Raw genomic sequence first — 56,257 nt, 5'->3', positions numbered from 1 at the left:
GCAACGGCTGGCTGGCCGACCTCCAGCCGTACGCCGACCGCACACCGGGCTACGACCCGAACGACCTCATCGGCCCCGTCCGCGCGTCCCTGTCCTCCCACGGCGACCTGTACTCGGTGCCCTTCTACGGCGAGTCGTCGTTCCTGATGTACCGCAAGGACGTCTTCGCTGCCCACCACCTCACCATGCCCGCCCATCCGACCTGGACCCAAGTGGCCGCTCTGGCAGACAGGTTGAACGACCCGGCCCACCACATGGCCGGCATCTGCCTGCGCGGCGTCCCCGGCTGGGGCGAGAACCTGGCGCCGCTGAACACCGTGATCAACACCTTCGGCGGCCGCTGGTACGACCCGCAGTGGAACGCCCAGCTCACGTCACCCCCGGTGCAGAAGGCGGTCGGCTTCTACACCGACCTGCTGCGCCGCGACGGCGAACCGGGCGCCCCCACCGCCGGATTCACCGAGTGCGGTACGGACATGGCCCAGGGCACCGCGGCGATGTGGTACGACGCCACCTCGGCGGCCGGGTCGCTGGAGGACCCCACCAGCAGCAAGGTCGTCGGCAAGATCGGATACGCGCCCGCCCCGGTCGAGAAGACGGCGTCCTCGGGCTGGCTGTACACCTGGTCGCTGGCCATCCCGAAGACCAGCGCGCACCGGCAGGCCGCCTGGCAGTTCATGTCCTGGGCGACCTCCAAGGACTACATCAGGCTGGTCGGCGAGAAGCTGGGCTGGTCGCGGGTACCGCCGGGCAGCCGGAACTCCACGTACCGGATCCCGCAGTACCGCAAGGCAGCCGCCGCCTTCGCCGAACCGACCCTGCACGCCATCAGCGGCACCGATCCGGCGCACTCCACGGTGGAACCCGTTCCGTACACCGGAGTGCAGTTCCTGGACATCCCCGAGTTCGAGGACCTGGGCACCCGCGTCAGCCAGCAGGTCACCGCCGCCATCGCCGGACAGCAGTCGGTGCCCGCCGCGTTGGCGCAGTCCCAGCAGTACGCCCAGACCGTCGGCCGTACCTACCAGCACCCCTGACCGGACCGTCCACCACCAGAAGGGAGGCGTCATGGCGACCCACGCCCCACCCCGTCCCGGGCCGATGATGCCCGGAGCGCGACCACCCGCGACGGCACGCCGCGAGGCCTGGCAGCGCCGTCTGCCACTGGCACCGGCACTGCTGTTCATGATCGTCGTCACGCAGATCCCGTTCGTCTTCACGGTGATCTTCTCGTTCCAGTCCTGGAACCTGGTACGCCCCGGATCCCAGCACTGGGTCGGGCTGGGGAACTATGCCAACGTCTTCACCGACAGTGCGTTCCGCAGCGCGCTGTTCACCGAGATCGAGATGACCCTGCTCGCCGTCGCGATCTCCATGGTGCTCGGTATCGGCCTCGCGGTGCTGCTGGACCGCGGGTTTCCCGGCCGGGGCGTCGTCCGCACGCTGCTGATCGCCCCGTTCCTGATCATGCCGACCGTCGCCGGGCTGCTGTGGAAGACCACGATGCTCGACCCGGTCTACGGCATCGCCAACTACCTGCTCCGGCTGGTCGGCGTCGCGCCCGTCGATTTCGTCAGCCGCTTCCCGATGGCCTCGATCGTCACCGTGCTGGTGTGGCAGTGGACGCCGTTCATGATGCTGATCGTGCTCGCCGGGCTGCAGAGTCAGTCGGGCGAGGTGCTGGAGGCCGCACGCGTCGACGGAGCCGGGCCCTGGACGACCTTCCGCGCGATCACCCTGCCGCATCTGCGCGCCTACATCGAACTGGGGGTGCTCCTCGGAGCGATCTACCTGGTCAACACCTTCGACGTCATCTTCATGACGACGCAGGGCGGTCCGGGGACGGCCACCACCAACCTCCCGTACTACCTCTACCAGCGTGCGTTCCTCGGCTTCGACGTCGGGCAGGCATCCGCACTCGGCGTGGTGACCGTCGTCGGCACCATCGTCGTCGCCTCGGTCGCCCTGCGCATGCTGTTCACGGTGTTCTCCACGACCGAAGGGAGGGCGTGATGACCACAGCCCCCGGCACCCCCGCCGACACCGCAACCGCGCGTACCGCGGTACGCGGCCCCCTGCGGCGCCTGTTGGGCACCGCGTCCTGGACCGCAGGCGCGTGGCTGGCCGGGCTGGTCTTCTTCTTCCCCGTGCTGTGGATGGCGCTCACGGCGTTCAAGCAGGAGTCCGACGCCTACACGACCACCCCGCACCTCGTGTTCTCGCCGACGCTCGGCCAGTTCAAGGCGGTGTTCGACAGCGGTATCGGTCCGTACCTGGCCAACTCGGCGCTGGCGACCGTGCTCTCCACCCTCCTGGTCCTGGCGCTGGGCGTCCCGGCGACCTATGCCCTGTCGATCAGATCCGTCCGCAAGTGGCGGGACGCACTGTTCTTCTTCATCTCCACGAAGATGCTGCCGGTGGTCGCGGCGATCATCCCGATCTACCTCGCGGTGCGCGATCTCGGCGCACTGGACAACGTCGGCACCCTGATCATGCTGTACACCGCGATGAACCTGCCGATCGCGGTGTGGATGCTGCGCTCGTTCTTCCTGGAGGTCCCCCGCGAGGTCCTGGAGGCCGCCCGGGTGGACGGGGTCACACTCCGCCAGGAGATCACCCGGATCATGCTGCCCATCGTCGCTCCCGGCATCGCCGCCACAGCGCTGATCTGCGTGATCTTCTCGTGGAACGAGTTCTTCTTCGCGCTCAACCTGACGTCGGTGCGGGCGGCGACCATGCCCGTCTTCCTCGTCGGCTTCATGACCAGCGAGGGCCTGTACTGGGCCAAGCTCGCCGCCGCCGCCACCCTGGCCTGCCTGCCCGTGCTCCTGGCCGGCTGGCTCGCCCAGAAGCAACTTGTCCGCGGCCTGTCGATGGGAGCGGTCAAGTAAGGCCCTGCCGTCCCGGCTCCCATTGGCTCCATTGGAACTCCGTTGGAAAGAGGAAGAGTGAGGAAACATGGCTGAGGTTCGGTACGAGCAGGCATCCCGGATCTACCCGGGGACACCGCCGGTGACGGCGGTGGACCGGCTGGATCTGGCAATCGCCGACGGTGAGTTCCTGGTACTCGTCGGCCCTTCGGGATCGGGGAAGACCACCGCGCTGCGCATGCTCGCCGGTCTGGAGGACGTCGACTCGGGCCGCATAGCGATCGGCGACCGCGACGTGACCCACGCACCGCCGAAGGAGCGGGACATCGCGATGGTCTTCCAGTCGTACGCGCTGTACCCGCACATGACCGTGGCGCAGAACATGGGTTTCGCGCTGAAACTTCGCGGCGTGCCCAAGGAAACCCTCACCGAGAAGGTGACGGAGGCCGCCCGGTTGCTGGACCTGGAGAAGTACCTCGACCGCAAACCCAAGGCGCTTTCGGGCGGACAGCGGCAACGCGTGGCCATGGGCCGGGCGATCGTGCGGGAACCCTCGGTGTTCCTCATGGACGAGCCGCTGTCCAACCTGGACGCGAAGCTGCGGGTGGAAACCCGTGCCAACATCGCTGCCCTGCAGGCGCGGCTCGGCACCACGACCGTCTACGTCACCCACGACCAGGTCGAAGCGATGACCATGGGCCACCGGGTCGCCGTGCTCAAGGACGGAGTCCTCCGGCAGTGCGACACCCCGCGAACCCTCTACGAGCGCCCCGCGAACGCCTTCGTCGCCGGATTCATCGGCTCGCCCGCGATGAATCTGCACACCGTGCCCGTGAGCGAGAGGGGAGCACACCTGGGCGAGACGGTTCTCCCCTTGCCGCGCTCCGTCACCGCCGACCTCACCGAGGTCACGCTGGGAATCCGCCCGGAGGCTCTGAGGCTGGTCGGCCCGGAGCAGGAAGGCTTCAAGCTCACCGTCGAACTCGTGGAGGAACTCGGCGCCGACGCCTATCTGCACGGTAAGGCGCTCCTCGGTGCCCCGGACCAACGGTTCGTCCTCCGCGTCGACGGCCGCACCCCGCCGGCCATCGGGCAGACCGTCACCGCCGGGCTCCGCGACACCGGCGAAATCCACCTCTTCCACCCCGGCACCGGCGAACGGCTGGACTGAACGTTCCCGAATTGCTGCGCACGGTCACCGAAATTCCGCCCCAGTCTGCTCATTTGTGCACCGTGCGCTCAATTTTTGAAAAATCTCCGCCGGAGACCCGCTGACCTATTGACTTCGCCCGACATCGAGTTCTAATGGAAGAGCAAGTGAACATATGAGACGCAATTGCTCGTTTGAGTAGGAGTTGCGGTGCGGGATATCCGAGTCCGCTGTCGTCAATGACATACACGATCCTTGATCACCCGTACTGCAGCAGGAACCCCGCCTTGAGGACGCGACATCCTCGAAGCGGACCGCGGATTTTCTTGAAGGGTCAAGAAAATGTCTGCTGTGGCCGAATGCGACGCGCCCCCACATACCGAAGTCGCCTCCGCCTCGCTCGAATTGAAAGCGGTTCTGCCCGCTGCACGGCAGGCACGGACCTTCACCAGGGAGTGCCTGCGCCTGTGGGACGAGGGCGAGGAACTCATCGATGCGGCGGTGCTGATCGTCTGCGAACTGGCGACCAACGCCATCCGCCACGGAGCGGCACTGCTGCTGGCCGAGCGCGGCGTGGGGCACGCGCCGGACTCCATGATCACTCTCACCCTGGCACTGCAACCCGACGTCCTCCACATCGAGGTGCGTGACGGATCGGCGGTCCTGCCCGTACCACGCGCGCCCGAACACGGAGACGACTCCGGACGTGGGCTGGTGATCATCGCTGCACTTGCCGAGTCCTGGACGTCCGGGAGGGATCCCCGCGGCGGCAAATGGGTTCGGGCCCGTCTGCCCCGCGCGACCAGTGCCGACACGATCTGAGGTGTCCGTCATGACTCCGAGGTGTTCACCGTGAGGACCCGGGACAAGGCGAGGGCCGGAGCCCGACCGCATCACGCGGGCCCGGAAGAGCTTGTGCAAACGGCCGCAATGGCCCGGAGGTTCTATCTCGAAGGCAAATCCAAGATCGAGATCGCTGAGGAATTCGGTATCAGCCGCTTCAAAGTCGCCCGGATGCTGGAGACCGCTCTGCGCGACGGCTTGATCCGGCTGGAGATCCGGCTGCCCCCGGAACTGGACGCCGAACGATCCGACGCCCTGCGCACCCGCTACGGCCTGAGCCACGCCATCGTGTTCACCTCCCAGGTACAAGACCCGGGCGGTGCAGCGCTGGTCACCCGCCGCCTCGGCGCCGTGGCCGCGGGCCTGCTCGCCGAGATCGTCACGGAGGACGACGTCCTCGGGCTCATCTGGGGCCCCGAGATCGAGGCGCTCAGCCCCGAACTGACCTCCCTGCCCCGGTGCACCGTCGTGCAACTGTGCGGGGTGACCCCCCTGCGGCCGGTCGACGCGAATGCCGTGGAAGCGGTGCGCCGAGCCGCGGCGGTATCGCGAGGCGTCGCCTACCCCATCTACGCGCCACTGCTGCTGCCTGACGGCGCGACGGCCCGGACCCTGCGTCGGCATCCCGGCATCGTCGAAGCCGTCAGCCGGTTCAGCCAGGTCACCAAGGCAGTCATCACGGTCGGCGCCTGGGGGCCGGGGCTGTCCACCGTCTACGACGCACTCGGCGACGCGGAGCGCGAGAACTACCGGAGCCTGGGAGCGTGCGCCGAGGTATCCGGTCACCTCCTCGACGGCGACGGCCGGATCGTCGCCCCTGAACTCACCGAACGGATCATCGCCATCAGCTTCGAGGAACTCCGCCGCGTGCCCGACGTCGTTCTCCTGGCCGACGGCTCCCAGCGGGCCGCCGCCACCGCGGCAGCTCTGAAGACCGGCCTGTTCAACGGCCTCGTCACGGACACGGGCGTGGCCGAGCACCTGCTCGCCTGACCCACCGAGCCCGGGTCGACCGACCAACAACAGCGCGGGATCTCCAGGCCGCGGAGACGTTCTCCACTCCGTCGCACGGGGCGCCGACTCCCGGTGGCCACTCTGCTCGGGTGCCGGCGCCTAGGGACGGAAGCGGATTCCTTTGACGGCGGTGTCGAAGACCGGCCGGTACTGGTCCCATTGCGCGTTCGGCGCGGAAAGGTAGACCACGTACTGGGTGCCATCGGTGTCGGAGAAAGCCAACTCCACCGCGCGGTACTCCCGCACCTGGCCGCGGAAGGTGAACTCCCAGTACCCCGCGGGCCGCCCCCGGAACGTCGTAGGGGCCATCCTGACCCGCTCATAGCCCGGGTTGTCGCGACGCGTCTGGGCCTCTTCGGTCTCATGCCAGTGCCGCAGCGGATCGGACCCCGCGAACTCGACGACGTCCACCCTCAGGCCCACCAGCCCGGACGGGTCGAGGTAGGCGACTTCACCACCGGGCACGTTCTTGAGGGTCCAGCCGTCCGGTACCGGGATGGAGAAGCCCTGGTCGGCCGTCTTGAGGTGGTACCCGGCAGGAAGCGGTGGCGGCGGGGAGGGGCTGGGGTTCGGAGGGGGACCGGAGGTGCCGGCCCCAGACGGGTGGGCGCTCCCCGTGGCAGCACCGCCACCGGGCCACAGCAGCACACCGCCCGTCACGGTGGCGGCGACCACCACCGCGGAGACGATCCACAGTGCCGTGCGGCGGCTGCGCCTGCCCACCGGCGCTGGGGCCACGGTCTCGTCCACGGGGTCGTCCACACGCTCGGGCGGCGCGGGAGGAACGAGGGACGCGGTCGCGGCCGTGGTCGTGGCCGTACGGCCGAGGAGGCGTTCGGCCTCGTGAGCGTCCATGCGCCGGCCGGGGTCCTTCACCAGCAGCCCCTGGATCACCGGGGTCAGGTTCCCTGCATCGCGCGGGGGTTCGTACTCCTCGGCGGCGATGGCGTACGCCGTCTCGATCGCGGTGTCCCGGTGGAACGGGAGGCGGCCTTCCACCGCCTGGTACAGCGTCACGCCGAGGGACCACAGGTCGCAGGCAGGCCCCGGCTCGGCGATCCCACTCCGGAGGCGTTCGGGCGCGAGGTACTGGACCGACCCGACCAACTCGCCGGTCCTGGTCAGCGACGGCGTTCCGGGCTCCACGGCGATCCCGAAGTCGGTGAGGACGATGCGTCCGTCGTTCCCGAGGAGAACGTTGGCCGGTTTGACGTCCCGGTGCAGCACTCCGGCGTCGTGCGCGGCGCGGAGCGCGACAGCCATGATGCGGCCGATCCGGGTCACTTCGCCGAGTGGCAACCTGCCCCGCTGCTTCAGGACATCGCCCAGCGTGACGGAGGGTATGTACTCCATGATGATGCACGGCAGGCCCACGTCGTCGACGACGTCGTGCACGACGATCACGTTGGGGTGGGTGATCCGGGCGGCGCTGCGGGCCTCGCGGCGGGTGCGTTCGTAGAGCCGCTGGACCTCGTCCTCGTGCAGGTGCGGCGGAACGTGCAGCTTCTTCAGGGCGACGCGTCGGCCGAGCAGTTCGTCCTCGGCCTGCCACACGGTGCCCATGCCGCCGCGGCCCACACGCTCTACCAGCCGGTAGCGGTCGGCTATCAGTCGTCCCAGATCGGACACCGTGAGACCTTCTTCTTCCCCGCGCGTCTGAGCACGCCTGAACGGATTGCGGAAGCACCATAACGTGTGCCGTCCGCACGGCATGGCCGCGGTTTTCCCGGACTTCCGACGGCGTTCCAGGGCCGACCGGTGGGCGCTCCGGGCGCGGCGGGACAACTCCCGCGCGCGATCCCGTATTCGCCCTGGCAAGTGGCCTTTATCCGCTCTGGCACATGGCCTTTCGGCGAATCGGCGACTCCCCCGGCAACCGGCTCCCCCCTCGCGACCCGACCCCAGCGCCTTCGGAATCCGCGCACTCTCCCGCCTGTTCGCCTCCGGCAGGCCGGAGAACTGCGATGCGTGCGGTCACCTCTCTTGATACGGTTCCCGGCATGTTCCTGTGCACCGGCCAGAGCTGGTTCCTCAAGCCCCGCAGCGCCGCCTAGCGGCGAGCTGCGTTCACCCTTCCGACAGCTTCGCCGCACTCCGGTTTCCCGCCGGTGCGGTGCTCGACGCTGCCCGGCTCCGACGATGACTCACACCGCGGAGCACTTTTCATGAACGACCAGAACCACCACGACCAGAACCACCACGACCACGGCACCCGCGCAGACCACGGCGATCTGCGCGATCTCCTTCCGCCGGCCGATCCGACCCTGACCGCCGCCCCCGCCGAACTGACGCGGTGGGTCACCTCGCACTCCTCCCGACTGGCCGATCTGGGTCCCGGAGCGGACCTGGCGGCTCCGCTCGATGACCTGGAGCCGGTGCGCGACCTCGTCGGTGGCGCTCGGGTGGTCGCCCTCGGCGAGAGTTCCCACCAGATCCGCGAGTTCGCCCTGCTGCGCCACCGCATGCTGCGTTTCCTGGTCGAGCAACTGGGCTTCACCGTCTACGCGATGGAGTACGGGGCAGCCGAGGGCCGCGCCGTGGACGCCTGGGTCCAGGGCGGGCCGGGCGACATCGACGACCTCCTGGCACCCCGGAGCAGCCACCCCCGGGGCGACAGCGCCGAAGGCACCTCCGTCACGGGCCTGGGGCAGCCCGTCGAATGCCGGGACACCCTGCGGTGGCTGCGCCGGCACAACGCCGGCGCCGCGCACCCGGTGCGCTTCGTCGGCTGTGACATCCCCATGGCGGGCGGCTCGCTCGCGCCCGTACTGGAGCCGGTCGCCGCCTACTTGGCGACCGTGGACCCCGGCGCGCTGCACTTCCTGAACACCGCACTGGAGATCTCCGAACCGATCGCGGGCGGGACGGGCATGGTGCCCGCCTACGCCAGGCTCGGCCTGGACCCGGCGGTGCAGGACCGTCTCACCACCGCGCTCGCCCGGCTGCTGGGCCGCTTCACCGACCTGCGCGAGATCTACACCGAGCGCAGTGGGCCCGTGGCATACGGGACCGCGCTGTCGGACGTCCGCGCGGCGGTGACGACCGACCGGACCCAGCGCGCCATGGCCGAGGCACTGGCGGGCGCGCCGGACAGCCTGAACTTCGCCTCCCGGGAGCGCTATCTGGCCGACACACTGCTGGAGTTCCTGGAGCGGTCCGGGCCCGGCACCCGCGTCGTCCTCGTCGGGCACAACGCCCACATCCAGCGCTCGGCCAACCAGAACGACGGCCCCCTGGCGCTGACGACCATGGGCAATCTGCTCTCCCGGGCGCTGGGTACGGACTACGTTCCCCTCGCGCTGACCGGCAACGGCGGCATGACGGTGGAGAACGTGCCCGACCGGGACCATCCGGTGGGGATGCGCTGGGGACGGGCGGCCACCCCCGACGCCATGCCGGACAGCGTCGAGGCGCTGTTCGCGGGCGTGCCGGGGGAACCGGCGCTGGTGGACACTCGAGCGCTGCGCGCGTACGCGCGTCGTCACGGACTGCCGGAGCCCGTCCGCACCCGGCTGGACGCCGCGTTCATCGCGGTCCCCGCCCTGGAGGCGTTCGACGGGATCGTCTGCGTCCCGGACACCACCGTCAGCGCCGACACACCGCAGTAGGCGGCTGACGCCCAACGGCGCGGGCAGGGCGGGCCGTTCCGTGCTCCTCACGGGCGGCCCGCGCTGCCGGCCGGCCGGGGCGTCGATCGGGACCCGGCCGCCGGGGTCTCCCCTGCCGTACGTCCACGACGGGCCCCCACCGGGCGCCCGGTCGGTCGGCGCGCCAGAAGTCGTCGGGGGACGTGACGCTCGTCAGGTGAGGGGCGTGCGAGGTGAGGAGCGCGCACAGGTCGTCGGCGACCAGGCGCAGTTTTAAACTTCTGCAGCATTTCTCCCCGTAGACGAGGACATACCTTCAAAATGCGGTTGCGGCCCATCGATCTCGCGCGCGAGCACGGCCTGTCCACCCAGGCGGTGCGCAACTACGAGGAGGCGGGGATCCTGCCGCCGGCCGAGCGCTCACCGCACGGCTACCGCGCCTACGCTCCGCGCCATGCGGCGGCGTTGCGGACGTTCCTGGCGTTGGTCCCCGCGCACGGCCATGCGACCGCGGGCGCGATCATGCGGGCCGTGAACGGCGGCACGGTCGAGGAGGCGCTGCGGCTGATCGACGAGGGCCACGCGCAGCTGGCCGGCGACCGGAGCACGCTGGAGTCCGTGGAAGGGGCGCTGCGCGACCTGGCGCCGCCGGGTGACCTGGAGCCGGGTGTGACGTTCATCGGGCCGCTGGCGCACCGGCTCGGCATCCGGCCGGCGACGCTGCGCAAATGGGAGCGAGCCGGGCTGACCGTGCCCCGGCGCGACCCGCGCACCGGCTACCGCGTCTACTCCCCCGCCGACGTGCGCGATGTGCTGCTGGCCCACCAACTGCGGCGGGGCGGCCACGGGTTGCGGCAGATCGCGCAGGTGCTGGAGCAGGTCCGGACGGCGCGCGGACCGGAGCCGCTCCAGGCGACGCTGCGGGAGTGGCACGACCGGCTGACGGCGCGCGGCCTGGCGATGCTGACGGGCGCGGCCGCGCTCCACACCTATCTGGGGACGCCGTAGTGCCTGACGGCGACTTCACGGGCGGTCCGCACCGACGGCGGTCGCACGGAACCCGCCGCTCGGAGTGTTCGCCCGTGGATCCCGTACGAAGATCTCGTCGTGATCGCGCCTGCGGTCGGCGATGTCGGCGCGGACTTCGGCGACAGTGCGATGTGGGGAACCCCGGCGCGCGAGCGCGTCGGTGAGTGGGCCCGTGCCCCGCGGCATCGCACCGGTACGGCGTAGCATCTGCGAGGTGTCGTGCGCGTATGCGGAGCGCGCGTCCCGGCTGCCGGACGCGGTCGTGTGGACGCGGCAGGCCGTCCGTCCCGGTGAGCGGGAGGCGGTGGTCGTGCTGCCTGACGGGTGCATGGATCTGCTGTGGACGGAGGGCAGGATCCTGGTTGCCGGGCCCGACACGCGCGTCTACCGCCCTGGTCCCGGTGCAGGGGGCCCGTGGGCGGGCGTCCGCTTCTTCCCCGGCACCGCGCCCGCCCTCCTCGGCGTGCCTGCGCACACGTTGCGGGACCGACGCGTGGACCTCACCGACCTGTTGCCCGGAGCCGGCACACGCCGCGCGATCGAACGGGTCGACGCCGCGCCCGACCCGGCTACCGCCCTCGAAGACCTGGCGCTGCGGCTCGCGGCCGACGCCGGCCCCGCCGACCCGCTCCCGCGGGCGGTCGTGACATCCCTGACGGCCGGCCGCTCCGTCACCGCGACCGCCGCATCGGTGGGTCTTGGAGCACGGCAGCTCCACCGCCGGTCCCTGGCCGCTTTCGGTTACGGCCCCAAGACCCTGGGGCGCATCCTGCGCCTGCAACGCGCCCTCGCCCTGGCCCGGACCGGCGTCTCCTTCGCGGAGACGGCGGCCCTGGCGGGTTTCGCCGATCAACCTCACCTGGCGCGCGAGGTACGGGAGTTGGCGGGAACTTCCCTGACCGGCCTGGTGGCGCGCTGACTCAGGCGGAGGCGTCGGCAGGTGGCGCAAGTGGCGCGAACAAGTCGACGCCGTTGCCGTCCGGGTCGTGTACCACGGCGTAGCGCTGACCCCAGAAGGCGTCCCAGGGCTCCAGCTCACCGTGGTATCCAGCGCCGACCAGATCCTCGTACACCGCGTCGACATGGTCGGGACCCGCACAACGGAACGCCAGCCCCACCCGGCCGCCACCCGTCGGTGGACGCCATGCCGGGTGGAAGGAGCGGACGGTGTTCTCGGGGTCGAGGGCGAGCCGCAGCCCGCCCGGCAGCGCGGCCTCGACGTGCGGCTGCTCCTCGGATCCTTCGGGGAACTCGATCCCCAGACGCCGATAGAAGGCGAGCGAAGCGGCCAGATCGGAGACGACAAGGCCGATGACATCGCATTGGGGTGCTGGCGCGGAATTCATGGTCGGCAGCGTAGGCGGGCACGGACGCCGGGTCTTGAAGGAAACAGACACCCGGCCGGACGGGGCGAGCCGGCCCCGAATCCGCACCCGGAACCCGAGCCCGAGCCCGAAGCCGAACCGGATCCCGACCCCGACCCCGACCCCGATAGAAGGCTGCTCCCCACCATCGTCGCCCTCCAGTTCCCACCCGGTGCCGCGCGTCGCCGACCGACCGCATCCAGCCGAATCCCGCCGAACCCGCTCCTTCCCCAAGTGCGGTCGTCCGACCGATGGCGCATGCGTCGTCCGGCGCGCAGGCTGGGGACATGGAGACCATCACGTTGGGGAACGTGGAGATCACCCGTGTGGTAGAGCTGCCCGCCAGAGGCCGCCCCCGCGACTACGTCTTCCCCGACGTACCCGTCGAGCACTGGCAGGCGCACCGGAGCTGGCTCGCCCCCGCCTTCCTGGACCCGACCGCCGACGAGGTCCGCATCATGATCCAGACCTGGCTGATCCGCAGCGAGGGTCGGACGATCCTGGTCGACACCGGCATCGGCAACGACCGGGAGCGCCCGGCAATGCCGGCCTTCCACCACCTGAGCACCCCCTACCTCGGAGAACTCGCCGCTGCGGGTGTCCGGCCGCAGGACGTCGACACGGTGATCTGCACCCATGTCCACGGCGACCACGTCGGCTGGAACACCCGCCTGACGGACGACGGAGAGTGGCGACCGACCTTCCCCCACGCCCACTACGTCATCTCGCGCGCCGACTTCGACTACTGGAACCCGGCCAACGGACACCGGACCCGCTCCGGCCCCCAGATGGCCAACGTCTTCGAGGACAGCGTGGCCCCGTGCACCAGGCCGGACAGACGGTGCTGTGGGAAGGCGACCACTACGACATCGGCACCCAGCTGCGTATCGAGCCCGCCCCCGGCCATACGCCGGGCTCCTCCGTCGTATGGCTGCGGTCGGGCACGGACCGGGCGGTGTTCGCCGGGGACCTGCTGCACAGCCCACTGCAGATCGTGGAGCCGTACGACTGCCCCGGCTTCGACGAGGACGAGCCCCGCGCACGGGACAGCCGGCGCCGGGTTCTCGGGGAGGCCGCGGACCGGGGCGCGCTGCTGTTCCCCGCGCACTTCCCCGGGCCGGGCGCGGCCGAAGTGCGGCGCGTCGGCGACCGGTTCGCGGTGAAGGAGTGGGCGGCATGGCGGTGAAGGCGTGATGGCCATGCAGGTTGGATGCTCCGTGGGTCCGCACCGGCATGGCGGACGGCACAGCCGGTGACGGAACCGGCAGGGCACGGACGCCGTCGACTGATCCGTGAGAACCAAACGGGTCAAGACAATCCTCGGGTGCCTGGCGCTCCTGTGCGTACTCGGCGCCGCGATCGCACTCGGCAGTGTGCTGACGGGATCAGGCGGCGGCAGGGAGACCGCGGCGAACGCCTCGACGACCCCCGACCCGGCCGGGAAACAAGCGTCCGACGCTCCCGACAGGGCGTCCGGCAGGGGCCCGGTGATGCGTATCGACGGCCCGGACGGCCCGGTGACGCCGAACGAGGTCACGTCGTTCACGGCACACGTCCGGGCTCTCACTCCGGCCCCCGACAACGCGGGCAACAACTGGGCCCAGGGCCACAGCGGGCAAGCGGTCAAGGCCATGGGGAGGGTCTACGAGGTCACCCATGACACGGCGATCCTCGACCGGATGATCGGTTTCTGCGACGCCGTGCTCTCCGAGCGCGACGACCTCGCCCCCGCTCCGGTCGGCCGGCACACCCTGTGGACCGGCAAGGTCGCCCCCGCCTGGCCGAACAACGTCACCGCTCAGCCCGTCGGCACCGGTGGCGAGCAGGGCGACCCGGTCGGCCATCTCGGCGACTGCGCCCGGCAGATCCTCCAGACGCCCGCCATCTGGCACCACCGTGTGCCGACCGGCGACCCGCACCGATACGGCGCCACCTACCTCGACCGGGCAAAGAAGTTCGTCGCGGAGGCCGACGTCGCCGTCGACCAGCACATTCTCGCGCGGCTGCTGGACGTCTCCCGCGGCAACCGCCAGTATTTCGCGGCGGATTCGCCCTACCAGGGCGGCAAGCCGGTGCCCTGGAACCAGCAGATGATGTTCGACTACGGCTTCTCCAACCTGGCGATCGACCACGAGCTGATGGGCGACGACGCCCCGCGCGTCGCCCGCTACGACCGGCTGGTCAGGGCCAGTGTGGACTGGTTCTTCTCCGCAACCCGCAAGTACACCGACCCCGCGGGCAAGCCCGCCTACGACTGGGGCTACTCCCCGTCGCAGGCGACCGGCGAGGACTCCAACCACGGCAGCCTGGACTGCGCGGGCTTGTACCAGCTGTACCTCACCGGCAGGTACGGCATCACCCCGGCCATGATGACCCCGCTCGCGGACATGTTCGTCGACGTGATGGTCAAGGGGCCGCACCAGTACGCCGGACGCGTCGACGGCACGAACGGCCGGGGCCACGGCTCCCCCACCGGCTACCTCCGCGACGGCTTCCTCTCCCTCGCCGAGTTCCGCCCCGACGCGTACCGCGCCATGCTGACCGCGGCTCTCCCCGGGGGCCGCACCACGAACATCGGCTCGTTCTCGGACGCCCTGATGCTCAAGAGCCGCCGCGGCCGGCACCATTGAAGCCGGCCCTTCTCCCGGCCGACGCCGGTCCGCTCCCGCCGGCAGGTTCCCAGGAGTTCGGTCGGCGTCGGCCTCGGTCCGTCAGGCCCCGGGCAGGCTGTCGAGCCGCTCCAATATCTTCTCGATGGATTCGGTAGCGGTACGTCGACGCCCCGGCACCCGGCTGCGCAGGGCGAGTAGTTGAGGTGCGAGTGCGCGGGCGTCGACGGCGTCGCGCAGCTGCATCCACTGGTGGTGGGCTCCGTCGACGGCGGTCTCGACGTCCTGGGCGGTGGGTGCCTGCTGCAGGGCGTCGAGGCGGGCCTCGGCGGCCTGGAGCCACAACTGGCAGCTGAGGCGGGGGTCCTGGGCGACCAGCGCGAGGAACGCCCGGACCTCGACCCAGTGGACGGCGGCGAACGAGGTCGCGCCGTACGTCCGCACCGCCAGCCGTTCGGCGGCGGTTGCCAGTTCGGCCGCCTCGTGGTGACGGCCGGCCTTCGAGAGGGCGGCGATCCGTTCGTGCGGGTCCGCCTCGACGCGGACCAGGGCATCACCGGGTGCGCGGACGGGCGAGGTGGCCTGCCGGGTCGGCGGTGGGGATATCGGGACGGGGGCGACGGGTGCTGGATTCCCGGACGGCACAGGGGCGTTGACGGGTGCGGGCCCGGCGTCGAAGACGAGTGCGACCTCGGCGACCCCTGCGGAGCGGAGGGCCTCGCAGTGCAGCGCGTGCGGGCCGGAGCGCTGCCCGGAGCGCAGGATCTGGGCCAGGGCCTGCGTGTAGTGGGGCTGGGCGTTCAGCCGGCGCGGCGGGGGCGGGGTGATCACGCCGTAGACGCGGGTGCCGCCGGGAAGGGCAAGCGGCGGCCCCTCCTTGAGCAGCTGCCAGACATCGGCGTCGGCGGCCAGGTCCGCATACAGCGTGGTGACGGTGCCGGGGCGGCGCTGTCGCAGTTCCTGGACGAGCCAGGCCCACGGCAGCGCCGTATAACGGACCGTGGCGGGCGTGGTGCGGGCCAGGGCCAGGTGGACGGCGCGCTGCTTGCGGTCGAGTTGCAGCTGCCCCACGATCACGACGGTGAGCGGCCCCTCCGCGGCGGCGGCACCTCGGATATGGGTGAGGACGGCCTGAGGGTCGACGGGGTCGGCCAGTTCGACGAGCGTGGCAGTCGTCGTGCCCGCCCACGCGGCCGGGGGCACGGCGGCGAGCATGGGCAGCACGCTGCTCGCGTCGGCGAACTTGCCCTTGCCTGCCGGGGCGGCTGCCAGCAGCAGCACGGTCCCGGGCCGTTCTTCCGCCCCGTTGATCTGCACATCTGCACCGTATCTGCCGACCGGCAGCCTTCGGCAGGCAGGCCGACGCAAACCCGCCGCACCGGACGGAGCCGGGTTCGCGAAGCCCGCCGCCGCGTTCGAACACACCGCCCAGGGCCGTCCTGCCTGATCACCGGCCGAGGGGCGGTTACCCTGCCCGGACGGTGATCGGCCACCCCGAACCGGCGGCCCTCACCCGGCGTCCACCGGCCGTCCACGAAAGGCCCCCACCATGACCGCAGCGCAAACCACCGTCCTCGGGCCCGGAAGCGACCTGCCCCAGATCTTCGAACTCGCGCAGCAGCTGCGGGTGGACTCGGTGCGCGCCAGCACCACGGCCGGCTCCGGACACCCCACCTCAAGCCTGTCCGCGGCCGATCTGATGGCTGTCCTCATGGCCCGTCACCTGCGCTACGACTGGGACGCCCCCGACAACCCCGCGGGCGACCACCTGATCTTCTCCAAGGGGCATGCCTCTCCCCTGCTGTACGCGATGTTCAAGGCGGCCGGCGCCGTCAGCGACGACGAGCTGATGACGACCTACCGCCGGTTCGGCCACCGTCTGCAGGGCCACCCCACCCCCGTACTGCCCTGGGTGGACGTCGCCACCGGTTCCCTGGGCCAGGGCATCGCCTACGGCGTCGGCATCGCGCTGGCCGGCCGGGAGCTGGAAAGGCAGCCCTACCGGGTGTGGGTGCTGTGCGGGGACAGCGAGACGGCCGAAGGGTCCGTGTGGGAGGCCCTCGACAAGGCCGGCCACCACCGGCTGGCCAACTTCACCGCCGTCATCGACGTCAACCGACTCGGACAGAGCGGCCCCACCGAGCTGGAATGGGACACCGCCGCCTACGCCCGCCGCTTCGAGGCGTTCGGCTGCCGCGCGATCGTGATCGACGGGCACGACCTCCAAGCGATCGACCGGGCCCTGACGACCGCCGCCGACGGGCAGGCCCCCACAGTCATCGTCGCCAGGACCGTGAAGGGCCACGGCGTGAGCGAGGTGGCCGACAAGGAGGGCTGGCACGGCAAGGCCCTCCCCGAGGACATGGCCGACCGCGCCGTCGCCGAACTGGGCGGCATCCGTCACCTGCGCGTGCGCGGCCCCCAGCCGCCCGCCGCCACGCCCAGCCCCGCCCCGGCCGCCGGCCCCGTCGAGCTGCCCCGCTTCGACGTCGGTGACAAGGTCGCCACCCGCGTCGCCTTCGGCGGCGCCCTGGCCGCCCTCGGCGCCCGCCCGGACGTCGTCGCCCTGGACGCCGAGGTCGGCAACTCCACCCACGCCCAGGACTTCGAAAAGGCCCACCCCGAGCGGTACTTCCAGACCTACATCGCCGAACAGCAGATGATCGCCGATGCCGTCGGCATGGCCGTCCGCGGCTACCGCCCCTACGCCACCACCTTCGCCGCCTTCCTCACCCGCGCCCACGACTTCATCCGCATGGCGTCCGTCTCCCAGATCTCCATGGCACTGTGCGGCACCCACAGCGGCGTCGAGATCGGCGCCGACGGCCCTTCCCAGATGGGCCTGGAAGACCTCGCGATGATGCGCGCCATCCGCGGTTCCACCGTCCTCTACCCCAGCGACGCCACCTCCGCGGCCGCCCTGACCGCCACCATGGCCGATCTCGACGGCATCTCCTACCTGCGCACCACCCGCGGCGCCTACCCCGTCCTCTACCGCAGCGACGAAACGTTCCCCGTGGGCGGCTCCAAAACCCTCCGCCACAGCACGCACGACCAGGTCACCCTCCTCGGCGCCGGCGTCACCCTCCACGAATGCCTCGCCGCCGCTGAACACCTCGCCTCCGACGGCATCCAGGCCCGCGTCATCGACCTGTACTCCATCAAGCCCATCGACACCGACGCCCTGGCCCGCGCCGCCCAGGACACCGGCGCCCTCGTCGTCGTCGAAGACCACCACCCCGAAGGCGGCATCGGAGAAGCCGTCCTCTCGGCACTCGCCGCCACCGGCGACCACCCCGCCTTCACCCACCTTGCCGACACCGGCCTGCCAGGCTCCGGCACCACCGACGAACTCCTCGACGCCGCCGGCATCTCCCACACCCACATCGCCCAGGCAGCACGCGCCCTGCTCCAGCGATAGCGTCCGCAATCCGCAATCCGCAATCCGCAGCGCACAACGGCATCCCACCATCGAGCGGTCCATCATCGAGCGGTCCGTTACTCGCCGGCGTTTCGTCATGATGAGCGGTGCCAGCCCGACTCCCCCTGGCATGACCACCAGGCAGGGGCGACTCGGACATCCCATTACTGTGCACGAACAGCACCTCGAACTCTCGACAACCGTCGTCGCGGGAGCAGTTCGCCGTCCCCTTGGATGCGGTCGCCATAGGGTGCCGGCATGGCGGACGAGAATGAGCAGGCGGTGCAAGCGGCCCTTGCCGGGGAGTTGCGGCTTCTCGACCCCGAGGTGCGTGCTTCCCCGGCGCGGGTCCTGGAGCTTCTCGACCCGGAGTTCGCCGAGATCGGAGCCTCCGGGCGTCGGTGGGATGTGGAGTCGATCCTCACAGTGACGAGTGCCGGCACGGTGTCCTCGGAGTCTCCGGTGAACGTCGGCGACATGACCGGTGTCGTCCTTGCCCCGGGCATCGTTCATCTGACGTACTCCGCCGACCATCAGGGCCGCCGGTCATGGCGCAGTTCCCTGTGGCGCCTGACGGAGACGGGCTGGCGGATGTACTTCCACCAGGGGACTCCGACCGACTGAGCGTGGGAGACACGGTCGGAGGCCGACCTCCCTCGTGCACGAGGTGCTGGAGTGTCTGTGCGCCGGGTCGGGACTGCGTCCGCCGACGACACGCATCTCCATCACAGGCCAACTGCACGACACGGAGGGAAAGTTCGGGTTGGGAGGGAAACGGCCCTCGGGAGAATTGCTCCCCTTCCGTTTGGCATCGCCGGACGCAAGGACGTGCCTCGTGACCGCCGGGCGCAAGCACGATGCCCCTCCAACCCGCGTTCTCCAGCCGCTGCTGTGGCACGTTCACGCCGTAGGACATGGAACCTCGGGAGCTTCCCGAGTGAGGGGGAACGCACTGAGGCTCGGGAGTCGACGGCCAAGGCTCGCGGGCGCGATGGCGGGCGGCAGCGGGGCTTGGCCGCCGTGCTCGGCAATGCGGACAGCCGGGTCTCCCGGGTCGAGCGGGACGTGATTCCGGTCGACAGCCTGGAGATACCGCTCAACCATCTGGTGTCCCGGGCATATCGCCGCCGGAACCCCTCGCTGCCGCGGCACGGTTGTCGCCTGGCACCGTCCGTCCCCGGCATCGTCAAGCCACCAACCACCACAGACCCACATGTGTTCGCCGCCCGTCAACCGCGCGGGGAGGGCCGGCAACCTGAGGGAATACTGCCTCGATCCCATGGGCAGGCAGTGTCACAGTGCAAGACTGGCTGCCGTGCCCTGTGCCTTGAAGGCCAAGGAGAGGTACGGTGACTGGCGATCACGCTCAATGCTGCGAGGGTAGGAAGCCCATGACTGACTCAGTTCTCCACCAGACCATCGAAAACCTCGAAAGCACGCTGCCGGAGCTTGAGGCACAGGAAAAGCAGTTGCGCGGCGAACTCAACGACGTGGTCCAGCGCGTCACCTCCGCGCGTCACGCCCTGGAGCACCTGCGTGTGCTGACTGGCGCCGCTGCCCCTCTTGAGCAGTCCGCGCCCCTCGCCACGGTCGGGGCGGATGACGCTCCGGCGGCAGAGGCGTCGGCGGCACCGACGTCCGTGGAAACGACGTCGGTGGAACCGGCAGGTGACAGCGCCGGGCAGGACTCCCCCGAGCCCGTGGTGCCGGCCGGTCCCGAGCCGGTGGCGGAGCCGGCAGGTGTGGCCGCAGCGGCCGTGCCGTCGCCGCGCGCGGCGTCCTCGCGCGCCAAGACGGGTACGGCGAAGAAGCGCACCGCCAAGAAGGCCGCCGCGAAGAAGGCCGCCGCGCCGGCAACGGCACGGGCCAGGAAGGCGGCTTCGAAGCCGGCCGCGCCCGCCCAGCCGGCCGCTGAGAGCACCGGGGGGCTCCTCGATGCCGCGCTGAAGGTGCTCCGGAAGTCGAACGGGCCGCTGCGGGCCCGGGAGATCAATGAAGCGCTGGGACGCGAGGCAACTCCCGGGCAGATCGAGTCTGTTCGCAACACCCTCGATCGGGTGGCGAAGCAGCAGAAGCTGGTCACGCGCCCCGGGCGGGGTACGTACGCGGCGCTCTGAGCGGCGCTCTGACTTCACACAGCGCGGTGCCGGTAGGGCCACGTCCCGGTTGGGACGTGGCCCTACCCGCGTTTCCGTGCCCGAGCCTGAGCGGGTGGGACCGTTGTGCCTCACGCCCCATGAGGGTGGTCGCCCGCCTTGCTGTGTGCGAACCGCGTACTGGTCGGCGGGCCCTGCCTGCTGTGGCTGTTGGGACGCTCGGGGCGCGGGCGTGGGAGTACCGGGCTCTGGTCGGGCCTTTCCCCGCAACTCCTCCGCGGCACGGGCGGCCGGCCGCCTCGGCTGTTCACTCCCCCGCAGGAGCCGCGGTCCGGGGGTGTCCGACGGGTCTCCGTAGGAGGAAGGTGGCGGCGTACACGGCGGTGGCGGCGGCCATGATGGCGAAGCTCGGCGGCATCTTCGGGAGCGCGTAGGAGGCGAAGAGACCTGTCCACATTTCCCATACGGCGAGCGCCGCGGAGAGGATGAGCGCCCGGTAGGGGCGGTCGGTGAGCCGGATCGCGGCGCCGGCGGGAGCGGCCAGCAGGCCGAGCAGGAGCAGGGATCCGACGGCCTGGGTGGCCTCGGCGGCGCTGACGCCGGCCACCGCGAGGAAGCCGTAGCCGAGCAGCCGGACAGGCACCCCGCGGGCGGCGGCCACCGCCTCGTCGAGGGTGGCGAAGAGCAGTGGCCGGGCGGCGAGCAGCACCAGGAGGCAGACGCCGGTGGCGATGAGGGCGGCGGTGGTCGCCTGGCCGGCGGAGATGCCGAAGACCGAGCCGAACAGGACGCCGACCCCGGCGGTGCCGTCGGCGGTGCTGCGGGAGGTGGTGTAGAGGGTGACGAAGAAGGCTCCCAGTCCCAGCAGCCAGGAGAAGACGCTGCCTGTGACGACGTCGTCCGGGCGGGCCCGGCGGCCCAGGACGCCGAAGAGCAGCGCGACGGCGATCGTCGCGGTCAGCAGTCCCAGACGCAGATCGCCGCCGAGGGCGAGGGCGGCCATGGCCCCGGTGAAGGCGACGTGGCTGAGCGCATCGGCGGTGAACACCTGGGCCCGCAGGACGAGGAAGTAGCCGACCAGTCCGCATGCCGCGGCGATCAACGTCCCGGCCAGCAGGGCGTGTTGGAAGAACGGTTGGGACAGCGGCGAGGTCGGTGAGGGGAGTGCGGCCAGGGCGCTCATCCGGTGGCCTCCAGGGGCGGCAGGCCCGTCCGGGGCCGCCGGGTCCTGCCCCGCAGGCCGAGCAGGGCGCGGGGCACCAGGGCGAGGAGGTATCCGGCGAAGGCGAAGGAGGTCACGAAGAAACCCAGCGGGTAGGGCGAGTAGTAGGCGGCGGTGAGTCCCGCCCAGGTGGCGGTGAGCGAGACCAGCACGGCCAGGGCGAGGCCGGCGGCCGGGCGGGCGGTGAGGTGCTGGGCCGTGGCGGCGGGGATCACCATCAGGGCGAACACCAGGAGCGTGCCGGTGATCTGACTGGCCCCGGCGGTCGCCGCCCCGAGGAGGACCAGGAAGGCCAGGGACAGCCCCCGGACCGGTACGCGGCGGGCGGCGGCGACCCGTGGGTCGGTGGACGCGAACAGCAGCGGCCGGCCGATGAGCGCCAGCACCGCAAGGACGGCCGCGCCGACGCACAGCAGCACGGTCACCTGGGTGGTGGTGATGCCGAGGAAGGTGCCGAAGAGGATGGTCTGCGGCCCTTCCAGCAAGCCCTTGTAGAGGGCGACGAAGAGGTAGCCGCAGGCGAGGAGGAAGGCTTGGACGGTCCCGGTCAGCGCGGATTCCTCGCGGTCGCCGCCGCCCCGGAAGACCGCGATGACCAGGGCGGCGGCGATGCAGAGCGCGAAGTAGCCGTAGACGGCCCCGACCCCGAGCAGCACCGCCCCGGCGGCGCCGGGGAACGCGACGGTGGACACGGTGTGGGCGGCGAACGACTGCCGCCGCAGGACCACGAACCACCCGACGAGCGCGGAGACCACGGCCACGATCGTGCCGGCGCGGAAGGCGTTGACCATGAACGGGTACGACCACATCTGCTGGAAGTCCCCGATGAGGTTCCACGACCAGGCCGGCGCGGCGGCGTCAGTCGGCAGCACGGCACTCTCCCGTCGCCTCCGGACGTCCCACCACGACCAGTTGCCCGTCGGAGGCGCGCAGCACCTCGATCGGCGTCCCGTAGAGCGCGGTCAGGGTGGCGGAGGTGATGACCTCCTTCGGGCTGCCGGTGGCGGACCCGCCCGCGGCCAGGTAGACCACCGTGTCGAGGTGGTGCAGTATCGGATTCACGTCATGGGCCACCATCGCCACGGCCACGCCTTCCTGATGGCAGATGCGCCCGATCAACGCGGCCACCCCGCCCTGGTGGGACAGGTCCAGGCTGTCCAACGGCTCATCCAGCAGGAGGAGTTGGGGACGGCGTACGAGGGCCTGGGCGATGAGCAGCCGCTGCTGTTCGCCGCCGGAGCACTGCCCGATGGGCCGGTGTGCGTAGGCGGTCGCTCCGACCAGTTCGACGACCTCGTCGACGCGTGCGCGGGCTGCCCGGCGGCGTGGACCCGGCAGCGGCAGGGGCAGGCCCCAGCGGTCCCCGTCCAGTCCCATGCGGACCACGTCGATGCCGCGGATGCGCATCGAGGGATCGAAGTTGCGGCGCTGCGGCAGGTATCCGATGCGGTGCCCGGTCCGGCCGGGACGGGCGCCGAGGACCCGCACCTCGCCCGCGGCGACCGGTACGGCACCGAGCAGCACCTTGATCAGAGTGGACTTGCCGACCCCGTTCGGCCCCAGGACCGCGGTGAACTCGCCCGCGCCGACCGTGAGGTTGACACCGGACCAGAGGTCCCGGCCGCCCAACCGCACGGCGGCGTCGCGCAGTTCCATCACCGGCACGGCTTCGCGTCCAGCTGCGACGCCGCTCGGCGCGCCCAGCCGGGCTCCCGGGTGCCTGACCCCGTTCATCGCCCGGCGGCCTTCGCCAGGGCCTGCTCGATGCCCTGGAGCTGGGCGGTCTGCCACTGCTGGAAGCTCGCGCCGGCGGGGGTCAGCGTCTCGGTGACGGTGGCCACGGGGATGCCCGCGCCCTTGGCCTCCTTGACCTGCGCCTGGACGTCCGGCGTGGAGTTCTGGGAGTTGTAGACGTAGATCTTGATCTGCTTGTTCTTGATCTGGTCGTCGATGGCGGCCTTGTCCTTGGCCGTGGGGTCGGCGCCCTCGCTCATCGCGTCGAGGAAGGACTCGGGGGTGAGCATCTTCAGTCCCAGGCCCTCGACGAGCGGGGTGACGATGGATTCCGAAGCGCCGACGGGCGTGCCCCGAAACCGCCCCCGGATCTCCGATATGAGCTTGCTGTACGAGGCCAGACCCTTGGTCTCGAAGTCGGCCCTGCGCCGGTCGAAGTAGGCGGCGTCGGCCGGGTCGGCCTTCGCGTAGTCCTCGGCGATCTTCTCGATGACCTTGTGGACGTCGGCCGGGGAGTACCAGCGGTGCGGATTGCCGCCCGGCTTCACGCCGACCAGATCGCCGACCTTCAACTCGGTGCGTCCGCTGCCCGGGTTGGAGGCGAGCAGTTTGTCCGCCCAGGCGTCGTAGCCGATGCCGTTGACGATCACGTATCGGGCACCGGCCACCGTGCGGGCGTCGGCAGCGGTCGCTTCGTAGTCGTGCGGGTCGGTGTCGGGGTTGGTGATGATGCTGGTCACGTGGACGTGGCTGCCGCCGAGTTGGGCAGCGATGCTGCCCCAGAAGTTCTCGGCGGCGACCACCTGGATCCTTCTGCCCGAAGGGGAGCCGCCGCCGGCCGGGGCGCCGCCGTTCGCCGCCGCCGCGGACGGGTCCGAGGTCGAGCAGGCGGTCGCGGTCACACCCGTCAGCGCCGCTACGGCGGCGACGAGCGCGGTTCGGTGCAACGGTCGCGGGATTCGGGACGCGCGGGCGGTACGTGCGGTGCTCATGCGGGACTCTCCTTCGGGCGATGCCGGACGCGTGGTCGCGCGCTCCGGCGGAGGCGCTGCCCCAAGCTAGATGGAAACGATTTTCACATCAATCTCCAGATGAAAACCATTGCCGTCTCTTGACCGGAACCCGACCGTCCGGGCCAGACCAATCAGCGGCCGGCGCGGCGCCTCCCGCGCGCGGCCACCAGCCCCCTCCCGCGCGCCTGCCTCACACCCCGTTCAGCCGGTGGGAACGATCAGGATCGCCATGAGCGGCACCACGGTGCCGCCCCCAACACCTCCCGGAGTCGCGGCCGTTGTCCTCCCTCGCGATCGCTGCGAAAAGCCCGCCAGGTGTGCCTGGGCGGGCGGCCCGGCCGGCCATACCGCGGTCGTCCATACGCCGCGCGGGCCCCGTCCTAGGACGGGGCCCGCGCGGCGTATGGACGACCAGGGACTCCCTGTCCGGCAGGACGTCGTCGGCCAGGGACCCGCGTACGGGTCGGCCGGACAGGGAGGCCCTGGTCGCGTGATGTGGAGTGGGGGTCAGTGACCGCCTTCGTCCACGACGGCGACCTCCTCGATGTTCTGCTCGATCGCCTCGGCCGGGACGGCGGTGGCCCGGGCCCAGTAGTAGATGCCGACGGAGAACACCGTGACGATCGCCATGTCCCACCACAGCGGGATGTGGCTCTTGCCGCCGAAGCCGCCCTGCCAGGAGATGACGCCCATGCCGATCAGGTAGACCGGGAGCCACTGCGCGGCCTTCCAGTCCAGTCGGGGAGCGTTCGGCAGCCGCTTCTTCGTCGCGTACAGGGCGTAGCCGCCGAGCAGGACGTAGCCGATGATGATCGCCCAGCCCAGTCGCTGCAGAGTGTCCCAGCCGGCCCAGTAGATGATCAGGCTCGCCACGACGAAGGACAGCGGGGACAGGACGTTGCCGCCGGGCAGGCGGTAGGGACGTTCGTGGTTGGCCAGCCGCTGACGGAAGACGCCGAAGGCCAGCGGCGCGCCGGCGTACATCAGGACGCTGGCGGAGGTGATGAAGGAGACGAGCTGCTGCCAGCTGGGGAAGGGCAGGAAGCAGATCACGCCGGTCACGAAGGAGATGATCAGGCCGAACCACGGCACACCGCGGGCATCGGTCTTCTCGAACAGCCTCGGCGCGTAGCCGTTCTTGCTCAGGCCGTAGGAGATACGGGAGGTGGTGGTGGTGTAGATCAGGCCGGTGCCGGCGGGAGAGATGATGGCATCGGCGTACAGGACCCAGCCCAGCCAGCCCAGACCGACCACCGTGGCAAGACCGGCCCAAGGGCCCTCGATGCCGACGTAGTTGAGCTTGGCCCAGCCATGGGCGATGGAGGCCAGCGGCAGCGCGCCGATGTAGACGACCTGGAGCAGGGTGTAGATCACCGCGCCGATCACGACCGAGCCGATCGTGGCACGCGGCAGGTCCCGCTTGGGGTTACGGCTCTCGCCCGCCAGCTGGATCGCCTGCTCGAACCCGAGCAGCGCGAAGATGATGCCGCTGGTGCTGATGGCACTCAGCACACCCTTGGCACCGAACGGAGCGAAACCGTGCGAGGTGAAGTTGTGCGGGTGGAAGTTGGTCGCCGCGATGACGAAGATCGCCCCGAGGGGTACGGCGATCTTCCACCACGTGGCGGCACTGTTGGTGCGTGTGAGCACCTTCACACCCAGGAAGTTCACTGCGACGAAGATCGCCATGAGGACGAGAGCGACGACAAAACCGCTCGGCGTCAGGGTGCCGTTCGCATGCTGGAGCGACTTGGCCCAGGACCAGTGTCCGGCATAGCCGATCATGGCCTCGACCTCGATCGGCGCCACCGTCGCCGCCTGCAGCCAGGAGAACCAGCCGAAGGACATACCCGCAAGGCCACCGAAGGCGTAGTGCGGATAGCGGGCCGTGCCACCGGCCACCGGGAAGAGGCCACCGAGCTCGGCATGCACCAGTGCCAGGAGCACGATCGCGACCGCGCCGATGCCCCAGGAGATCATCGCGGCCGGACCTGCCACCACGACGGCCTTCTGGGCGCCGTACAGCCATCCGGATCCGATGATGGAGCCCACTGAGGCCCACATCAACCCGATCAGTCCCACATCCCGACGGAGAGAACTGGGGTCACGTGCCTTCTGGGGAGCAAACTCGTTAACGCTTACCATGCGGCGCCTTTCAAAAAAGCCCAGGGCTTACTGCAAAAGTCGCCTCAGAGTAGGAAGCGTTTACCGATATAAAAAGAGTCATTACCGGAATATTACTTTCCCCGGAAAATTTCCCGGCCGCCCTTCCCTGATACCGCCGGGATGCCGGCTCGGCTGGACAGCGGGATGAATGCGCAGGTCTGGGGGCGACGAAATACAGCCCTGGATCATTTCGCCCAACCGTCCGCAGTACGCGATCGACGGTCGATCTTCCACTGCCGAACACTGCTCTTGAGCGCAGCTTTCCACTGTATTCACGGTCCCGGGCCCTGAACTAATTCTCCGTCAAGTTTCCCGGCGCAGAGGATGATTGCCACCGCGCAGACCGGGAACGGGGCGGCCCCATTCGGTGTGGACACCGATGCGTTCTGGATCTCACCGACGCCCGTGTGATCACGGCAGAGCACGGCGGCCCCCATTCCGTCGGAACCGTCCGACGGCCGCGCTGGTCCAGCTTCCGTGCAGGTCCCGCTTGCGCTCAGGTACAGCCGGAGTGGGCTCGGCGCGGCCCGCCGGGCCACAGCCAGGCCCGGCGGGCTTTCTCTCGCCCCTGACCAGAGGTCGCGTCGCGTGCGCGGGTGCGGGTGCGGGTGCGGGTGCGGGTGCGGCAGGGGATGTCGCGCGGTTCGTCCCCGGCCTGCCGGAAAGGGGGCAGGGCGGCTGGTCCAGAACGCGCGGAAGCTCAGCTCAGAAGCTGAAGTTCATGAACGCCCCATATCCACCTTCCACCGCCTCCTTGAAGAATGCGACGAGTTCGTCGTAGGAGCGCTCCAGCCAGTCCAGCTCGCCCTCCGGGTCGAGCCTCCAGGTTTTCGGGTACACCTCCTCCTTCATCATCCGCTCCGGGTCGTAGTGCGCCGCCAACCGCTCCCACGGCATCTCCCGAAGCTGCCGTGCCACGCTCTCGATCTGCTCCGCAGACCATCCGAACAGGGTGCCGTCCTCCTGTATCTGGAACCCGTCCATCAGGAAATCAAGTTGCACGTCCGTATCATCGAGCAGGAACTGGAGGCCGGCCCACGCCTTGTCCGGGCCGCCGCGAGGGCGATCCGGTATCGAGACGTCGTCGCTGGTGTACAGCTCGTAGATGTATTCATCGGCCCAACTCGGTTCGTTCTCCGCCCTGTCCAGTTCCTCCGTGGTCGCGCTGATGAATGAGATGCTCACGCCCATGAAAGCCAATCCCCCTTGATTTAGCACGTTTTCAGCACTCTCTCAGTACTGATTCGGCCCGTTGTTCCTACGGCGACGGCGAGTGTTCCACACGGCTCTGACACACCGGCCGCGGTCGGCGGCGAACGACGGAAGCGGTGTGCGAGGGCGTATGGATTCGGGAGGGGTGGTGGGGAGGGGGTTGCACGGGCGGTCCGCTCGTCGAGGCTCCCGGCAAGCGCGGTCGGCCGGTCCGCTAACGTTCCTCTCCACGACGACCCGCACCCAACTGCACCGCCGCAAGGGCCAGATATCGCTGGAAGCAGCCGGTGACCGTCCGCGGCCGCCCGCTGGTTGCCTGTTCCGGGAGGAGATCCTGTGCCGCACATCCTCATCGACCACGACGCGACACTGCGGGAGGTCCTGGACCGCCGCCGCTTCGCCCATGAACTGCACGCGCTCGCCGCGAAGACGGTCGACGGCATCACCGTCGAGAGCTGCAAGACCCGCTTCCGCTGCGTCGACGACGTCGTCATCGCCCACGACGAACCCCAACAGACCCTGATTCACGTGGACTTCGCGATCCTCCCGGGCCGCAGCACGGAAACCAAGACGCTACTGAGCCGGGCCGTCCTCGACCTGGTACGCGCCCACACGGCGGCGGCCACGGGCCGCACGGTGCATGCCTCCGTGGAGGTCCGGGACCTCGACGCGTCCTACGCCAAACACGTGGAGCCGGCGACCACACAGGAGTGACAGCAAGGGTGACGGGGGTGACGACATGTCACCGTCCTGCCTGAGGGCCTGGAGCGTGCCGCGCGCCCAGGCCCCCACCGCACCCCGGGTCGGCTCGCGGGGCGTGCCGGACGCGGTGGTCGTCCCCTGGCCCGGCCCGTTGATCTACAGTCCTGCCCATGGTGAGGAAGCACGTGATCGTGTCCGGCCGGGTGCAGGGCGTCTTCTTCCGGGACACCTGCCGGCAGACCGCTCTTGAGTACGGCGTCTCGGGGTGGGTGCGCAACCTGCCCGACGGGAACGTCGAGGCGGTCTTCGAAGGAGACGAGGACCGCGTCGCGCAGTTGGTCGACTGGGCACACCAGGGGCCACCGTCCGCGGCCGTGGCGAAGGTCGAGGTTCGGGACGAGGAGCCGGGCCGGCTGAGCGGCTTCGAGGTTCTGCCCACGCCTCTCCTGTGAGCGTGTCCGGCACGCGCTACGCGGGTGCCGACAGCCTCCGGGACTTCGGGGCTCCCGGACTCCGGGACTCTGAGGTTCCGGGACTCCGGGGTTCCACCGCGGTAGATGCAGGCGGGGGGCTCGGACCGGGGGCGTGAGGAGCGGCGGCCGGGCTCGCCTGGCCGGTCGGGGCGGGTACGTACGGCAGCGCACGGCCTCGGCGCCCCGTGCGTGACGGGAACGGGTGCGCCGAGGCCGTGCGGGGAACAGCGGTCAGCGGTGGGTGGTGAACTGCCGCTCGAAGGAGGCGAAGGCGGTCTCCTGCCGCCACTCGACGGCTGCCTTGGGGCTGGACGCGAGCAGGCGGCGGCAGGCGGCACCGGGGGTTCTGCCGCCGGGGAGCTGTCCGCGGCAGGCGGCGGCCGGGTGGTAGCCGTACCGGGTCGGGTTGCCCTGCCACAGGCTGCGGCCCGGCAGGAACGAGTACTGCAGCGAGGCGCGGGCCAGATCCTTCAGTTCGCCGTAGCCGAGACCGTACGTGGTGGACGCGTACTGGTACTCGTGCGAGATGTCGATGCGGGAGATGCCGGGGTCGTCGGTGGCCAGCACGATCGGCACCCCGTACGCGCGGTAGGTCGTGAAGGGGTGCTCGGCTCCCTTCACACCGAGGATCTGGGCGTTACTGGTGAAGGGGACCTCGACGGCCACCTGGCGCTCGGCCATGGTCCGTGCCAGCTGCCGCCAGTTGTCCTCGTGGACGAGGTCGACGCCGTGGCCGATGCGTTCGGCGTGGGCGACGTTGACGGCCTCGTCGATGTGGGACTTCAGGTCCTCCGGCTTGGCCAGGCCCGGCCACAACTCGCCCGCGTGCAGGGTGATGTGGGCGCGCGGATAGGTGCGGTGCAGATAGGCGAGCATCCGCATCTGGAGGGAGTAGTCGCGCAGGGCGACCTCGCCGTCCTCGGGCTGGACGAGGTTGACCGCGGTGAACCGTCCGTCCCGCTCGGCCAGGCGCAGGCCCAGTTCCATCTGCGTGAAGACCCGCTGGGGGCTGCTGCCGCGGGAGACCTGGGAGTTCCAGCGGACGGTCAGGCGGCAGCCCGGGGCGGGGTGGGAGGTGCCGCAGTGGGAAGCCGTACGGAGCTCGGCGTCGGCGTCGTCGGCTTCCTTGCGGGCGGTGGCCACCAGGCGGTCCAGTCCGCCGTCAGCGACCAGGGCCTTGTGCATACGGTCGAAGTCGCCGTCCCAACCGACCTGGTCGGCAAGCTTCTTGGCGTCCTCGGAGGCGGGCGTGACCAGTGTCTCCAGGTAGAACTGGTTCTGCCCGGCGATGTCGTCGGCGACCTTCGACAGCAGCTTGCCGCGGTGGCGCCAGGTCACCTCACCGAACTTGCCGAACGTGTCGAAGAAGTGGTCGTGCCCTGGCTGTCCCGCCGGGAAGTCCTCCATGGACCAGGCGCGCATCAGAGCGTCGCGGAAGGCCCGGTCGGTCCGGGCGTCGACCGCCGGCCGCTTCCCGGGACCGCACGGCGCCCCGACCGCCGTCATGGTCTTTTCGTCGATGCACAGTCCGTCCTCGGCGGCGAGCGATATCAGGTACTCGGTGGGTATGGCGCCGGAGAGGTGGTTGTGCAGATCACCGCCCTTCGGCAGGTGCAGGAAGAAGCCGCGCAGCCGCGCCGGGTCCTGGCGCACGGACTCCAGGTAGGCGGCGGTGCGCGCTTCGGCCGCGGTCGTCGGGCGTACGGAACGCGACGTCGGGGCGGAGGAGCCGGCCGGCTGCGCGGCGGCGGGCAGCGCGGACGACAACGACAGCATGCTGAGGGTGGCCAGACCGACCCGGAAAGCCCGGCGGCGGTTCACGGCACGACGATGATCATGATTCACCATCGCATCGTTGCTGCTCAACCGGGCTATCGGGAGACACTTTTCGGCAATTTCCCACGGCCGGGAACCCGGCAGGGTTCCCAGCGGGTCCGGCCTTCACGACGGCGGACGTTCGGCGGGCGCCTGGCGCTTCCCACTCCAGTGCCCCCTCACCTCCCGGGTGTCGGGTCGTCCCGCGGTCCTGACCGCTACGCCCAAGTAGGCGTCCAGGTCCCGGCGTCGGAGTGGTCGCGCCGCCCGGAGCGGAGGTGGTCGCGGAGCGCGGCGAGTCCCGGATGCGGGTTGTCGCGGTGCCATACCAGTGAGTGCGGGTAGACGGGTGTCGGGTTCCGCACGGCGATGCGCCGCAGGCCGTGGTCGACGGGCCAGACGAGGCGCGTCTCCTCGCCGACGAAGGTCGCCAGTGACCGGGAGTCGGTGATGGTGTCCAGCAGCGGTTCGATACCGAAGTCGGGGCCGGTGATCTCGATGGTGAGCGCGAACGCGGTGGCGAGGGCGTCGTAGTAGGCGCCCCACTCGGTGCCGGGGACGATGCCGGGCATCCAGATCCGGTGTCCGACGAGTTCGGCGGGCGTGACCGCGCGGGCGCCGGCGAGTTCGTGGGCCGGTCCCGTGAGGAGCTCGATCGGCTCGTCGAAGACCCGGGCGGCCCCGATGTCGTCGGGAAGCTGCCGGCCGGGCATGGTGACGGCGCGGAAGGAAGCGTCGATCGTGCCGGTCCGGATGGCGTTGATGGCCGCGTCGGCGTCGAAGAGCGTCACGACATCGAGCTCGATCTCGGGGTGCGCACGATGGAAGTCGCGCAGCAGGCCGGCCGGGGCGAGCCGCCGGCCGATCACGTCGACGCGCAGCGCGCGGCGGCCGGGACGAACTGAGGCGACCGCCCGCTCTTCGACCCGTAGAAGATCGCGGGCGTGCGGCAGGAACGCCTGTCCGTCGATGGTGAGCGTCGCGCCTCGCGCGGTGCGGGTGAACAGCCGCGCACCGAGGATCTTCTCCAGCGTGGCGATGCGTTTGGAGACGGCCTGCTGGGTGATCGACAGTTCGGCGGCAGCGTCTTGGAACCGCCCGGCGTCGGCGGCGGCCACGAAGGTGCGCACAACATCGAGATCCACGCCGACCACGGTACATGCACAACCAATGGTTGTGCTTTGCTGTCGGGTCGGTTGTTTGATCCGGGCATCTGCCAGTCGCTTTGATACCGATGGTCATCGAGTGGTTGTTCACATCGGCGAGAGGCGCGTGGGACATGGCGGGCAGGCGGACGCTGGGGCGGCAGTTCCGGCGGTTGTGGGCAGCGTACGCGGTCAGCGTGTACGGCACATGGCTCGGGTTCGGTGCGTTTCCCCTGATCGCGGTCCTCGTGCTGCACTCCGGGCCGACCCAGGTGGCGGCGCTGTCTGCCGCGGGGCGGGCGGTGGGGGCCGTGGTGGCGGTGCCGCTCGGTCCGTGGGTGGAGTTCCGCCGCAAGCGGCCGGTCATGGTGGCGATGGACCTGACCCGTTTCGCCGCGTTGCTGAGCGTCCCCGCCGCGTTCGCGCTCGGCTGGCTCAGCTTCGTGCAACTTCTCGTCGTCTCCGTCGTGGTCGCCGCGGCCGACATCACCTTCAGGGCGGCCAGCGGTGCGTATCTGAAGGCGCTCGTGCCGCCGGAGGACCTGCTCGTCGCGAATGGCCGGTTCGAGTCCACGATGTGGACCGCGACGGTGGTCGGACCACCGCTCGGCGGGGCCGCGATCGGGCTGTTCGGCCCGGTGACGAGTGTGGTGGCCGACGCGGTCAGCTACCTGCTGTCGGCACTGGGCATCCGCTCCATCGGCGGGAGCGAGCCGCGCCCCGCACGGACCGGTGCACCGCGGCTGCGCGCCGGGGATCTGCTCGAAGGATGGCGCCACATCCTCACCCATCCCACGCTGCGCCCGCTGCTCTTCAACTCCATCGTGGCCAACGGCCTGATCATGGCCTCCGAGCCGCTGCTCGCCGTACTCCTGCTGGGCCACCTCGGGTTCGCACCCTGGCAGTACGGTTTCGTGTTCGCGGCCCCTTGCGTCGGCGGTCTCGTCGGGTCACGCCTGGCGCCCCGCCTCGTGGCGCGGTTCGGACAGCACAAGGTGATGCTCACCGCCGGGGCGCTGCGCGCGTGTTGGCCTGTGGGATTGGCGTTCGTCCGGCCCGGCGTCCCCGGGATGGTACTGATCATCGTCCTCCAGCTCGGACTGGTGACCTGCTGCGCTGTGTTCAACCCCGTGCTGGCCACCTACCGGCTCGACCACACCGCCCCCGACCGGGTCGCCCGGACGCTGTCCGCGTGGGCGGTCAGCAGCAGCACCAGCATCGCGGCCATGACCGCCGTGTGGGGTCTGCTGGCCGCCGTCACCAGCCCCCGCACCGCGATCGCGCTCGCCGGAGTCCTCCTCCTGGCCACCCCGCTCCTGCTCCCGCGCCGCGAGAAGGCGCCCCGGAACACAACGGAACAGGCCGCGGGCCTCACCTGACACCGGCGGCTGCCGCACCACGGCCCGGCAGGCAGACGAACGCGGCTACCAGGTCGTCTTCGGATCCGACGACACGGTCGCCGAGGACGACTCCCGACAGGAGCCGGAACACGCCGTGCTGCGCAAGAGCCCGTGTGCCCACCGCAGTTGAGCCGCGGTCGGGTGCTCGCCTGAGCCGCGGTCGGGTGCTCGCCGTCGGCCGTTGGCAAGGCAAGCCGCCCGCTGCCCCCGGGGCCAGGGCAGTTCCCGGGGGCAGACCTATCCCCCGCCGCGCCGGGACGACGCGCGGTGGAAGCGGGTACCCCACTCGTGGATCCGGTCGAGCAGTTCGGGCGGGTGCAGCACATGGAAGTCCGCGCCGAGCACGCCCATCGCCATGGCCGGCCAGTCCAGGGAGTCGGCGGTCATACGTACACGGCAGTGCCCGGCGTCGACCTCCTCGACCGTTCCCCATCGGCCGATCCGTTCGCGCACGGTCGCGGCCGGGGCGTCGACCAGAACCTCCACGCGGTACGGGCGGGGAACGTTGTTCAGGCGGGCACGGACGAATTCGGCGGCGTCGGCGGCGGGCAGGTCCCGAAGCCGGAACCGGGAGCCGGTGCTGTGCGGTGCGGTGAGCCGGTCGACCCGGAAGGTGCGCCAGTCGTGCCGGGCGACGTCGTAGGCGACCAGGTACCAGCGCCGGCGGAGACGGACCAGGCGATGGGGTTCGACGTGCCGGTCGGTGATCCGGCCGTCGGCGGCGCTGTAGGAGAAGCGGAGCTGCTCGGTGTCCCGGCACGCCAAGGCGACCGTGGTGAGGACGGCGGAGTCGACGTCCGCCCCGGCCTCCGCGCCCCAGTCGGCCGGCTCGGTCATCGTGCGCAGGCTCTCCACCCGGCGCCGCAGCCGGGCCGGCATCACCTGCACGACCTTGGCCAGCACCCGGACCGAGGACTCGGCGATGCCCTCCACCGCGCCCTGGGCCGCGGTCTGCAGCCCCACGGCCAGGGCCACCGCCTCCTCGTCGTCGATCACCAACGGCGGCAGTGCCGCGCCCGCAGCGAGCTGGTAGCCGCCGTCGACGCCGCGCTGCGCCTCGACCGGATATCCCAGCTCCCGCAGCCGGTCGATGTCCCGCCGAAGGGTGCGGACCGAAATCCCCAGTCTCTCGGCCAGCTCGGTGCCTGGCCAGTACCGGTGGGTCTGAAGCAGGGACAGCAATTGCAACGTCCGGGTACTGGTATTTGCCATGTCCTTGATTCTCCCCGTATTCAGGTCAGAAAGTGACCGCTATGGCTCCTAACGTCATCCCTGACCGACGGAACAGGGACGCCGACGGCACGAGACGCCGACGGCACGGAACCAAGGGAAGACGGAGACCATGAGCGAGATCATCACCGGCACGGAATCCACCGACCGCGACCCGGCCGACGCTCCGGCCGCCACCGGTGAGCGTGCCGACCTGCTGGCGTTGCTGGCCCACCAGCGGCGGTTCCTGCGCTTCACCACCCGCGACCTCACCGACGACCAGGCCCGGCAGCGGACCACGGCCAGCGAGCTGTGCCTGGGCGGTCTGATCAAGCACGTCACCTCGGTCGAGCGGCACTGGGGGGACTTCGTCCTGGAGGGCCCGTCCGCGATGGGCGACTTCACCGCCATGACCGAGGAGGACTGGGCCCGCCGGGCCGACGAGTTCCGCCTGCTGCCCACCGAGACGCTGGCCGGTGTGCTGGCCGACTACGCCGAAGTGGCCCGCCGGACAGACGAGTTGGTCGCCACCCTGCCCGACCTGAACGCCACCCAGCCGCTGCCGAAGGCCCCGTGGTTCGAAGCGGGGGCACGTTGGACGGTGCGCCGGGTGGTGATGCACGTCATCGCCGAAACCGCCCAGCACGCCGGCCACGCCGACATCATCCGCGAGTCCCTGGACGGCGCCAAGAGCATGGGCTGACTGGCCGGCGGGGCAGGGTTGTTGCCCCACCGCGTCCTCGTACGTTCGACTCGTACGAGGACGCGGGGCACCACTGCGGGGCATCAGATCAGGAGTGGAAGGTGACTTCCGAGCGGGGGGCTTGTCACACACGGCGCAGGTGAGCGTCCGCCCGTCGGGAAAGGTGGTGCCCGAGTTCTCGTAGGTGTGGTCGACGAGCGCGACGACGTACCCGCGGCCGGCCAGTTGCTCGGCGAGGCAGATCAGTTCGGTGCGCGGCGTGCCGAATCCGGGCGAGAGCATGACCAGCGGGAATCTGCCGTGTTCCGGGCGCAGCGCGACGGATTCCGGTCATGGCGGCGACGCTACGGCGCGGGCAACGGAGTTGACGTCTCCGCGGTGTGGGTAGGGCGGTGCTCGTAGGCGCGGCGCAGGGTCACGGGCGCTGCGCCCCGGGCGGGAAAACGGCATGAGATGCGCACCGTGTGCGTGCTTACATGAACACCATGGTGCCTGCTGACCGCCTGCTCGCCTTTGCGGCCATGTCATTCCTGCTGATCGTGATTCCCGGGCCCAGCGTCCTCTTCGTCGTCGGGCGCGCGCTGGCACAAGGGCGCCGCGCCGCGCTGACCACCGTCGTGGGGAACACCTTGGGAGCCTATGTGCTCATCGTGGCCGTGGCACTGGGAGTCGGGGCCGTCGTGGAACGCTCCGTCGTCGTCTTCACCGTGCTCAAACTGGCCGGCGCCGCCTACCTCGTGTGTCTCGGCGTCAGGGCGTGGCGTGAACGCGGCTCGTTCCAGGCCGCGTTCACCGCCGACAAGGCGGCGCGGGGCAGCCTGCGTACGCTGTGGGAGGGTTTCGCGGTCGGTGTGGCGAACCCCAAGACCATGGTGTTCTTCGCGGCCGTGCTGCCGCAGTTCGTCGACCGCGGCCAAGGGCACGTCACGGCGCAGATGCTGTTGCTCGGGCTGGTCTTCAACATCATCGCCGTGGCCTCCGACAGTGCGTGGGGACTGGCCGCGGCCACCGCACGGGACTGGTTCGCCCGCTCGCCCCGCCGGCTTTCCCTGGTTGGCGGCCTCGGCGGGCTGGCCATGATCGGCCTCGGTGTCACCGTCGCCGCCACAGGCCGCAAGGACTGACCTGGCGTGCTACTTGCCTTTTCCAAGTTCGCACTTGGAAAAACCAATCCGCGTCACTACGCTGCTTCTTCGTGATCAGAAGCAGGGAAGACGGCTACGAACTCTCCATGGACCCGGATCGTCTCGATGTCGCCCTCGTGCACCGCTGGCTCTCGACTGATGCGTTCTGGGCACTGGGACGCAGCCGGGAAACGGTCGAGCAGTCGATACGCGGCTCGGTGAACTTCGGCATCTACGACTCCGTGGGCTCCCAAGTCGCCTACGCCCGCGTCGTCACCGACCGGGCCACCTTTGCCTGGCTGTGCGATGTGTATGTCGCTCCTGAGCACCGTGGCAAGGGCCTCGGAACCCGGCTGGCCGGCGCGGTGCGCGATCACCTCGCCCCCTACAAGCTCAAGCGGGTTCTGCTCGCCACGCGCGACGCTCACGAGGTCTACGCGAAGGTCGGCTTCGCGCCCGTCCCGGACCCGGAGAACTTGATGATCTTGCGTCCGGCACCGTGAACCGACCGGCTCACGGGGCCAACTCGCCGGTGCGCAACGCAGCTGAGCCTGCCGGCCGGCCTCAGGCGTGGTCGTCGGCGGCGGCGTCCAGGAGCTGCGGGCCGTTGTTGCGAACGTTGTTGACCGCGGTGGACACCGCTCGGGTGTTCAGGTGGCCGGCGGCGGGGGCGGCCAGCAGGGCGCGGAGTTCGTCGGCGTTGTGGTGGGCGGGGTCGAGCCAGGCGCTCCAGTCGGCGGGGGCGATGGCCAGCGGCATGCGGGGGTGGACGCGTCCGGCGGCGTCGCTGGCTTCGGTCGTGATGATCGTGCAGGTCGTCCACCATGCCCCTGGCGCGTCGTCGTCGGCGATGTCGGGGTCGCGCCAGTACTCGTAGAGGCCGGCGAGCGCCATGACCTGGCCGTCCTCGGGGCTGATGAAGTACGGCTGCTTGCGGGCCTTGGACGTCTCGGTTGCCGCGAGGGCCTGCCATTCGTAGAAGCCGTCGGCCGGCAGGAGGCAGCGGCGCTTGGCGAAGGCCCGGCGGTAGGCCGGCTTCTCCGCGACGGTCTCGACCCTGGCGTTGATCATTCTCGCGCCGACGTTCAGGCTCTTCGCCCAGGACGGCACCAGGCCCCAGCGCAGCGGTCGCAGCTGCCGGGTGATCTCGCCGGTGTCACGCGCGACGCGTTCGAGGACCGACCACACGTCGTTGGTCGGAGCCACGTTCCAGTTCGGGGCGAGCGCCTGGGCAGGGTCCCAGGAAGCGACGTCGAACATGCCCGCAAGGTCCTGCGGGCGGCGGGTGGAGACGTATCGGCCGCACATACCCCCACCCTGCCATGCGGCGGCCGTCGGCGGCGGCACGCTCCGCGGAACGGTGTGTGGGCCGCCGTTGGCAAAAAACCGTCGCAACCCGCATGGAGCGCCGCGCGGGGCCCTAACGTGGCGCCTCGTGAACATCCTGATCGTAGGCGGAAGCGGTTTCCTGGGCCGCGAGTTGGCTCGGCAGGCGTGGGCGGACGGGCACGCCGTGACGGCGACCTTCGCGACCCGCGCCGGTGACCTCCCCGGGATCCGCTGGCTGCCCTTGGACCTGCGTCGCGGGGAGGAGATCGCGCCGACGCTCGGGAAGGCCCGGCCGGACGTCGTCATCAATGCGGCGTACCGCAAGGCCGACTGGGCCACCACGGCCGAGGGAGCGATCTGCCTGGCGATGGCCGCCGCGCGGCACGGATCCCGGCTGGTGCACGTATCCAGTGACGCCGTCTTCTCCGGCTCCGACGTCCACTACGGCGAGTCCGCCGTGCCCGATCCGGTCACCCCCTACGGGGCTGCGAAGGCGGCGGCCGAGACCGCGATCCGCCTGTTCGCCCCGGCCGCCGTCATCGCTCGCACCTCGCTGATCATCGGCGACGGTGGCTCCGTGCACGAGGCGTTCGTCCACGATCTGGCCGCCGGGCGACGCCATGGCGTGCTGTTCACCGATGACGTCCGGTGCCCCGTTCACGTCGCCGACCTCGCCCGGGCCATTCTTGAGCTGGCCGCCTCCGGCCACGCGGGCGTCTGCCACCTCGCCGGGTCCGATGCCGTCAGCCGACATGAACTCGGTGTCCTGATCGCCGACCGCGACGGCCTGGACGTCGCCATGCTGACCGCCGGAAGCCGCGCCGGCACCGGCTTCCCGGGGGCGCTGGACGTCCGCTTGGACAGCACTCGGACGCAACGCTCCTTGCGCACCACACTGCGCGGCGCTCGCGACTTCCTCCGTCGTGAGAGCTGACGGGTGTCTTTCCCTTCCCACGAAACCGCCGAGTCGGCGGCGGCAGTCGTCGTCGGCCGGCTGCTGTACTCACAGGGGCAGGGTGCTCGGCTTTCCCGCGAGGGTCTTTCCGACGTACCGGTCGATGACCGGAAGGCTCGTCGCCCTGAGCACCGCGCGGCGGACGTGGAGCTGCCGGGCGGAGTGGGGGACGAACCAGCGGGCGGCGTTCCGTGCGGTGCGCTGCCGGTCCGCGACGACCGGCCGCCAGGACCGCTCGTAGTGGTCCAGTTGCGGTCCCGACCGTGGCATCCCGGTCGAGGCGTTGGGCCAGGAGGTAGGCGCCGGCGATGGCCGGGGAGGCGCCTTGGCCGGCGAGGAGGGAGACCGCCCGGCAGGCGTCGCCGACGAGGGTGACATGGCCGCGGCTCCAGGACGGCAGGTCGATCTGTGCGACCTGGTCGTAGTGGACGTGGTCGGCGGGCGGGCATCGGTCCGCGTTTGGCCGCAATCTCAACCACCCCTCGGCCACTGAACTACGCACTTGCTGGAACACGACAGGCTGCGGACGAAAAGCATTACGTGGCGAGCATGGACGGCAGCTCCACTGACCCGCCAGCCGACCGGCACGACCCGACCGACACTCCGGCGGCCAGATTCACCCCGCCTCCTGCGACCCACACCGGCACGCTCCCCAAGGGCTGACCGACCCGCTGAGCAAGGGCTGACCGACCCGCTGAGCCAGAAGTAGCAGCCCGCAGGCACTGACCTCAGCAACGCCCAGACGTCCCCATCGCCTCCCCCCGGCACCGCCGACCGCCCCCGCGCCCCGCCGCCTCCGCGACGTGCGTCAGATGGCCCTGCAGTCGCGCATGGCGGAACTGGTAGACGGCGCCGGCCTGCCGCAGTACCCCCCGCTGGTAGGCGTCGTCCAGAAACGCGTGCACGGCCCATGGCAGCCGCCCCCTCAGCGGCAGCCAGATCCGGATCAGGACCACCCACTGCCCCCAGGCGGTCAGACTGAGCACGTATGCGATCCCGAACATGACTCCGGCCATGAACCCGAACACGACCCCGTTGACCAGGCCGGTCCCCAGCACGCTCCCGAACTCGAACGGCATCGCGCCGAGGAATCCCCACGAGTGCCAAAGCCTCCCGACAACCTCCGCCACGTACCCGCCGCCGAACCCGGCAAGGAGACCGCCTCCACAACCGACGACGACCGACCACACGAGCAATTGGAAGAACACCGTCCGGCGGATGCTGCGCAGCACGTCGGAGGGACTGACCGCAGACCGGACGTCGACAGGGGCCTCGAACCCGGACACGAGGCCGATCCCGAGTCCCCACAGGAGTCCCAGGAAGACCCACGATCTCGCCCACCCCCAAGCCCCCGGAACCTTTAGGGAATTACGAGCATCCCCGCGGCAATGGACACGCACCACCTCGCCTCATGTGCACGTAGCGAGAAGAAATCACGCCCACTGCGAGGAAAGTGTCCTGCCTCATCGCTGGGGAACAGCTGGAGAGCGTGCACGCACAAATCTGAGGTACTGAAGGGAAGACGTAGCGCTCGGTCAACGCCTCGCTCCTTGGGCACGGCCACCGGACCAGTAGTCGAAATCACCTATGCAGCTGCCACCACGACGAGTGAGGGCGGGAAGTCGATAGCTTCGTGAAGAGGGCGACAATACCCTCGACGCCGTTCTGTCGACTGGCTGGCCACGGTGCTACGGAGGCCGAGGAGATGCCGACCGGAGCCAGGCCCAACACCGCCCATCTTCCGCAGTGGATCCACACACCGGCGATCTGCAGTGCGACGCGTCGGGCAGGTCAGACCTCGTACTCGTCTGACCAGCCGCTCGTCCAGGTCGCTCGCCCATTGCTGGGCCCAGCCTCTGAGTTCGGCGATGGCGTTCTGAGTGAGGCCGTAGGCGGCGAACTCCTCGTCGTCGTACCGCTCGGCGCCAGCGAGCCGGTCGCGCAGATCACCGAAGCGGAAGGCGTCGCGCCCGTGGCGTTCGCCGAGCTGCTCGAGTTCCCGGCGGGTGCGGTGTTCGGCGGCCGCGTGCACGTCGATGAGGTCCCGGACGGCGCCGCGGTCGGCTAGGGCGCGGACCTTGGTGCCGATGACGTCGGACCGCGACCGGGACGCCGTGCTCGTCGACGAGGGGGACACCACCGGCGCACCTACGGCTCCACCACCGTCGACCACGAAAGCGAAACTCGCCCAGCTCGACGAGAAGGGCCACCACCCGCTGCGGACCGCGGCCACGGACGACCCGGCAGCCGGTCTGTAGCCACAATCGGTCCCAGGAGCAGGTACCGCACCCGATGCGCAGGCTACGCGGTCGAATCCGGACGGTGCGGCGGAGTCGGCATCCTGAAGGACCGTGACGGCCGCTCGGCGGCTGATCTGGGATACCTTGACTGTTGAGTTGAGCTCACCTCAATCTCCTGGCATGAACACACCGTCACCGTCTCGGGGCGCCGCCTCGCGGAACAAACTGCTGCGCGCCGCCGCCGAAGAACTAGCCGACAGCGGTGTGTTGGAGGTAGCTGCCGTCGCCCGGCGGGCTGGGGTCAGCACGGGACTGCCCTACCGTTACTTCGGCACCCGCAGCGGTCTGCTCATCGCGGTGGTCTATGCCCTCTATGAGCGACTCGACGGTGCCTGCGCGGTGCGCGAATACGACGCTGCGACCTGGGCCGAGCGGGAACAGCTGCGGGTACGTGACTGGGTCGACTTCCTGTATGCCGAGCCGCTTGCCCCGATGATCCTCGGCGGCCTGGCCGGCGACGGCGACGTAGCCGCCTGCCACACGGGCCAACTGTCCCGTCTGATCGAACTGGGCGCGCGCAACATCGCCCATGCCCAAGGCTGCGGTGAGCTTCCCGCCGACCGTGATCCAGAACTGCTGGCCGCTGCCGTGCTCAGCGGAACCACCGCCCTGGTCTCGGTCGCGCTCACCCGCACTCCACGTCCGCCCGCCACCGCTGCCGCCACCCAGCTATGGGCGTTTGTCGCCGGTGCCGTGGGCCTGCCCGCCACCACCTGAAAAGGGGCTTCCCCATGTCCGCCCGACCGTCGCTCGGACCCGAGCACCAAGTCGAGACCCTGGAAGACCTCACCGGCGACCTGGCCCGTACACACCGCACCACCCCCAGCGCGGGCGCCGCCTTCGATCCCGCAACGGTTGAGTCCGATCTCGCCGCAGTCGCACGTGATGGCTACGTCATCTTGGAGAACCTGCTCACCCCGACCGAATGCCACCAGATCCAGGAAGCAGTTGCCTCCCTGCTCAGCCGCACCGGCCGCAACGCATTTGAAGGCCACCGCACCCAGCGGGTCTACAGCCTGCTCAACAAAACCCGCGCCTGCGACCGGCTCATCGACCATCCACGCATCCTGGCACTGCTGGACCGACTGTTCGAACCCAACTACCTGCTCTCCCAACTGCAGGTCATCAACATTCTTCCCGGCGAGGACGCGCAACTGCTGCACCCCGACGACGGCCTCTACCCCGTCCCACGCCCCCGCCACCCGCTCGGCGCCGCCACCATCTGGGCCATCGACCCGTTCACCGCGGACAACGGCACGACTGTCCTCCTGCCCGGCAGCAACCGGTGGGGGGACAAGCGCCGCCCCACCGACCAGGACCCACGGATCGCGGCCGAAATGCCGCCCGGCTCGTGCGTATTCTTCGTCGGCACCCTCTGGCACAGCGGAGGCGCCAACACCTCCAGCCTTCCCCGCCTTGCTCTCACCGCTCAGTACTGCCGGCCCTGGCTGCGTCCTCAGGAGGCATTCACCCTGTCCACCAGCCGCGACACCGTCCAGGCGGTGTCCGAGGACATCCGTCGCATGCTTGGCTACAGCATTCACCCCCCGTTCATGGGCATGGTCGACGGCATGCACCCCAAACGCCTTCTCGACAACGACAACGCCCCGGCCAAGTAGTGCGCCCACGTGGAGCGGGGCATCGGCTTTACCTCGCTGCACGAGGCGCCCGATACCACCACGCCGGACGGGCGCCTGGTCTTCCACGTCCTTGCGCCCTTGGCCGGGTTCATCCGCGAACTCATCGTTCAGGGCACCAACGAGGGTCTGGACGCCGCCCGAGCCCGCGGCGCCCGACGCGGGCGCCCCCCAGTCATGGCCGAGGAACAGGTGCGTCATGCCTGGGATCTGCTCACCCACCCGGGGAACACCGTCACGTCCATCGCGAGGCTCCTCGGCGTCAGTAGGAACACCATCTACAAGTACCTGCCCGAGTTGCAGGGCGGTGAGGTGGCACACGCCGAGGCGACAGCCGCAGTCGAACTGCCCCAACCTGCGAAGTCCACGGAGTAGTCACTGAATTTGAGGCTGGCGACACGGTTCTTACCGGCATCCCTCCTCGGCCTCCTGCCCGCAGTGCTGCTGCCCAGAAAACGGAAGGAAGAGCCAGATGAACGTCCATCAGGGAGCCGACGGATTCACCGCCCCATCGACGACCGGTACTTCGACGACTACACGGCGGGCGCGGTGTACGAGCACGGCAGCGTCGCGGTCACCGAGGAGGAGATCATCGGCTTCGCCTCCCAGTACGACCCCCAGTCCTTCCACGTCGATCCCGTCGCGGCGCAGCAGGGGCCGTTCGGAGGGCTGGTCGCCAGCGGGTGGCACACCGTGGCCCTGATGATGCAGCTGTTCGCCAGGCACTACCTGTCCGCGGTTGCGAGTCTCGGCAGCCTCGGGGTGGACGAACTGCACTGGCTCAAGCCCGTGCGCCCCGACGACAAGCTCCGCCTGCGCCCCTCACACCGGCGACAAGATCCGCCACTGGGCGAAGGAGAACAAGGCCGAGTTGTGCTTCACCCCGACCTACGCTTCGTGGGCGAACCCGATCGAAGCCCACTTCGGACCGCTGCGGCAGTTCACCATCGCCAACTCCAACCACCCCAACCACACCGTGCAGACCCGGGCTCTGCACGCCTACCTGCAGTGGCGAAATGCCAATGCCCGCCACCCCGATGTGCTGGCCGCCCAACGCCGCGAGCGCGCCCGTATGCGCGGCGAGAAGGGCATCCGCTGGGGAGTTAGACCGCTCACGCCCGCCGTCGCGTGATCTGGCATTGGGTGAATTCCCTGTCCGGGCACGGCGCCGCCGACCTGTGATGGAGTTGTCCGGACCACACCCGGCTTGATTACCGCGTTGGGCCGGAGGCACTACCGAGAGGAAAGCACCCGTGAGTGAATGGCACCTGACCGAGACATTCCGGAGCACGTCCGGCGACGTCCGCTGGGACAGTCTCGGACGGCCTGGCCAGGATCCGGTCGTCCTTCTTCACGGCACCCCCTTCTCCTCGTATGTCTGGCGTGCCGTCGCCCGCTCACTCGCCCGGCGCCACCAGGTGTTCGTGTGGGACATGCCCGGCTACGGGGCATCGGAGAAGTCCGCCGGCCAGGATGTCTCCCTGGCTGCCCAGGGCCGGGTCTTCACCGAGCTCCTGAACCACTGGGACCTGGAGGACCCCCTGGTGGTCGCCCACGACTTCGGCGGTGCCGTCTCCTTGCGGGCACATCTGCTGCACGGCGCCGGTTACCGCGCGCTCGCTCTGGTCGACCCGGTCGCATTGGCACCGTGGGGGTCGCCGTTCTTCCGGCTCGTCGGCGAGCACTCAGAGGTGTTCGAGCAGCTGCCGCCCGCACTGCACCACGCTCTGGTGCGCGAGTACGTAAGTTCGGCAAGCAGCCCCGGCCTGCACCCAGCCGTCCTCGACCGGCTCGTCCGGCCCTGGCTCGACGACCTCGGCCAGGCAGCCTTCTACCGGCAGATCGCCCAGGCCGACCAGCTCTACACCGATGAGGTGCAGGACCGGTACGGCGAGATCGACATTCCGACACTGGTGTGCTGGGGCCAGGACGACACCTGGATTCCCATAGCGAAAGGACGCGAACTCGCCGGCCGCATCCCAGGCGCGCGACTTGAGCCAATCGCAGGGGCGGGCCATCTCGTCCAAGAAGACGCACCCGCCGAACTCACAGCCGCTCTCATCGCCTTCCTGCAGCACTCCCGCTGACACCCAACAACCCCGCGAACCTAATCCTGATCATCCTCGCCCGAAGTAAGGGCTTTCTCCAGGCCGACGATGGCACGGGCGGTGGGTTCGAAGGCCTCGTGCAGGTAGTTGGAGCCGAAGGGCGCATTGAGAACTACTTCGCTCAGCACACCAGCGAACGGCCGTCGTGGCGTGAACATCCCATCCTGGGAGGAGCTTCGGCCATCGGATCAAAGAACCAAGCACGCGGCCCTCCTGCACCGGTGCCCTGAGGTCGACCATGCCCCTGGATGCGCCGGTCGCGGCCGGCTGTCCGAACGACGGCTGTGCTCGTCTGCTGCTACCGGCCGTTACCCCTATGGAGGGGTCCCGATGACCGGATCACCGCCGTCTTCGTACCGCCACTCGCGCCGAATGTCGGCCCTGCCCGGCGCGGTGGGTGTCGTGACCGCCCTAACGCGGCGAAAAAGCGCCTCTCCCCCCTCGACAAAAAGGACAAGCCATCCTACAACGTCACCGTCGCCTACGGCGACCCCAAGTCGGTCGTCCCGCGTGACATGACGGTGGCGATGACGGTGAAGAAGGAGATCAAATTGACCATCCCCAACCAGGACAGCACACCGCAGAAGGAAACCGCTCTGAAGAGGCAGCTCAACAACGGGCTCAAAGCCGCTGGTTGCCCGACGGCCTAACGCGAACAGTCCGACTGAGAGTGGGCCCGTCCCGCTGCTGGGCGGGCCGCACCGCGCCCCGCCATGCGCCTGCTACGCGTGCGGCTCCACATGATTCGGGCGGTTCAACGGGTTACGCAGTCAACTTGCCTACATCGGGGCAGAATGGTGGCACACCGACGGCGTACACGGTGCTTGCGGACTCTGAGTCCGTGGCTGCTGCGGAGCTGGAGCGGCTATGCCGGGCTCTCGACCTGACGCCGTTGGGTGCCCCGTCCGTTGTCCTTGGCCGCGGCAGGTGGCTCGCACGGGCATCCGAACCAGAGCGGCCATGCGCCAGGGCGGGTGCGGAGGTGGATTAACCCAGCCGCGGGTGTCAGCGCCGCTTGAAATCTGGCTCTGGCTCAACTTGTGTCACTCTTCGTGGCGCAGACCCCAGCCGATTCGAACGTGAAGTATCCCGAAAGGAGCGGGACTTGATGCCCGTCAGGGAGAAGGTGCGGGGCCATGAACGAGGTGCCGCCCTGCCTGCCGACGATACTGTTCGCGTCGCTCGCCGACGTTGTCGTGACGTCGATCGACACCGGTGAAGACGAGATACGTTGCGGGGATGGTAGGTCGCCCGGTCCAGGCACGTCGGGCGGAACAGGCGAAGGCGACGACCAGCAGGACGTTGGAGTGGATCGTGAAGTAGCTGAAGAACCGACCCAGGTTGTGGGAGGCGATCACCTCCACGTCAGGGCCGCGAGCGCGCGGAAGGCTGCCGCGACGGGGCCCGCCCCTCCGAGGAGGGGAACGTGGGGGCGCCCCCGCGACGGGCCGACCTGGCAGGGTCATGAACTCTGTGGAAGCAGCAAAGGCCTTGGACATGGTGGGGGGGCCAGATCGAACCTCCGGACGGAGTTCGTGGTAGACACGAGGGAGCCGCCAAGTAGGCGGCCGAAACGACACGGGGGATACGCATCCGATATGCAAGCTATACAGACAGCATCCAGTAACACGCCGATTTACGAAGCTCTGGTCGCTGAGCGCGGCGATGTCCTCAATGATCTCCGAGAGGCCGCAGCGGAAGCCCAACTGGCCACATCCCACTCGTCGGGCTGGAGCAACCTGCACGAAGACCGAACTACCGCCTCATGGCAACAGGCGAGGTCCCACTCCGCCTCTAGCGCCGCAGGGGGCGCCGCGCCCCAGAGGCCACATATGTCGTCTCGCGTGACGTCCGCGTTCGGGTAGCGAACCTCAGAAACGTTGCAACGAGCGTCGGCGAGAGGCAGTTCGACCTCTCGCCGACTGCTTGCCTGCGAGCGTTCACCTACGACGCTGAACCAACGTCCTACCGCCCTACCCCCGCCCGTATGCCACGCACCCGCAGTGGTAGCGCTGTAGCCAACTCCCCACGGCCAACCCAGCACAAGAGCAAGGGGTGCGGTTCTGGACAGCCTGCGTGCACCAGGCACGAGCCCAGCCGTCGTCTCGAGTCGGCTGGGCGGACCGAGGTGCCGAACGCTGGGGGATAGCGCTCAAGGCCCCGTGCCTGCCATGCGGCAGGCCTTGTTCCTCGCGGGCGGGAGCTGCCGCCACAAGGCTCAACCATCCGCGCGGAGATCAGGCGGCGCGGAGTCGGCGCTGGGGCATGGCCCGGTAGGAGCCGGCCCGCGACTCACGGTGCGCTCTTGACAGTGACTTCACAGTCGGGCGAGATGGTGAGTGCGCATTGGGCGTGACTGTCGAGGCGGGGGTGCACATGGTGGCAGATGGCGGCGTTCCGAACTGCGCCGAGATACTGGAGCGTTGGAGCCGTGGCTTACAGATGCTCCATGTGGCTCACAACATCGCCTCGGAGCGATTCGATCACTGGAACCGCGTCAGCGGCATCACCACAGCCATGCTGTCCGCCGTCGTCGGTACAACACTCTTCGCCTCACTCTCGGCCTCCGGCCTCACAGGTGTTCGTGTGGTAGCCGGCGCCGCCAGCCTGTTGACGGCCGCGCTCAGTGCCGGGCAACTGGTCTGGAACTACCCCGAACTCGCCTCGCGCCACCGAGCCGCTGCTGTGCGCTACGCAGCCCTCCGTCGACAGGTGGAACTGCGGTTGGCGAACCGGGACCAGATGACCGAGACAGACGTCGACGTCACATCGTCCGAGTGGGAAGAGATCGAACAGTCGGCCCCACAGCTGCCGATCGGTGTCCGCCGCCATGCCAGGAGAGAGATCGCCAGCGTCCCGCCACGCGCCTGAGCACCGCACCTGGCGACACCACACTGTCCGGACCAGAATCCGACCGGCACGTCACCATAACTACAGGGCAAAGGCTGTCTGATGCGGCACTGGCAGCGCAAGTACGGATAAGCTGCAGCCCCACGTGCCGGTTGTCCGCGACCACGACCAGCCGCAGCCAGGGAATACCACCCTGTCCATGCCGTCATCGGACGTCCTGCTGGCCGCGCCGCCCCCACGAATTCGCATCGGAGCCAGCCTCAGGGCGATACGCCTACCGACATCACCTTCGACGGTCGACTCTCCGCACCCCGACACTAACCCCAACCACTCTGGTTACACCGCTCGTTTGGCCATGTCTCACTTTCGGTGGTGACGGAGAGTCGTGAGGGTCGTTGACATCGGCGTGATGGATGTCAACGAGCTTGTGCAGACGGTGTTTTCTGGTCTGTCTCCGCTGGTCATCGAGGGCGTGGTCGACGAGGGTGAGCGGATCGTGGTGCGGGCACGAACTCCGCAGGATTCCGCGGTCTGTCCGGTGTGCCGGGCGTCGTCGGGACGCGTGCATGGCTATCGCTGGCGGACGGTGGCCGACGTCCCGGTTGGCGGCCGGCGGGTGGTGGTCCGTGTGCGGGTGCGGCGTCTGGTGTGTCCCACGCGCGGCTGCCGCCACACCTTCCGTGAGCAGGTGCCCGGGGTCCTGGAGCGTCACCAGCGCCGCACAGCCCGTCTGACCAGGCAAGTCATCTCCGTGGTGCGGGAGTTAGCGGGCCGGGCGGGAGCCCGCTTGTTGGCGCTACTCGCGATGGGCCTGTCGCGTCACACGGCCCTGCGCACCTTGTTGCGCATCCCGCTGCCCGGCGGCCGGGTACACCGCGTGATCGGCGTCGACGACTTCGCTCTGCGCCGGCGCCACCGCTACGCCACCGTGGTAATCGACGCCGAAACCCATGAGCGGATCGACGTACTGCCCGACCGCACGGCCGACACTTTGGAGGCGTGGCTGCGCGAGCATCCAGGCATCGAGGTCGTGTGCCGTGGCGGCTCCGCGACCTACACCCAGGCCATCCGCCGCGCCCCGCCGGACGCGGTCCAGGTTGGTGATCGCTGGCACGTCTGGCGCAACCTGTCCGAAGCCGCCCTGAGCGAGGTGAAGGCGCACAGCAGCTGCTGGGCCACCGTCCTGGACGCGCCCCTGTACGACGGACCCCGCGCACAGACCACCCTGGAACGCTGGCACCAGGTCCACGACCTGCTCGACCAGGGCGTGGGCCTGCTCGAATGCGCCCGCCGCCTACAACTGGCCCTGAACACCGTCAAACGCTACGCCCGAGCCGATCGGCCCGAGCGCATGCTCCGCGTCCCCAAGTACCGCGCCGGCCTCGTCGACCCCTACCGCGAGCACCTGCGCACACGCCGCGCCGAGGACCCCGCCGTCCCCATCCAGCACCTCTTCGAAGAGATCAAGGCCCTCGGCTTCACCGGCTGTCTCAATCTCCTGCACAAGTACGTCAACCAAGGACGCGCGGACGCCGACCGCAGCCACACCTCCCCGCGCAGGTTCGCCCGGATGCTGCTGACCAGGCCCGACAACCTCAAGGCCGAACATCACGAACTCCTGGCCAAGCTCACCACAGCCTGCCCCGAGATGACTCAACTCGCCAGCCACATCACGGAGTTCGCCCAGCTCCTGACGCCTCACGCAGGAAATACCGACGCGCTCGCGCGCTGGATCGCCCAGGTCCGCGCAACCGACCTGCCCCATCTGCACGCCTTCACCCGCGGCCTGGAACGAGACCGCGACGCCGTGATCGCCGCGCTACCCCGTCGTCTGTCGTCTCAGCCGGGCGTCCCTGGAGGGCCGTGCCGCATCGGCTGGGGGCGGTCGGCGCCGAGGATGAGCTGCGCAGCCTGCACATCGTCGCCGCCCGGCGCGCGGTCAGGCCGACCTACTTCTCCGGGTCTGCTATAGGAGGTGGGTCGAACGCTGTGACCGGGGGCGGATTGTCGTGGCGCTCGACTTCGACCAGGCAGGTCTGGGCAGCCGAGCCCTGGGACAGTTGGGAGGTGCCCTTGTCCAGGGTGACGACGTTCGGATTGCCGTGTTTCTCCAGAGTGCCCGGCGCGCCCGGAGTCAGGGGGTCGTACCAGGCGCCGGTTGCGATCTGGGCGACTCCGGGCAGCAGTGTGTCAGAGTCGGCGATCCGCAGGCCCGCGAGGAAGGAGCCCCGGTCGTTGAACACCCGCACCACGTCGCCTTCCTGCATCCCGCGGTGCTCGGCGTCGGCGGCGTTCAGGAGAATCGGCTCGCGGTCGGCGATTTTGGCTTGGCGGCTCAGTGGCGCGTTGTCGAGTTGGCTGTGCAGGCGATGTGCCGGCTGGTTGGTCAGCAGGTGCAGGGGATAACGGGCCACGGTCGGGCTGCCGAGCCACTCCGCCGGTTCCAGCCAGGTCGGGTGCGCGGGGCAGTCCTCGTACTGGTAGGACCGGATGGTCTCGCTGACCAGCTCGATCCGACCGGACGGCGTGTTCAGCGGGTGCGCGTCGGGGTCCGCGCGGAAATCACCGAGGAGGACCGGGTGTTCCCGCTAGCTGGAGAACTCGTACATCCCGCTGGTCCAGAACTTGTCGAAGTCCGGCGATGTGAAACCGCGCTGGGTGGCGATGCCGCGAGCCTGGTCGTACATGTGCCGCAGCCACTGCATTTCGTCGCGCCCCGCGTGATAGCCCGGTCCGAAGCCGAGCCGGTCGGCCAGCTCCGCGAACGTGTCGAAGTCGTTTCGTGCCAACCGATAGGGGGGCAGGACCCGATGCATCGCGATCCAGAATCTGCTGTGGTCAGCGGCCTGGATGTCGTTGCGTTCCAGCGTGGTGGTCGAGGGCAGCACGATGTCGGCGTGTCTGGCCGGCGGTGTCCACCAGGGTTCGTGCACGATCACTGTGCCGGGCCGCTGCCATGCGGCCACGAACCGGTTGAGGTTGAGGTTGTGGTGGAACGGGTTCCCGCCGGCGGAGTACACGAGCTCGATCCGCGGCAGCCGGATCGTTTTCCCGTTGTGCGGCAGCGTTGCGCCGGGATTCAGCAACAGATCTGCGACCCGGCCCACCGGGATCCGCGTCGACACCGGGTTGGGTCCGAGCGGAAGCGTGGGGCGCGGGATCCCGGCCGGACGGTCGAGGCTGATCCCGCTGGTCGCTCCGAATCCCAGGCTGAAGCCTCCGCCGGGCAGACCGATCTGACCCAACATGCTGGCCAGCGCCACGGTCGCCCATACCGGCTGCTCGCCGTGGTCCGCCCGCTGCACCGACCAACTCGTGTTCACCAGAGTTCGGGTGGCCGCCATCCGGCGGGCCAGCCGGTCGATCACCTCGGCGGGCACCCCGGTGATCTGGGCCGCCCAGTGTGCGTCCTTGCGCTGACCGTCGGACCGGCCGGTCAGGTAGCGCTCGAACTCGGCGTAGCCGACACACCGGCTCGCGACGAACTCCCGGTCGACCAAGCCCTGGGCCACCAAGGTGCCCGCCAGGCCCAGTAACAGGGCGAGGTCTGTGTTGGGCCGGATAGGGATCCACTCCGGCGCGGCGGATTGCATCACGTCCTGCCGGCAGGGGCTGACGCAGACGATCTCGACGCCGGCCGCGCGGGCGGCGCGGAACCAGTCCGCGTTGTCGTGGTTGACCGCGCCACCGGAGTCGATCTGAGTGTTCTTCAACGCGGCGCCGCCGAACAGCACCAGCAACCGCGTGTGCGCCACCACCTCGGGCCAACGCACGACGAGATTGTTGATATCGGCGCGGCCGATGACATAGGGCATGATGCCCAGCGCCGCACCGAAGCTGTGGTTGCCACTTTTGTCGGTGTAACCGCCGAACAGTCCGAGGAACCGCTTCAACACGCTCGGCGCGTGGTGTAACCGGCCCGCGCTGGCCCAGCCGTAGGAGCCGCCGTAGATCGACTCGTTGCCCACCCGCTCCCGGGTGTCCAGCAACGCGTCGCACACCAACTCCAACGCCTTGTCCCAGCTGACAGGGACGAAGTTCTCACTCCCGCGGTCGGCCCGGCTGGCGCCGCGGCGGCGCAGGTAGCCCTCGCGGACATATGGCTGGTCTATACGCAGCTGATCATGCACGATCGCCGGCAGGCTGGCCTGGATCGGCGGAGGATCGGGATCGAACGGGACGCCCGTGGTCGCCATGACCTCGTCGGTGGCCTCGTCGGTCTCCACCCGGTACACGCCCCAGTGCGACGCGGTTTGAGTGGTTCTGGCAGGCTTTGCCCTCATCCCGAACTCCTCCCTGCGCAGCCGCCGCTGTCGAGTCAACCGAACATCGCGGCGGGACCATTCCGCCCGCCCATCGGCCGATATCGCTGTCGGGGGGAAACGAGGGCAGCCGGAACAACCTCGTCGGTCAACTCCGCTGGGAACGCCCACGTCAACACACCCAGCGCGATGTGATCCGACAGCCGCTCGTCAACCGGCGGCTTGACCTGCCCGGCCCGTGGCACAGCACCCTTCCCGCACTACACGCTACAGGCAACATCAACCCAAAGTCAGCGGCATCGACCCTAGCCCGAAAGGCCGTTGGCGAAGGGGCGAGCCTGGTACTCGGCAGCTCGGGCCGCTGGACGACTGTACGAACATCGGGCGGTGACGGATACTCAAATGGGAAATAAGGACGTCATCGTCAATTGCCGGGACCTTGAGCGGCTGGCTGCGTTCTGGTCCGTGGTGCTCGGCCGTCCGATCGTGGCCAGGACCGGCCCGTTCGTCTGGCTGGCCAGAGCTGGCGGCCCGGGTCTCGGCCTTCAGCGGGTGGAGGGACCGAAGAGTGGCAAGAACCGCGTCCACTTCCACGTCTCCGCCCCCGACCCCGCCGCTGCGCAACGACGGATCGAGGCCCGGGGCGGTCTCCGACTCCAAGAGTTCGCCGGCAGCGGCTTCCTGGTCATGGCCGACCCGGAGGGCAATGAGTTCTGCGTCATCCCCCCGGGACCGTTCGACGTCGACGGCCAAGGCAGAGCGGACTACCTGATCGCCTGAGCTGCGCGGGGCTGGCGAGCTCGCGGTGGCCTAGGTTCTCCGCGCGCCGAGCGGATCTCGCACGGCGCCAGCTTGTGCCACATCAGGCAACGTTCGCCCTGTTGACTACCTCGCGGAGCCGTACATCGGTTGCGTGCTTGTTCCGCCAGATGATGTAGCGGCGGAACATGCTGCCTTGCTCCTTGTGGCTGGCGTGGTCGGTGCCGTCGAAAGCGAAGTAGCGCAGGGCGGTGAACTGGGCCTCGATGCGGTTGAGTCACCTATCTCAGCCCGACGACTTCTCGATCGGCGGGCACCGTGGCCCAGCATCGGGATCGGGCGGTGCCCGGTCGGGTCATGCTCGGGTGAGCACGATCTTCTTTCCCCCGGCCCGTCCGGTAACCACCCGGGCGAACGCAGCCGGTCCCTCGCTCAGCGGCAGGGGTTCCGGTGCGAGTTTCAAGGTTCCCGCGGCGGCCTGCTCCGCCAGCTGGACGAGCTGCGTGGCGTTGGGCTCGACGTAGAGGTCCCAACTCGTGATGCCTCGTTCCTTTGGAGGCGCGTCCGAGGTCAGGGAGCACAGTCGGCCGCCGTCCCGCACCAAAGGCAGGGCGGCGTCCGCCGTGCTGGTGGCGACGATGAGGGCGGCGTCGAACCCGCCGCGTACCTTGGCCGACCAGTTCGGGTCGTGGTAGTCGACGACCTCCATCGCTCCCAGACCGAGCAGGCGCTCCGCGGCGGCAGCAGACGCGGTCGCGGTCACCTCGATGCCCTTGGCCGCGGCGAGCTGGATGGCCAGGGCTCCGGTGGCCCCGCCTCCGTTGGTGATCAGGAGCCGCTGTCCTCGGCTGAGGTCCAGCTTCTCCAGGGCCTGCAACGCGGTGAGTCCGTTGACCGGCAGCGCCGCCGCGTGCACGGCGTCCAGCCCGGGTGGGCAGGCTGCCGTGTGATCCGCGTTGATCAGAACGCGTTCGGCCCAGAAGCCGCTTCCCCCGGGCAGCGGGGCCTCATGTGCGAGCACCCGCTCGCCTACGGCAAACCCGGCGACACCCGCGCCGACAGCCAGCACCTCGCCCGCGCCCTCCACTCCCAGTGCCGCCGGGGGGCGCAGCCCCACGTCCCAGCCAGCGCCGTTTAGCAGTTCGTCCCACGGGCCGACCCCGGCCGCCTCAACCGCCACCAGGATCTGACCGGGCCCGGGAGATGGCGGTTCGGGCAATTCCAGCAGGGCGACTTCCTTCTCGGCCCCGGACACTCCGCATGCCTTCACAGCAGATCTTTGTCCTCTCACTCAGTCCGGCCGACCGGGAGGTACGGGCCGGAAACCCAAAGCAGGCACCAGTCTCGACCTCGGGATCCTCTACAGAGGTCGCTCGTGGTCTCAGCCGCATTGGTGTCGAGCCTATGCAGCTAGCGACCCGGACATGTGGCCTATTTCGCGCAAACGGGTGGCGAGCCAGCCACATAAATGGTGCGTACGAGTTGTCGGCCTTCTCGGGGCACAGGCACCGGCCTCCCAGCGCTTGAGCTGGGCGTAAGCGGTTTCACGCACTGGCTGGCAGCGGCGCGGGGGCCGCGGGGATCGCGCTTCTGGCCGGCGGTGTGGGTGTGCGGTTGTCGCGGCGTGCGACGGCCGCGGAGAATGAACGGGCCCGGTGGGAGCGGTCGTTGGTGTGCCGGGGGGTGCACCTCGGTGTTCCCGCAGGAGGATGCCGTTGCGCTGGGAGTTCGAACGCGAAGAGGCCGCCGCCCGGTTGGGTGGGGGCCTTCCTGCCGTCAGTCGTCGGCCGACTCGTTGATGTGCTTCAGCCTGGTGTGCGGGGTGACGAGGTCGGTGCGAGATGCCGGACCGGTGGTCGAGTAGCCTGCAGCGAGTTCGCTATTCGCTCCATAGCGCTCGTTCTTCGATGGTTCCTAGGCGAGCGTTGCCCGTTGTGAGGTCTACCAGGATCGGCCAGCAGTCGAGCAGCATGTCGCGGGCGTCGCGGGTTTCCAGGTATTGCTCGGAGTTGAAGGGGACAATGAGGAGTCCGTTCTTTTCCAGCACGAGTTCATAATCGATCTTGAGGGCTGGATCATAGAGTCCCGTTTCCCGCACGAGCAGCTCTTCCGCCACCTTCAACGCTTCGGATCGACTGAGCGTCATTTTATCCTCATAAACCGATAGCTACTGCATCCCGTAGATGCCGCGCGACCGCTCTGCGCATCCAAAAATATCACATCCCCGTCGCGATTAATTACATTGAATACATGGCCGCCGCGTGGGTCCTGCCCGAAGACGACGTCCCGCCCCGTCGCCTGCTGAATTAATGCCTTTGACAATGCCGGAAAGGGACCTGGTAACGAACCCCTTACCCGGGAAGTACTTCTCTAGTGACGTAAGGGAACCACGGCCTATTTCGAAAAGGGCGGACGCTGGCGCGCCGTCCAGGGTCCGCTCAACGCCCCGACACAGGCGCGACAATTGGTTTTCCCACCTCCGGGGTAGCACCTCTCTGGCCACGTCGTCCCCCACAACGTCTCCGCTGAAGTGGGCCTCGTACCTCCCGGCGGCACTCCCGCCCGCGATGCACCACGGACACAGTCGGCCGTCTGGTTCCTCGGCGGCGTAGACGGGGCCTGCATAGACGTATCCGCGTTTCTTCCCGCAGCACACACAGGCCGCGTCGGAGACCACCACGGATCTGGTAGCCAGCGGGTCGGGGTGATACGGGAAATCTGGAAGAACTTCTTTCACAGTCAGCGACCGTAACAACCAATGTTGATCCGGCAGCACCCAGTGGAACCGAGCCTGGGGCCGGCCGGAAGATAAAAAACAAGCTGAGCAGCCAACAACGTCCGGCTCGCTCCGCCAAACCGCACCCCAGCTCCAACGCCGAGCGTGCCTCGCGCAGGTTCCGGGCGCGGCATCTGGCCGGCAACCTGGCCCGTCGACTGGCGACCGTGGACTGAGCGCGCGACGAAACGAGACACTCGGCTGGGAAACCCCCAACCGAGCGTCTGTCTACACCGCTCGCCACCTGATCGACCGACCAAGGTATTGCGGCCCCAAGGGACTTGCCAGCTATCGGGGGATGAAGCCGGCGGGAAAGCATGCACTCAGAGAGGGATCCCAGAATTGGCCGAGGGGGTCGCAAGACTGTTTTTGCTGAGCGGACTGCTGGACTACTACTACCTGCTGGTTGTTCTGCTGTTGCTGTTGGTCTACCTCCGTGAAGCTGGTGGCCAAGTCGACCTCGTCATTGACCTGATAGGGCTGGACGCCGTGGTTGACATCGAGCCAGTGCTGGGTCGTGCCGGTCAGGTTGCCGCTGATTGTGTGGGTGCCGGTGTCGCCGCGGGACAGGTCGGTGTCGACGTCGGTGAGGATGCCCGTGTCGGGGGCCTCGCCGGTAACGGTGCCGCCTTGGACTATGTCGCCGTTCGTGAGGACGTAGGCGAAGTCGACGGTGAGCCCCGGCTGGGCATGCGCTGGGGCACTCAGGGTTACGATGCCGCCGAGCGACAGACCCAGGCTGCACGCGACGGCCGTTAGTGTGCGTCGTACCCCCATAGGTTCCAACCCTTCAACTGGGAGCCGATTCGCTACTGAGCGTCGAGGTATGGACGGTCGGCGTCAATGGCCAAAAGCAGTCGGTTCGAGCTGCCTTGAGGCACGGCCACGTCCGTGCGCCGCCGACCGAGTCAGTGCGCCGTCCACGATGTGCCCGGAGCGGCTCAGGACCAGCCGTCAGGCGTCACGCACCGTGCGCGAGCCCGAGGAGCACGTCCGCGTGGCAGGGCAGTGGGCTGCACCAGCACATCAGGTCACGTCCGGCCAGATCCTGGCGGGCGCGCTCCAACAGCTGGGCTGTGAGTTCAGCCAGCTCTCGTACAGCTCGACGGCCAAGGCGTGAGCGTCACGGCGATCGTTGGCGGGGATCTCGGTTAGGACGCCATGCGGCGCCTGATCGCGGGCGCCGGCCGAGTTCACGAGCCAGCCGGTTCCGGTGCAAGTCTCGGCGAGGCGCCACGGGTTGCCCCACTGGGTACCGCGACCGACGTACACGGGCGGGCGCCCCTGAGAGTCGAGCGGTGTCTTCCACCCGCGAGTGCGCTTCCGCTGGACACGGGCTGACATCACACCTGCACCTCTGCGATGGCCGGCGGGTCGGGA

The 56,257-nt window shown here is 69.4% G+C and carries 55 protein-coding genes and 5 pseudogenes (2 of these 60 running past the window's edge); 34 read left to right on the top strand and 26 right to left on the bottom strand.

Annotated elements, in window-relative coordinates; genetic code table 11:
• The 6 genes from GR130_RS17155 to GR130_RS17130 all read left to right on the top strand — a co-directional run.
• Window positions 1-1,037: the 3' portion of an ABC transporter substrate-binding protein gene (locus tag GR130_RS17155; RefSeq protein WP_159505552.1), read on the top strand. The gene continues 334 nt to the left of window position 1, outside the view; 1,037 of the gene's 1,371 nt are visible here — the last part of the coding sequence; its start codon lies off the left edge, out of view; the stop codon is at window positions 1,035-1,037.
• A gap of 31 nt (window positions 1,038-1,068) precedes the next feature.
• A complete protein-coding gene (locus GR130_RS17150) occupies window positions 1,069-2,013 on the top strand; it encodes a carbohydrate ABC transporter permease (RefSeq protein ID WP_159505551.1) in 945 nt (314 codons plus the stop codon).
• Window positions 2,013-2,891: a carbohydrate ABC transporter permease gene (locus tag GR130_RS17145; protein WP_159505550.1), complete on the top strand. Its 879-nt coding sequence runs from the start codon at window positions 2,013-2,015 to the stop codon at window positions 2,889-2,891. The genes GR130_RS17150 and GR130_RS17145 overlap by 1 nt, the downstream gene beginning before the upstream one ends.
• 67 nt (window positions 2,892-2,958) lie before the next feature.
• Complete coding sequence (locus tag GR130_RS17140) at window positions 2,959-4,041, top strand: ABC transporter ATP-binding protein (RefSeq protein WP_159505549.1); 1,083 nt, start codon at window positions 2,959-2,961, stop codon at window positions 4,039-4,041.
• A 321-nt stretch (window positions 4,042-4,362) separates the two neighbouring features.
• Window positions 4,363-4,842 (top strand): ATP-binding protein, encoded by a 480-nt coding sequence (locus GR130_RS17135; protein ID WP_159505548.1) that lies wholly within the window; start codon window positions 4,363-4,365, stop codon window positions 4,840-4,842.
• A gap of 108 nt (window positions 4,843-4,950) precedes the next feature.
• Window positions 4,951-5,856, top strand: a complete 906-nt coding sequence (locus tag GR130_RS17130) for a sugar-binding transcriptional regulator (RefSeq protein ID WP_159505547.1) — start codon at window positions 4,951-4,953, stop codon at window positions 5,854-5,856.
• 120 nt (window positions 5,857-5,976) lie between these two features.
• Here GR130_RS17130 and GR130_RS17125 read toward each other — a convergent pair whose 3' ends face one another.
• Window positions 5,977-7,506 carry a serine/threonine-protein kinase gene (locus GR130_RS17125; RefSeq protein ID WP_159505546.1) on the bottom strand — a complete coding sequence of 510 codons (1,530 nt, stop codon included), beginning with the start codon at window positions 7,504-7,506 and terminating at the stop codon, window positions 5,977-5,979.
• 536 nt (window positions 7,507-8,042) lie between these two features.
• On the opposite strand from GR130_RS17125, the gene GR130_RS17120 reads away from it, so the two are divergent.
• The 4 genes from GR130_RS17120 to GR130_RS17110 all read left to right on the top strand — a co-directional run bounded on the left by GR130_RS17120 (window position 8,043) and on the right by GR130_RS17110 (window position 11,412).
• On the top strand, window positions 8,043-9,485 hold the full coding sequence (locus GR130_RS17120; protein WP_159505545.1) for an erythromycin esterase family protein: 1,443 nt from the start codon (window positions 8,043-8,045) through the stop codon (window positions 9,483-9,485).
• A 300-nt stretch (window positions 9,486-9,785) separates the two neighbouring features.
• Entirely contained in the window at window positions 9,786-10,472 is a 687-nt protein-coding gene (locus GR130_RS17115; protein ID WP_159505544.1) for a TioE family transcriptional regulator, read from the top strand.
• 99 nt (window positions 10,473-10,571) lie between these two features.
• Window positions 10,572-10,697 (top strand): hypothetical protein, encoded by a 126-nt coding sequence (locus GR130_RS41355; RefSeq protein WP_268977902.1) that lies wholly within the window; start codon window positions 10,572-10,574, stop codon window positions 10,695-10,697.
• Between the two features lie 10 nt (window positions 10,698-10,707).
• On the top strand, window positions 10,708-11,412 hold the full coding sequence (locus GR130_RS17110; RefSeq protein WP_236573076.1) for a helix-turn-helix domain-containing protein: 705 nt from the start codon (window positions 10,708-10,710) through the stop codon (window positions 11,410-11,412).
• A 1-nt stretch (window position 11,413) separates the two neighbouring features.
• Here GR130_RS17110 and GR130_RS17105 read toward each other — a convergent pair whose 3' ends face one another.
• The gene (locus tag GR130_RS17105; protein WP_159505542.1) at window positions 11,414-11,839 is read right to left on the bottom strand and encodes a VOC family protein; all 426 of its coding nucleotides are present in this window, start codon (window positions 11,837-11,839) and stop codon (window positions 11,414-11,416) included.
• 305 nt (window positions 11,840-12,144) lie between these two features.
• Between GR130_RS17105 and GR130_RS17100 the strand changes: the two are divergent.
• Both GR130_RS17100 and GR130_RS17095 read left to right on the top strand, forming a co-directional pair.
• Window positions 12,145-13,043 (top strand): annotated as a pseudogene (locus GR130_RS17100) (MBL fold metallo-hydrolase).
• Window positions 13,044-13,149: 106 nt separating this feature from the next.
• A complete protein-coding gene (locus tag GR130_RS17095; protein ID WP_159505541.1) occupies window positions 13,150-14,487 on the top strand; it encodes a hypothetical protein in 1,338 nt (445 codons plus the stop codon).
• 81 nt (window positions 14,488-14,568) lie between these two features.
• On the opposite strand, the gene GR130_RS17090 is transcribed toward GR130_RS17095, so the two are convergent.
• On the bottom strand, window positions 14,569-15,783 hold the full coding sequence (locus GR130_RS17090; protein ID WP_159505540.1) for a hypothetical protein: 1,215 nt from the start codon (window positions 15,781-15,783) through the stop codon (window positions 14,569-14,571).
• 232 nt (window positions 15,784-16,015) lie between these two features.
• On the opposite strand from GR130_RS17090, the gene GR130_RS17085 reads away from it, so the two are divergent.
• The 3 genes from GR130_RS17085 to GR130_RS17075 all read left to right on the top strand — a co-directional run bounded on the left by GR130_RS17085 (window position 16,016) and on the right by GR130_RS17075 (window position 20,004).
• Window positions 16,016-17,887: a transketolase gene (locus GR130_RS17085; protein ID WP_159505539.1), complete on the top strand. Its 1,872-nt coding sequence runs from the start codon at window positions 16,016-16,018 to the stop codon at window positions 17,885-17,887.
• A 258-nt stretch (window positions 17,888-18,145) separates the two neighbouring features.
• Window positions 18,146-18,511 (top strand): nuclear transport factor 2 family protein, encoded by a 366-nt coding sequence (locus tag GR130_RS17080; RefSeq protein WP_159505538.1) that lies wholly within the window; start codon window positions 18,146-18,148, stop codon window positions 18,509-18,511.
• A gap of 725 nt (window positions 18,512-19,236) precedes the next feature.
• Entirely contained in the window at window positions 19,237-20,004 is a 768-nt protein-coding gene (locus tag GR130_RS17075) for a hypothetical protein (protein ID WP_236573075.1), read from the top strand.
• 286 nt (window positions 20,005-20,290) lie between these two features.
• On the opposite strand, the gene GR130_RS17070 is transcribed toward GR130_RS17075, so the two are convergent.
• The 6 genes from GR130_RS17070 to GR130_RS17045 form a co-directional block, all read right to left on the bottom strand.
• Window positions 20,291-21,166, bottom strand: coding sequence for a metal ABC transporter permease (locus tag GR130_RS17070; protein ID WP_159505537.1), 876 nt, complete (start codon window positions 21,164-21,166; stop codon window positions 20,291-20,293).
• Entirely contained in the window at window positions 21,163-22,077 is a 915-nt protein-coding gene (locus tag GR130_RS17065) for a metal ABC transporter permease (protein WP_236573074.1), read from the bottom strand. Before GR130_RS17065 ends, GR130_RS17070 begins: the two co-directional genes overlap by 4 nt.
• The gene (locus tag GR130_RS17060) at window positions 22,064-22,939 is read right to left on the bottom strand and encodes a metal ABC transporter ATP-binding protein (protein ID WP_236573073.1); all 876 of its coding nucleotides are present in this window, start codon (window positions 22,937-22,939) and stop codon (window positions 22,064-22,066) included. The genes GR130_RS17065 and GR130_RS17060 overlap by 14 nt, the downstream gene beginning before the upstream one ends.
• Window positions 22,936-23,931 carry a metal ABC transporter solute-binding protein, Zn/Mn family gene (locus GR130_RS17055; RefSeq protein WP_159505536.1) on the bottom strand — a complete coding sequence of 332 codons (996 nt, stop codon included), beginning with the start codon at window positions 23,929-23,931 and terminating at the stop codon, window positions 22,936-22,938. The genes GR130_RS17060 and GR130_RS17055 overlap by 4 nt, the downstream gene beginning before the upstream one ends.
• Before the next feature lie 528 nt (window positions 23,932-24,459).
• Entirely contained in the window at window positions 24,460-26,097 is a 1,638-nt protein-coding gene (locus tag GR130_RS17050; protein WP_159505535.1) for an APC family permease, read from the bottom strand.
• A 726-nt stretch (window positions 26,098-26,823) separates the two neighbouring features.
• Complete coding sequence (locus GR130_RS17045) at window positions 26,824-27,309, bottom strand: YfbM family protein (protein ID WP_159505534.1); 486 nt, start codon at window positions 27,307-27,309, stop codon at window positions 26,824-26,826.
• Window positions 27,310-27,666: 357 nt separating this feature from the next.
• On the opposite strand from GR130_RS17045, the gene GR130_RS17040 reads away from it, so the two are divergent.
• Together GR130_RS17040 and GR130_RS17035 are read left to right on the top strand one after the other, a co-directional pair.
• Window positions 27,667-28,044: a 5-carboxymethyl-2-hydroxymuconate Delta-isomerase gene (locus tag GR130_RS17040; RefSeq protein ID WP_159505533.1), complete on the top strand. Its 378-nt coding sequence runs from the start codon at window positions 27,667-27,669 to the stop codon at window positions 28,042-28,044.
• 158 nt (window positions 28,045-28,202) lie between these two features.
• The gene (locus GR130_RS17035; RefSeq protein ID WP_201304914.1) at window positions 28,203-28,484 is read left to right on the top strand and encodes an acylphosphatase; all 282 of its coding nucleotides are present in this window, start codon (window positions 28,203-28,205) and stop codon (window positions 28,482-28,484) included.
• A 252-nt stretch (window positions 28,485-28,736) separates the two neighbouring features.
• On the opposite strand, the gene GR130_RS17030 is transcribed toward GR130_RS17035, so the two are convergent.
• Together GR130_RS17030 and GR130_RS17025 are read right to left on the bottom strand one after the other, a co-directional pair.
• On the bottom strand, window positions 28,737-30,281 hold the full coding sequence (locus tag GR130_RS17030) for an adenosine deaminase family protein (protein ID WP_236573978.1): 1,545 nt from the start codon (window positions 30,279-30,281) through the stop codon (window positions 28,737-28,739).
• A gap of 257 nt (window positions 30,282-30,538) precedes the next feature.
• A complete protein-coding gene (locus tag GR130_RS17025) occupies window positions 30,539-31,465 on the bottom strand; it encodes a LysR family transcriptional regulator (RefSeq protein ID WP_159505531.1) in 927 nt (308 codons plus the stop codon).
• Between the two features lie 134 nt (window positions 31,466-31,599).
• Between GR130_RS17025 and GR130_RS17020 the strand changes: the two genes are divergently transcribed.
• A complete protein-coding gene (locus tag GR130_RS17020; protein WP_159505530.1) occupies window positions 31,600-32,844 on the top strand; it encodes an MFS transporter in 1,245 nt (414 codons plus the stop codon).
• Between the two features lie 258 nt (window positions 32,845-33,102).
• Here the strand turns inward: GR130_RS17020 and GR130_RS17015 are convergent, their stop codons facing one another.
• A complete protein-coding gene (locus GR130_RS17015; protein WP_159505529.1) occupies window positions 33,103-34,077 on the bottom strand; it encodes a helix-turn-helix transcriptional regulator in 975 nt (324 codons plus the stop codon).
• Between the two features lie 130 nt (window positions 34,078-34,207).
• Between GR130_RS17015 and GR130_RS17010 the strand changes: the two genes are divergently transcribed.
• The 3 genes from GR130_RS17010 to GR130_RS17000 all read left to right on the top strand — a co-directional run bounded on the left by GR130_RS17010 (window position 34,208) and on the right by GR130_RS17000 (window position 36,404).
• Window positions 34,208-34,777, top strand: a complete 570-nt coding sequence (locus tag GR130_RS17010) for a DinB family protein (protein ID WP_159505528.1) — start codon at window positions 34,208-34,210, stop codon at window positions 34,775-34,777.
• 485 nt (window positions 34,778-35,262) lie between these two features.
• A complete protein-coding gene (locus GR130_RS17005; RefSeq protein WP_159505527.1) occupies window positions 35,263-35,901 on the top strand; it encodes a LysE family translocator in 639 nt (212 codons plus the stop codon).
• A 107-nt stretch (window positions 35,902-36,008) separates the two neighbouring features.
• Window positions 36,009-36,404 carry a GNAT family N-acetyltransferase gene (locus tag GR130_RS17000; protein WP_159510031.1) on the top strand — a complete coding sequence of 132 codons (396 nt, stop codon included), beginning with the start codon at window positions 36,009-36,011 and terminating at the stop codon, window positions 36,402-36,404.
• A gap of 61 nt (window positions 36,405-36,465) precedes the next feature.
• Here the strand turns inward: GR130_RS17000 and GR130_RS16995 are convergent, their stop codons facing one another.
• Window positions 36,466-37,209, bottom strand: coding sequence for an SOS response-associated peptidase (locus tag GR130_RS16995; RefSeq protein WP_159505526.1), 744 nt, complete (start codon window positions 37,207-37,209; stop codon window positions 36,466-36,468).
• A 127-nt stretch (window positions 37,210-37,336) separates the two neighbouring features.
• Here GR130_RS16995 and GR130_RS16990 point away from each other — a divergent pair, with 127 nt between their 5' ends.
• The gene (locus GR130_RS16990) at window positions 37,337-38,164 is read left to right on the top strand and encodes an SDR family oxidoreductase (protein ID WP_159505525.1); all 828 of its coding nucleotides are present in this window, start codon (window positions 37,337-37,339) and stop codon (window positions 38,162-38,164) included.
• A 69-nt stretch (window positions 38,165-38,233) separates the two neighbouring features.
• Here the strand turns inward: GR130_RS16990 and GR130_RS16985 are convergent, their stop codons facing one another.
• Both GR130_RS16985 and GR130_RS16980 read right to left on the bottom strand, forming a co-directional pair.
• The gene (locus tag GR130_RS16985) at window positions 38,234-38,455 is read right to left on the bottom strand and encodes a hypothetical protein (protein ID WP_159505524.1); all 222 of its coding nucleotides are present in this window, start codon (window positions 38,453-38,455) and stop codon (window positions 38,234-38,236) included.
• Window positions 38,456-38,913: 458 nt separating this feature from the next.
• The gene (locus GR130_RS16980; RefSeq protein ID WP_201304913.1) at window positions 38,914-39,417 is read right to left on the bottom strand and encodes a hypothetical protein; all 504 of its coding nucleotides are present in this window, start codon (window positions 39,415-39,417) and stop codon (window positions 38,914-38,916) included.
• Between the two features lie 473 nt (window positions 39,418-39,890).
• Between GR130_RS16980 and GR130_RS41850 the strand changes: the two genes are divergently transcribed.
• From GR130_RS41850 to GR130_RS16945, 8 genes and pseudogenes are all read left to right on the top strand, one after another.
• Entirely contained in the window at window positions 39,891-40,253 is a 363-nt protein-coding gene (locus GR130_RS41850; RefSeq protein WP_159505523.1) for a hypothetical protein, read from the top strand.
• A 19-nt stretch (window positions 40,254-40,272) separates the two neighbouring features.
• Window positions 40,273-40,443 carry a hypothetical protein gene (locus tag GR130_RS16970; RefSeq protein ID WP_159505522.1) on the top strand — a complete coding sequence of 57 codons (171 nt, stop codon included), beginning with the start codon at window positions 40,273-40,275 and terminating at the stop codon, window positions 40,441-40,443.
• A 162-nt stretch (window positions 40,444-40,605) separates the two neighbouring features.
• Window positions 40,606-41,202: a TetR/AcrR family transcriptional regulator gene (locus GR130_RS16965; protein WP_159505521.1), complete on the top strand. Its 597-nt coding sequence runs from the start codon at window positions 40,606-40,608 to the stop codon at window positions 41,200-41,202.
• A 14-nt stretch (window positions 41,203-41,216) separates the two neighbouring features.
• Window positions 41,217-42,104: a phytanoyl-CoA dioxygenase family protein gene (locus GR130_RS16960; protein WP_159505520.1), complete on the top strand. Its 888-nt coding sequence runs from the start codon at window positions 41,217-41,219 to the stop codon at window positions 42,102-42,104.
• Window positions 42,105-42,113: 9 nt separating this feature from the next.
• A complete protein-coding gene (locus tag GR130_RS16955) occupies window positions 42,114-42,497 on the top strand; it encodes a recombinase family protein (RefSeq protein ID WP_159505519.1) in 384 nt (127 codons plus the stop codon).
• A gap of 63 nt (window positions 42,498-42,560) precedes the next feature.
• A pseudogene (locus GR130_RS40530) lies at window positions 42,561-42,893 on the top strand (MaoC/PaaZ C-terminal domain-containing protein); the annotation flags it as partial.
• Between the two features lie 67 nt (window positions 42,894-42,960).
• Window positions 42,961-43,254, top strand: a pseudogene (locus tag GR130_RS40525) (IS630 family transposase); the annotation flags it as partial.
• A 121-nt stretch (window positions 43,255-43,375) separates the two neighbouring features.
• Entirely contained in the window at window positions 43,376-44,209 is an 834-nt protein-coding gene (locus GR130_RS16945; protein ID WP_159505518.1) for an alpha/beta fold hydrolase, read from the top strand.
• A 20-nt stretch (window positions 44,210-44,229) separates the two neighbouring features.
• Here GR130_RS16945 and GR130_RS16940 read toward each other — a convergent pair whose 3' ends face one another.
• The gene (locus GR130_RS16940; RefSeq protein WP_159505517.1) at window positions 44,230-44,388 is read right to left on the bottom strand and encodes a hypothetical protein; all 159 of its coding nucleotides are present in this window, start codon (window positions 44,386-44,388) and stop codon (window positions 44,230-44,232) included.
• A gap of 90 nt (window positions 44,389-44,478) precedes the next feature.
• Here GR130_RS16940 and GR130_RS16935 point away from each other — a divergent pair, with 90 nt between their 5' ends.
• The 3 genes from GR130_RS16935 to GR130_RS16925 all read left to right on the top strand — a co-directional run bounded on the left by GR130_RS16935 (window position 44,479) and on the right by GR130_RS16925 (window position 49,052).
• Window positions 44,479-44,880, top strand: a complete 402-nt coding sequence (locus tag GR130_RS16935; protein WP_159505516.1) for a hypothetical protein — start codon at window positions 44,479-44,481, stop codon at window positions 44,878-44,880.
• A 1,702-nt stretch (window positions 44,881-46,582) separates the two neighbouring features.
• Window positions 46,583-47,101 carry an SLATT domain-containing protein gene (locus tag GR130_RS16930; protein ID WP_236573072.1) on the top strand — a complete coding sequence of 173 codons (519 nt, stop codon included), beginning with the start codon at window positions 46,583-46,585 and terminating at the stop codon, window positions 47,099-47,101.
• A gap of 388 nt (window positions 47,102-47,489) precedes the next feature.
• Entirely contained in the window at window positions 47,490-49,052 is a 1,563-nt protein-coding gene (locus GR130_RS16925) for an ISL3 family transposase (RefSeq protein ID WP_268977967.1), read from the top strand.
• Here GR130_RS16925 and GR130_RS39825 read toward each other — a convergent pair.
• Entirely contained in the window at window positions 49,030-49,494 is a 465-nt protein-coding gene (locus tag GR130_RS39825) for a molybdopterin dinucleotide binding domain-containing protein (protein WP_201304912.1), read from the bottom strand. The two genes, GR130_RS16925 and GR130_RS39825, sit on opposite strands and share 23 nt — an antisense overlap.
• A 174-nt stretch (window positions 49,495-49,668) precedes the next feature.
• On the bottom strand, window positions 49,669-51,363 hold the full coding sequence (locus tag GR130_RS16920) for a molybdopterin-dependent oxidoreductase (protein WP_201304911.1): 1,695 nt from the start codon (window positions 51,361-51,363) through the stop codon (window positions 49,669-49,671).
• A gap of 381 nt (window positions 51,364-51,744) precedes the next feature.
• Here GR130_RS16920 and GR130_RS16915 point away from each other — a divergent pair, with 381 nt between their 5' ends.
• Entirely contained in the window at window positions 51,745-52,122 is a 378-nt protein-coding gene (locus GR130_RS16915; RefSeq protein ID WP_159505515.1) for a VOC family protein, read from the top strand.
• 82 nt (window positions 52,123-52,204) lie between these two features.
• Here the strand turns inward: GR130_RS16915 and GR130_RS41575 are convergent.
• The 8 genes and pseudogenes from GR130_RS41575 to GR130_RS16875 all read right to left on the bottom strand — a co-directional run.
• A pseudogene (locus GR130_RS41575) lies at window positions 52,205-52,378 on the bottom strand (transposase); the annotation flags it as partial.
• Between the two features lie 78 nt (window positions 52,379-52,456).
• Window positions 52,457-53,356, bottom strand: coding sequence for an NADP-dependent oxidoreductase (locus GR130_RS16905; RefSeq protein ID WP_159505514.1), 900 nt, complete (start codon window positions 53,354-53,356; stop codon window positions 52,457-52,459).
• 624 nt (window positions 53,357-53,980) lie between these two features.
• Window positions 53,981-54,247 (bottom strand): YrhB domain-containing protein, encoded by a 267-nt coding sequence (locus GR130_RS16900; RefSeq protein WP_159505513.1) that lies wholly within the window; start codon window positions 54,245-54,247, stop codon window positions 53,981-53,983.
• Entirely contained in the window at window positions 54,244-54,423 is a 180-nt protein-coding gene (locus GR130_RS41845) for a toxin glutamine deamidase domain-containing protein (RefSeq protein WP_159505512.1), read from the bottom strand. Before GR130_RS41845 ends, GR130_RS16900 begins: the two co-directional genes overlap by 4 nt.
• 223 nt (window positions 54,424-54,646) lie before the next feature.
• Window positions 54,647-54,778 (bottom strand): annotated as a pseudogene (locus GR130_RS41840) (CbrC family protein); the annotation flags it as partial.
• A gap of 387 nt (window positions 54,779-55,165) precedes the next feature.
• Window positions 55,166-55,654: a hypothetical protein gene (locus GR130_RS16885; protein WP_159505510.1), complete on the bottom strand. Its 489-nt coding sequence runs from the start codon at window positions 55,652-55,654 to the stop codon at window positions 55,166-55,168.
• A gap of 184 nt (window positions 55,655-55,838) precedes the next feature.
• Window positions 55,839-55,943: a DUF4326 domain-containing protein gene (locus GR130_RS41835; protein ID WP_201304910.1), complete on the bottom strand. Its 105-nt coding sequence runs from the start codon at window positions 55,941-55,943 to the stop codon at window positions 55,839-55,841.
• A 277-nt stretch (window positions 55,944-56,220) separates the two neighbouring features.
• A protein-coding gene (locus GR130_RS16875) for a hypothetical protein (protein ID WP_159505509.1) crosses the window boundary here: on the bottom strand, window positions 56,221-56,257 show its 3' end. 110 nt of this gene lie beyond the right edge of the window; the window shows 37 of its 147 coding nt (coding positions 111-147); its start codon lies off the right edge, out of view; it ends in the stop codon at window positions 56,221-56,223.

This window comes from Streptomyces sp. GS7, from assembly GCF_009834125.1.
Lineage (GTDB): Bacteria > Actinomycetota > Actinomycetes > Streptomycetales > Streptomycetaceae > Streptomyces.
Note: the sequence above shows the minus strand (reverse complement) of the source record. Positions and strands in the feature narration are given on the sequence as shown.

Bases quoted from the DNA above. Each gene is read 5' to 3' on its own strand.
- GR130_RS17080 (WP_159505538.1), top strand. From the start codon at position 18,146: ATGGCGGACGAGAATGAGCAGGCGGTGCAAGCGGCCCTTGCCGGGGAG.
- GR130_RS16915 (WP_159505515.1), top strand. From the start codon at position 51,745: ATGGGAAATAAGGACGTCATCGTCAATTGCCGGGACCTTGAGCGGCTG.
- GR130_RS17005 (WP_159505527.1), top strand. From the start codon at position 35,263: ATGGTGCCTGCTGACCGCCTGCTCGCCTTTGCGGCCATGTCATTCCTG.
- GR130_RS17045 (WP_159505534.1), bottom strand. From the start codon at position 27,309: ATGGGCGTGAGCATCTCATTCATCAGCGCGACCACGGAGGAACTGGAC.
- GR130_RS16965 (WP_159505521.1), top strand. From the start codon at position 40,606: ATGAACACACCGTCACCGTCTCGGGGCGCCGCCTCGCGGAACAAACTG.
- GR130_RS17105 (WP_159505542.1), bottom strand. From the start codon at position 11,839: ATGAATTCCGCGCCAGCACCCCAATGCGATGTCATCGGCCTTGTCGTC.
- GR130_RS17020 (WP_159505530.1), top strand. From the start codon at position 31,600: ATGGCGGGCAGGCGGACGCTGGGGCGGCAGTTCCGGCGGTTGTGGGCA.
- GR130_RS16885 (WP_159505510.1), bottom strand. From the start codon at position 55,654: ATGGGGGTACGACGCACACTAACGGCCGTCGCGTGCAGCCTGGGTCTG.
- GR130_RS16960 (WP_159505520.1), top strand. From the start codon at position 41,217: ATGTCCGCCCGACCGTCGCTCGGACCCGAGCACCAAGTCGAGACCCTG.
- GR130_RS16995 (WP_159505526.1), bottom strand. From the start codon at position 37,209: ATGTGCGGCCGATACGTCTCCACCCGCCGCCCGCAGGACCTTGCGGGC.
- GR130_RS16920 (WP_201304911.1), bottom strand. From the start codon at position 51,363: ATGAGGGCAAAGCCTGCCAGAACCACTCAAACCGCGTCGCACTGGGGC.
- GR130_RS17000 (WP_159510031.1), top strand. From the start codon at position 36,009: ATGGACCCGGATCGTCTCGATGTCGCCCTCGTGCACCGCTGGCTCTCG.
- GR130_RS16900 (WP_159505513.1), bottom strand. From the start codon at position 54,247: ATGACGCTCAGTCGATCCGAAGCGTTGAAGGTGGCGGAAGAGCTGCTC.
- GR130_RS17060 (WP_236573073.1), bottom strand. From the start codon at position 22,939: ATGAACGGGGTCAGGCACCCGGGAGCCCGGCTGGGCGCGCCGAGCGGC.
- GR130_RS17135 (WP_159505548.1), top strand. From the start codon at position 4,363: ATGTCTGCTGTGGCCGAATGCGACGCGCCCCCACATACCGAAGTCGCC.
- GR130_RS16985 (WP_159505524.1), bottom strand. From the start codon at position 38,455: ATGCCACGGTCGGGACCGCAACTGGACCACTACGAGCGGTCCTGGCGG.
- GR130_RS17010 (WP_159505528.1), top strand. From the start codon at position 34,208: ATGAGCGAGATCATCACCGGCACGGAATCCACCGACCGCGACCCGGCC.
- GR130_RS17150 (WP_159505551.1), top strand. From the start codon at position 1,069: ATGGCGACCCACGCCCCACCCCGTCCCGGGCCGATGATGCCCGGAGCG.
- GR130_RS17115 (WP_159505544.1), top strand. From the start codon at position 9,786: ATGCGGTTGCGGCCCATCGATCTCGCGCGCGAGCACGGCCTGTCCACC.
- GR130_RS17055 (WP_159505536.1), bottom strand. From the start codon at position 23,931: ATGAGCACCGCACGTACCGCCCGCGCGTCCCGAATCCCGCGACCGTTG.
- GR130_RS41850 (WP_159505523.1), top strand. From the start codon at position 39,891: ATGCCGACCGGAGCCAGGCCCAACACCGCCCATCTTCCGCAGTGGATC.
- GR130_RS17085 (WP_159505539.1), top strand. From the start codon at position 16,016: ATGACCGCAGCGCAAACCACCGTCCTCGGGCCCGGAAGCGACCTGCCC.
- GR130_RS16970 (WP_159505522.1), top strand. From the start codon at position 40,273: ATGACGTCGGACCGCGACCGGGACGCCGTGCTCGTCGACGAGGGGGAC.
- GR130_RS17030 (WP_236573978.1), bottom strand. From the start codon at position 30,281: ATGCTGTCGTTGTCGTCCGCGCTGCCCGCCGCCGCGCAGCCGGCCGGC.
- GR130_RS17015 (WP_159505529.1), bottom strand. From the start codon at position 34,077: ATGGCAAATACCAGTACCCGGACGTTGCAATTGCTGTCCCTGCTTCAG.
- GR130_RS17140 (WP_159505549.1), top strand. From the start codon at position 2,959: ATGGCTGAGGTTCGGTACGAGCAGGCATCCCGGATCTACCCGGGGACA.
- GR130_RS16935 (WP_159505516.1), top strand. From the start codon at position 44,479: ATGCGCCGGTCGCGGCCGGCTGTCCGAACGACGGCTGTGCTCGTCTGC.
- GR130_RS17145 (WP_159505550.1), top strand. From the start codon at position 2,013: ATGACCACAGCCCCCGGCACCCCCGCCGACACCGCAACCGCGCGTACC.
- GR130_RS17130 (WP_159505547.1), top strand. From the start codon at position 4,951: ATGGCCCGGAGGTTCTATCTCGAAGGCAAATCCAAGATCGAGATCGCT.
- GR130_RS16940 (WP_159505517.1), bottom strand. From the start codon at position 44,388: ATGTTCACGCCACGACGGCCGTTCGCTGGTGTGCTGAGCGAAGTAGTT.
- GR130_RS16925 (WP_268977967.1), top strand. From the start codon at position 47,490: ATGGATGTCAACGAGCTTGTGCAGACGGTGTTTTCTGGTCTGTCTCCG.
- GR130_RS17120 (WP_159505545.1), top strand. From the start codon at position 8,043: ATGAACGACCAGAACCACCACGACCAGAACCACCACGACCACGGCACC.
- GR130_RS17035 (WP_201304914.1), top strand. From the start codon at position 28,203: ATGGTGAGGAAGCACGTGATCGTGTCCGGCCGGGTGCAGGGCGTCTTC.
- GR130_RS17050 (WP_159505535.1), bottom strand. From the start codon at position 26,097: ATGGTAAGCGTTAACGAGTTTGCTCCCCAGAAGGCACGTGACCCCAGT.
- GR130_RS17070 (WP_159505537.1), bottom strand. From the start codon at position 21,166: ATGAGCGCCCTGGCCGCACTCCCCTCACCGACCTCGCCGCTGTCCCAA.